Annotated in this window: 42 protein-coding genes, 4 pseudogenes and 1 riboswitch (1 of these 47 running past the window's edge); of the genes and pseudogenes, 40 read left to right on the top strand and 6 right to left on the bottom strand. The window is 35.2% G+C overall.

Annotation, left to right across the window (positions count from 1 at the left end):
• Positions 1-557: 557 nt before the first annotated feature.
• The 5 genes from ACFXN8_RS10290 (at position 558) to ACFXN8_RS10270 (ending at position 5,272) form a co-directional block, all read left to right on the top strand.
• Entirely contained in the window at positions 558-1,424 is an 867-nt protein-coding gene (locus tag ACFXN8_RS10290; RefSeq protein ID WP_386844823.1) for a hypothetical protein, read from the top strand.
• A 781-nt stretch (positions 1,425-2,205) separates the two neighbouring features.
• The gene (locus ACFXN8_RS10285; protein WP_386844821.1) at positions 2,206-2,676 is read left to right on the top strand and encodes an SMI1/KNR4 family protein; all 471 of its coding nucleotides are present in this window, start codon (positions 2,206-2,208) and stop codon (positions 2,674-2,676) included.
• A 479-nt stretch (positions 2,677-3,155) separates the two neighbouring features.
• Positions 3,156-3,665, top strand: a complete 510-nt coding sequence (locus tag ACFXN8_RS10280) for a hypothetical protein (RefSeq protein ID WP_386844819.1) — start codon at positions 3,156-3,158, stop codon at positions 3,663-3,665.
• A gap of 197 nt (positions 3,666-3,862) precedes the next feature.
• Positions 3,863-4,285: a hypothetical protein gene (locus ACFXN8_RS10275; protein ID WP_386844817.1), complete on the top strand. Its 423-nt coding sequence runs from the start codon at positions 3,863-3,865 to the stop codon at positions 4,283-4,285.
• Positions 4,286-4,594: 309 nt separating this feature from the next.
• On the top strand, positions 4,595-5,272 hold the full coding sequence (locus tag ACFXN8_RS10270) for a hypothetical protein (RefSeq protein WP_386844815.1): 678 nt from the start codon (positions 4,595-4,597) through the stop codon (positions 5,270-5,272).
• Between the two features lie 442 nt (positions 5,273-5,714).
• Here ACFXN8_RS10270 and ACFXN8_RS10265 read toward each other — a convergent pair whose 3' ends face one another.
• Positions 5,715-6,416 carry a YwqG family protein gene (locus tag ACFXN8_RS10265; protein ID WP_386844813.1) on the bottom strand — a complete coding sequence of 234 codons (702 nt, stop codon included), beginning with the start codon at positions 6,414-6,416 and terminating at the stop codon, positions 5,715-5,717.
• 192 nt (positions 6,417-6,608) lie between these two features.
• On the bottom strand, positions 6,609-7,841 hold the full coding sequence (locus ACFXN8_RS10260) for a DUF418 domain-containing protein (protein WP_386844811.1): 1,233 nt from the start codon (positions 7,839-7,841) through the stop codon (positions 6,609-6,611).
• Positions 7,842-8,174: 333 nt separating this feature from the next.
• On the opposite strand from ACFXN8_RS10260, the gene ACFXN8_RS10255 reads away from it, so the two are divergent.
• The 11 genes from ACFXN8_RS10255 (at position 8,175) to ACFXN8_RS10205 (ending at position 21,440) form a co-directional block, all read left to right on the top strand.
• A complete protein-coding gene (locus ACFXN8_RS10255) occupies positions 8,175-8,600 on the top strand; it encodes a hypothetical protein (protein ID WP_386844809.1) in 426 nt (141 codons plus the stop codon).
• Between the two features lie 59 nt (positions 8,601-8,659).
• The gene (locus ACFXN8_RS10250; protein ID WP_386844807.1) at positions 8,660-9,061 is read left to right on the top strand and encodes a hypothetical protein; all 402 of its coding nucleotides are present in this window, start codon (positions 8,660-8,662) and stop codon (positions 9,059-9,061) included.
• A 292-nt stretch (positions 9,062-9,353) separates the two neighbouring features.
• Entirely contained in the window at positions 9,354-10,088 is a 735-nt protein-coding gene (locus ACFXN8_RS10245) for a DUF4261 domain-containing protein (protein ID WP_386844805.1), read from the top strand.
• 59 nt (positions 10,089-10,147) lie between these two features.
• Positions 10,148-10,717 carry a suppressor of fused domain protein gene (locus ACFXN8_RS10240; protein WP_386844803.1) on the top strand — a complete coding sequence of 190 codons (570 nt, stop codon included), beginning with the start codon at positions 10,148-10,150 and terminating at the stop codon, positions 10,715-10,717.
• A gap of 204 nt (positions 10,718-10,921) precedes the next feature.
• Complete coding sequence (locus ACFXN8_RS10235; RefSeq protein WP_386844801.1) at positions 10,922-11,569, top strand: SMI1/KNR4 family protein; 648 nt, start codon at positions 10,922-10,924, stop codon at positions 11,567-11,569.
• A 341-nt stretch (positions 11,570-11,910) separates the two neighbouring features.
• The gene (comX, locus tag ACFXN8_RS10230; protein ID WP_376074060.1) at positions 11,911-12,072 is read left to right on the top strand and encodes a competence pheromone ComX; all 162 of its coding nucleotides are present in this window, start codon (positions 11,911-11,913) and stop codon (positions 12,070-12,072) included.
• The gene (locus ACFXN8_RS10225) at positions 12,063-14,399 is read left to right on the top strand and encodes an ATP-binding protein (protein ID WP_386844799.1); all 2,337 of its coding nucleotides are present in this window, start codon (positions 12,063-12,065) and stop codon (positions 14,397-14,399) included. The genes comX and ACFXN8_RS10225 overlap by 10 nt, the downstream gene beginning before the upstream one ends.
• Before the next feature lie 182 nt (positions 14,400-14,581).
• Complete coding sequence (locus tag ACFXN8_RS10220) at positions 14,582-15,274, top strand: endonuclease V (protein WP_376074062.1); 693 nt, start codon at positions 14,582-14,584, stop codon at positions 15,272-15,274.
• Positions 15,275-15,302: 28 nt separating this feature from the next.
• Positions 15,303-16,601: a serine hydrolase domain-containing protein gene (locus tag ACFXN8_RS10215; RefSeq protein ID WP_376074063.1), complete on the top strand. Its 1,299-nt coding sequence runs from the start codon at positions 15,303-15,305 to the stop codon at positions 16,599-16,601.
• 638 nt (positions 16,602-17,239) lie between these two features.
• On the top strand, positions 17,240-20,110 hold the full coding sequence (locus tag ACFXN8_RS10210; RefSeq protein ID WP_386844796.1) for a hypothetical protein: 2,871 nt from the start codon (positions 17,240-17,242) through the stop codon (positions 20,108-20,110).
• A gap of 358 nt (positions 20,111-20,468) precedes the next feature.
• On the top strand, positions 20,469-21,440 hold the full coding sequence (locus tag ACFXN8_RS10205) for a glutaminase (RefSeq protein ID WP_376074071.1): 972 nt from the start codon (positions 20,469-20,471) through the stop codon (positions 21,438-21,440).
• A 192-nt stretch (positions 21,441-21,632) separates the two neighbouring features.
• Here the strand turns inward: ACFXN8_RS10205 and ACFXN8_RS10200 are convergent, their stop codons facing one another.
• Positions 21,633-22,985 carry an amino acid permease gene (locus tag ACFXN8_RS10200; RefSeq protein ID WP_376074072.1) on the bottom strand — a complete coding sequence of 451 codons (1,353 nt, stop codon included), beginning with the start codon at positions 22,983-22,985 and terminating at the stop codon, positions 21,633-21,635.
• 162 nt (positions 22,986-23,147) lie between these two features.
• A riboswitch (glycine riboswitch) is annotated at positions 23,148-23,224 on the bottom strand.
• 560 nt (positions 23,225-23,784) lie between these two features.
• On the bottom strand, positions 23,785-24,168 hold the full coding sequence (locus ACFXN8_RS10195; RefSeq protein ID WP_376074129.1) for a rhodanese-like domain-containing protein: 384 nt from the start codon (positions 24,166-24,168) through the stop codon (positions 23,785-23,787).
• A gap of 564 nt (positions 24,169-24,732) precedes the next feature.
• On the opposite strand from ACFXN8_RS10195, the gene ACFXN8_RS10190 reads away from it, so the two are divergent.
• The 12 genes and pseudogenes from ACFXN8_RS10190 to ACFXN8_RS10135 all read left to right on the top strand — a co-directional run.
• Entirely contained in the window at positions 24,733-25,563 is an 831-nt protein-coding gene (locus tag ACFXN8_RS10190) for a lipoate--protein ligase family protein (protein WP_323647118.1), read from the top strand.
• 399 nt (positions 25,564-25,962) lie between these two features.
• Positions 25,963-26,754, top strand: a pseudogene (locus tag ACFXN8_RS10185) (ribonucleotide reductase N-terminal alpha domain-containing protein); the annotation flags it as partial.
• A gap of 351 nt (positions 26,755-27,105) precedes the next feature.
• Positions 27,106-27,753 (top strand): annotated as a pseudogene (locus ACFXN8_RS10180) (vitamin B12-dependent ribonucleotide reductase); the annotation flags it as partial.
• 200 nt (positions 27,754-27,953) lie between these two features.
• Positions 27,954-28,889 (top strand): restriction endonuclease, encoded by a 936-nt coding sequence (locus ACFXN8_RS10175; RefSeq protein WP_386844791.1) that lies wholly within the window; start codon positions 27,954-27,956, stop codon positions 28,887-28,889.
• 61 nt (positions 28,890-28,950) lie between these two features.
• A pseudogene (locus ACFXN8_RS10170) lies at positions 28,951-30,078 on the top strand (vitamin B12-dependent ribonucleotide reductase); the annotation flags it as partial.
• A gap of 104 nt (positions 30,079-30,182) precedes the next feature.
• Positions 30,183-30,908: a MutS-related protein gene (locus ACFXN8_RS10165; protein ID WP_376074075.1), complete on the top strand. Its 726-nt coding sequence runs from the start codon at positions 30,183-30,185 to the stop codon at positions 30,906-30,908.
• A gap of 274 nt (positions 30,909-31,182) precedes the next feature.
• Positions 31,183-31,860 (top strand): response regulator transcription factor, encoded by a 678-nt coding sequence (locus tag ACFXN8_RS10160; protein WP_283871620.1) that lies wholly within the window; start codon positions 31,183-31,185, stop codon positions 31,858-31,860.
• Entirely contained in the window at positions 31,857-32,861 is a 1,005-nt protein-coding gene (locus tag ACFXN8_RS10155) for a sensor histidine kinase (RefSeq protein WP_376074076.1), read from the top strand. The genes ACFXN8_RS10160 and ACFXN8_RS10155 overlap by 4 nt, the downstream gene beginning before the upstream one ends.
• Positions 32,862-32,953: 92 nt before the next feature.
• Positions 32,954-33,667 (top strand): ABC transporter ATP-binding protein, encoded by a 714-nt coding sequence (locus tag ACFXN8_RS10150; RefSeq protein WP_386844788.1) that lies wholly within the window; start codon positions 32,954-32,956, stop codon positions 33,665-33,667.
• Positions 33,664-34,413: an ABC transporter permease gene (locus ACFXN8_RS10145; protein ID WP_376074078.1), complete on the top strand. Its 750-nt coding sequence runs from the start codon at positions 33,664-33,666 to the stop codon at positions 34,411-34,413. The genes ACFXN8_RS10150 and ACFXN8_RS10145 overlap by 4 nt, the downstream gene beginning before the upstream one ends.
• Positions 34,410-35,168, top strand: a complete 759-nt coding sequence (locus tag ACFXN8_RS10140; RefSeq protein ID WP_386844785.1) for an ABC transporter permease — start codon at positions 34,410-34,412, stop codon at positions 35,166-35,168. The genes ACFXN8_RS10145 and ACFXN8_RS10140 overlap by 4 nt, the downstream gene beginning before the upstream one ends.
• Positions 35,169-35,273: 105 nt before the next feature.
• A pseudogene (locus tag ACFXN8_RS10135) lies at positions 35,274-35,621 on the top strand (leucine-rich repeat domain-containing protein); the annotation flags it as partial.
• 827 nt (positions 35,622-36,448) lie between these two features.
• Here the strand turns inward: ACFXN8_RS10135 and ppsA are convergent.
• Positions 36,449-39,049, bottom strand: a complete 2,601-nt coding sequence (gene ppsA / locus ACFXN8_RS10130) for a phosphoenolpyruvate synthase (protein ID WP_386844783.1) — start codon at positions 39,047-39,049, stop codon at positions 36,449-36,451.
• Between the two features lie 862 nt (positions 39,050-39,911).
• Between ppsA and ACFXN8_RS10125 the strand changes: the two genes are divergently transcribed.
• Positions 39,912-40,817: an NAD(P)H-dependent flavin oxidoreductase gene (locus ACFXN8_RS10125; RefSeq protein ID WP_386844781.1), complete on the top strand. Its 906-nt coding sequence runs from the start codon at positions 39,912-39,914 to the stop codon at positions 40,815-40,817.
• 56 nt (positions 40,818-40,873) lie between these two features.
• Here ACFXN8_RS10125 and ACFXN8_RS10120 read toward each other — a convergent pair whose 3' ends face one another.
• Positions 40,874-41,806, bottom strand: a complete 933-nt coding sequence (locus ACFXN8_RS10120; protein ID WP_386844779.1) for a DUF1385 domain-containing protein — start codon at positions 41,804-41,806, stop codon at positions 40,874-40,876.
• Between the two features lie 170 nt (positions 41,807-41,976).
• Between ACFXN8_RS10120 and ACFXN8_RS10115 the strand changes: the two genes are divergently transcribed.
• From ACFXN8_RS10115 to accB, 11 genes are all read left to right on the top strand, one after another.
• On the top strand, positions 41,977-42,402 hold the full coding sequence (locus ACFXN8_RS10115) for a hypothetical protein (RefSeq protein ID WP_386844777.1): 426 nt from the start codon (positions 41,977-41,979) through the stop codon (positions 42,400-42,402).
• A 60-nt stretch (positions 42,403-42,462) separates the two neighbouring features.
• The gene (aroQ, locus tag ACFXN8_RS10110) at positions 42,463-42,897 is read left to right on the top strand and encodes a type II 3-dehydroquinate dehydratase (protein WP_053483682.1); all 435 of its coding nucleotides are present in this window, start codon (positions 42,463-42,465) and stop codon (positions 42,895-42,897) included.
• A 2-nt stretch (positions 42,898-42,899) separates the two neighbouring features.
• Positions 42,900-43,961: a M24 family metallopeptidase gene (locus ACFXN8_RS10105; protein ID WP_376074085.1), complete on the top strand. Its 1,062-nt coding sequence runs from the start codon at positions 42,900-42,902 to the stop codon at positions 43,959-43,961.
• A 17-nt stretch (positions 43,962-43,978) separates the two neighbouring features.
• Positions 43,979-44,536 carry an elongation factor P gene (gene efp, locus ACFXN8_RS10100; RefSeq protein WP_376074086.1) on the top strand — a complete coding sequence of 186 codons (558 nt, stop codon included), beginning with the start codon at positions 43,979-43,981 and terminating at the stop codon, positions 44,534-44,536.
• A 176-nt stretch (positions 44,537-44,712) separates the two neighbouring features.
• Complete coding sequence (locus tag ACFXN8_RS10095) at positions 44,713-45,720, top strand: NAD(P)H-dependent flavin oxidoreductase (protein WP_386844774.1); 1,008 nt, start codon at positions 44,713-44,715, stop codon at positions 45,718-45,720.
• A 223-nt stretch (positions 45,721-45,943) separates the two neighbouring features.
• On the top strand, positions 45,944-46,153 hold the full coding sequence (locus tag ACFXN8_RS10090; RefSeq protein WP_285400502.1) for a stage III sporulation protein AC: 210 nt from the start codon (positions 45,944-45,946) through the stop codon (positions 46,151-46,153).
• A 4-nt stretch (positions 46,154-46,157) separates the two neighbouring features.
• Positions 46,158-46,535 (top strand): hypothetical protein, encoded by a 378-nt coding sequence (locus ACFXN8_RS10085; RefSeq protein WP_079561815.1) that lies wholly within the window; start codon positions 46,158-46,160, stop codon positions 46,533-46,535.
• Positions 46,536-46,547: 12 nt separating this feature from the next.
• Positions 46,548-47,459: a stage III sporulation protein AE gene (locus ACFXN8_RS10080; protein ID WP_376074088.1), complete on the top strand. Its 912-nt coding sequence runs from the start codon at positions 46,548-46,550 to the stop codon at positions 47,457-47,459.
• Between the two features lie 167 nt (positions 47,460-47,626).
• Complete coding sequence (locus tag ACFXN8_RS10075) at positions 47,627-48,088, top strand: hypothetical protein (protein ID WP_386844772.1); 462 nt, start codon at positions 47,627-47,629, stop codon at positions 48,086-48,088.
• Entirely contained in the window at positions 48,089-48,649 is a 561-nt protein-coding gene (locus ACFXN8_RS10070) for a SpoIIIAH-like family protein (RefSeq protein WP_376074090.1), read from the top strand. It begins immediately after the preceding gene.
• A 200-nt stretch (positions 48,650-48,849) separates the two neighbouring features.
• Positions 48,850-49,042, top strand: the beginning of a protein-coding gene (accB, locus tag ACFXN8_RS10065; RefSeq protein ID WP_386844769.1) for an acetyl-CoA carboxylase biotin carboxyl carrier protein. It continues 302 nt past the right edge of the window; only the first 193 of its 495 coding nucleotides appear in the window; it begins with the start codon at positions 48,850-48,852; its stop codon lies beyond the right edge, outside the window.

Genomic DNA, 49,042 nt, shown 5'->3' with positions numbered 1-49,042 from the left:
CTAGTTCGTCCTTTAATCTTGAAAGTCTAGTATATAAAAAATACCCGCAGTTAGCACACTCTTTTTCAAGTGTCCTAACTACAGGTACCATATTATTTTAGATTTGAGTATGTAAATGGAGATGTACTTATTTACTCGAAACAATTGAAAAAAAATCTAAAAGTTGTTGAAGATCTATTGTATACCTCTAGAAAGGCAAAAAAAAAATAAACAGTGAAATCAGAGACAGGTAATGCGAAACGAAAATAGGGAAATAAGGTTATAATTCTAGAAATTGTAATTATCGGATGCAGTGCGATGGGATTCCAATACTCCATGTAGAGAAGAATAAACTTTCTTTTCTACATGGTTTTTTGTTAGAAATGGAACTACTTTAATTCAGGTATTTCGTGAACACCACAACATCATTCGGAGAGTAAGTGTGGAAATGGGTATTTTTGGTCTTTGGATTGCGATAGAATAAGAGAAGTATTGGAATACGCAGGAGGCAATGTATCTATAACCAATGCAGAATAAAAAGATTTTCTAGATAACAAATTGTAGATGAGGTAGAAGATATGAGAAGAGAGTTGAAAATATTACCTAAAATAGGAATAAACGAAGTAGAGCTATCTATGACATCTTCAGACTTACACAATATCATAGGTGAATTGGATACGAAAAGTGTCAATGGAAAAGAATTATTTCAATATCAAGATGATTTTATATTTCATTTTGTAGATGATGTTTTAGTAAGTATTTCTGTAAATAATCCTAAGAGTTTTTTCTTGAATACACAAAAAATTGATTTAATGAATGAATCAAAGCAATTTTTATTCAAAGAAAATCCGTATATTGTTGATGGATGTTATATATTTCCTCAGTACAACATGTTGATTTATGGCTTAGATTTTCCTGATGATGGAATTCAATTAACAATTTATGCAGATAACCAAAAAAATATTTACGAGAAAGAAATAAAAGTAGGTTTTCAATTTAGAAGTCTTGAAGATCAGCAAAAAAACTTTAAATATGAAATTACTCCGTATCAATCTGTAGGATCATTAAAATTCGGCATGCAACCGAGTGGAATTGAAAAAATATTGGGAATTCCTTTAAAAATAAGCAAGAATAATAAAAAGGGTATAACTACAGAAAACAGGGCGAATAGTCAAGCGATGTATAATGAAAAAGGACAGTTAATTCAACTAGCTTTTAATTGTAAAGAGGAATTTTTTATTGATAATAAATTGGTATCAAAGCTCGGATCTAAATTGGATAGTTTAAAAAATGAAGAGTATTTTATAAACAGAAACTATAAAATATATTTCAAGTTTGGAATAGCATTAGATAATTTAGGAAACCTATCTTCTAATGATTTTATTTATATTTTTTCAGAAGAGATGATTCCTTACTGGAAAGATATATATCGCCCTTTAATCTAACGAATTATCAGAAGTGATAGGAATACTTCGCCTCTAGTTGTTAATTGCAAAATAAAAATGCGGAGAATTGTAACTTTACTTAATTGCAATTCTCTGCAATTTCGTTAAAATCTAACTTATTTTTGTATTTTACTATTTTCAACATTACTATCTTGTCTGTTTGTTCGATCAAGCAAGAAATCAATACTGACATTGAAATAATCAGTATTTGATATTATGTCAGAACATCTAATTATATCAGAAAAGAATATAGAAGAGGCGATTGTTTCACCCTGTCAATCTTGATAATAAGTTTGCTCCAATTTTTCGCAATGGTCCAGGTCTTTATGAAGAGATTAATTCGTAAGGCGAAAGAGATTATTATATTTTTGTTGGGCATGATGCATCACTTGTGATAAAGACATATAAGGGGTACTCTTCATTGCACATTAAGAGATTTTCCGAAACAAAATGAAGGTGAATAATAGACTGCCAATGAGAATGTGATCGTAAAACTAGAGCGAGACTCATCTGGACAAATAATTGGAGTGGCAGAATGACCACTGGATTACGAGTAGATTAGGTAGGTGCAAAAATCGATGTAGTTCGTAATGAAATGGGAAATGCGTCATAAATCATAGCTTCTCGCTCAGAGCAAGAACATTAGACAGCATCAATGCAGTACAAAGTTCTTAGTCAAGAGATTGGGAGAATCAAAGGGCTATACCTAATGGAGCGCAAAAAAAATTCAAAAATATAGAAAAAGATAAAGAAAGCTGGACTATGTCACTAGGAGGAAATTATGAGAAAAATAAAATTCATTAGTAGATATAATAAACGGCCAGTATTAGAGGATGATTTTGGTAAGTTAGAAAAAACTATAGAAAAAAAGTTACCAGATTCTTATATCGAATTTTATAAATTTTCAAACGGTGGAGCACCAGAAGAAAATACTATCTATGACGAAGATGAAGAAGTATTTAATATCAGCTTTTTATATCCACTATTGGCAAAAGAAACCGAAAGTTCTATTTCTGAAAATGTACTTTTTATGATAAAGCAGAATGTTTTGGGGGATAACTTACATATTCCGTTTGGGGAAGATGGATCAGGTAACATTCTATATTTGGATTTTAATTTCAAAGAACCTACAGTTTGTGCATGTTTTTTTGATGAGCCGGATGAAGAAGCTGAATTGCCATATACACACATTGATATTGCTGACAATTTATTCGAGTTTCTTGAAATGCTCGAAGAATACAGGGAAGAGTAGTTTTGCTCAAATGGGCTCTTTTTAAAGTTGATTAATTGATTTGAAATAGTAACCTTTATTATATATTAACAGATTGAAAATAAGTAACTTTTCCTGTGTAAAATGTTTGGTTGAAAATTGAAAGTAATCTGATTCATAAAAACACCTAGACTTATTAAATTCTAGGTGTTTTTACTTTTCTTGTTGCCCACTAGTTGATAGTAGTTTGTCCTAGAAATTTAAATGAAGCCCTTTAATTTTACTCCTAATTAAGTTAAAAAATGATATAGGTAAGATACAAGGACCATGGAATGCTAATGCAGAAGAATTGTTTGAAGTTACGAGTGAAAACTTGGTTTCGGTGTCTCATATTAAAGGTGATTTGCGGATTCCTAAAACGGGAGAAGTACTTGCTGAGGATGTTACACCTAAGGAAGCTCATTAAAAATAAGTCTGACGGTATAAAAATAAAAGTAAGGATAACTCAGGAGGGGAATGGGATGGTTAAATCTATACTAGTAGATGTTGATTTCAATGGGATTGTTCTATTTGATTATCCAGGTATTTTAACTATTTTTGATAGGGAAATCAATGATGGAGAAAATATACTACATGAATTTACGAATACTGATAAAGGTGATATTGTGCTGGATAAAGGAATCGCTTTACCGATTATGGGTATCGACGATGGGGCATATTTAGTGCGTATATTTATTAATGAGACGCCTGAAGAAAAAATGAGGAAAGTTATGTTCAGTGATAAATATTATTTTTTAAATATAACAGGAGACCTGTATGTTGCGGATATGGCTGTATTTTGGGATTGGGAAAATTATCTTGGGTGGAAAAAAACTGGTGTTCCTAACGGTATCTACAAGGTTCATTTAAAAGGGGTTCAGTTAACAGATGAGAATAATGAAACAGTTTATGGATATGATCTGATTTTAAGCTCAATTAATGAGATAGGTAATAGGAAGATCGAGCCTCGTTCTGATTCAAATGTTTATTGAGTATAGTCAACTCTTTTGTGAAAGTTCGAAAGAAAGTGATGAATTCAGAAAAAATACCCCCTAAAAATCTCCAGGTAGATAAGCGGTAAAGTTTTTTCTGAAATAAATGTTATACTTGTAATAAAATTCAAGCCTATATTAAAAGAGTGACATAAATCCTTGGGGGATTCCTAATCTACTATTTGGAAGGTGATATTTTGACTTATGAAAGTAAAACTATAAAACTTGCTATGAATGACGGAAAAATATTTGATAGTATTTTGAAACTATATGAGGAATGTCCAGATGATGAAGAAATGGTTTTAATAGAACTATTAATATTAGGTGACACAATAAGTTTCAAACATGAAAACTTTTTCCTAGCACTTCAAAGCCTGCGACAACATCTAGAGGATAAACATATACAGATTATGTGTAATGGGGCTGCGTTAAATGTTTATCCATCTCAAATGCAACTATCGATGGGTACGGGACATTTAGCATATAAAATAAAATTTGGAGAACCAGCTAGATTAAAAGATATAGTTGACATATTTGAATTTGACAATGATTTGAGGTTTGTAAAAATCGAAGAACAGTTCAGCTACTATATTAGGTGGTTAAAAAGTTTAGAAGGCTAGGTTATTGGTTAAAGAAGAGTTTTTACTAGTGGTTAATTATACCTTTAGATTTTTTTGAGGGCTATATTATGGAAATTTATTTTTATAAAGTAAATGAGGAATATGGTTGTTTCTCGAATTTTTCTCCTCATGGTTTTGAATCAGGTGGTTTTTTTGGAATGCAAGTGAGCATTATTTTCAGGCCCATGTGGGATCTGAACTTGAGGAGAGAATTAGGCTTTCATTATCACATTTGAAACCCTAAAATGGGACGTGATAGGAGAAACCCACTTAAACAAGAACAACTGAAAATTTAGGGAAGTGTACAAGATGATAGAAAAAGATTACGAGATGATTGTAAAAATATTCGAGGAATATCGTTCCTCATACAATGTGTTGCATCATCAAGTTGAAGACGTTGAAAATGAAACGATTATTTGGAGCAATTCTTATCTAGAAATATACCCATATCAATATGAATTAGATCAATTACCAAAACCAAAAATTTATAAAAAGGAACCGAAATCTAAGGAAGGAATTGTAGTGAATAAGTTGAAAAACAATGAACTGTATTTTTCTTATGACGCTGAAAATAAGGGGTGGGGGAGTTCTTTCATAATAAATGAAACTGAAAAGAAAATCTGTCTTAGATTTCGTAGTAATAGGGCTGGTGAAATGGTTTTAAGCCAAGTACATTGTATAATATATGAAGGATCTGTGATAGAAAAAATATTATTCTACAAAAGGGACGATGATAGGAACAAAGAAACGTTTATGGTTGACAGATATTCTTATAATGACAATTTGACTGCTCATACTATTATTAGAGATGGTTTCTTTGAAGAAAAAATAAGAATTTTATCCACAAGGACATTTAGATTTGAGTATGTAAATGGAGATGTACTTATTTACTCGAAACAATTGAAAAAAAATCTAAAAGTTGTTGAAGATCTATTGTATACCTCTAGAAAGAAAAAAAAAATAAACAGTGAAATCAGAGACAGGTGAAAATAGGGAAATAAGGTTATAATTCTAGAAATTGTAATTGTCGGATGCAGTGCGATGGGATTCCAATACTCCATGTAGAGAAGAATAAACTTTCTTTTCTACATGGTTTTTTTGTTAGAAATGGAACTGGTTTAATTCATGTATTTCGTGAACACCACACTATCATTCGGAGAGTAAGTATATAACCCGAATCAACGGAACTAGCGGGTGGAAATCATACGCTTGCTTTATGCTAATGTTGAAGATTCGAATAGTTTGGTTGATTCGTTATTTAAGAAAGTGATAAAATGTATATTTTTGGTATTTGGATTGCGATAGAATAAGAGAAGTGTTGGAATACGCAGGAGGCAATGGATATATAACTAGGTGGGCGCTATTTGACTCTTTCGATTGAGGCATATTTACACGAGAAGTTGCCACTGCCTTAGTTATACGATTTCTATTACAAACTGTAAAGATAATAATAAAGTTTAGAAAAATCCTTTGCGATTAGAGAATCTCGCTCTATAAAAAATTGCAATGTGCCAGAGTCTGCTATCATGGCATATGTCTTTTGTGCATCACCCTCCATATCTAATTGAAACAGCAGCTCAGCCTTGCCATTATTCTCATCAAAACTATTTTTATACATAAATGCATAGCCACCTATTTTCGTGCCACTACCATCTGTTTGATCAAAATACTTTGAATATGCAGGGTTCTCCATTGGTAAGTCATAATGAACGGAGCGAGGATCTGTGTACGGTACTAACTCTTCTCGTAATGTTGCTGTAAATGCATAAGGGCCACCAAAGATAATTGGTTCACATAGCTCATACTCCATTTCCTCGTCAGAAAAAGGCTCTAAATCATGAGAGGGCTCAAAGTCCGCATAATAGCGACAATAATAACCATCCTCGTAAACACCATAATCCTCATCTGCCAACACAAAAAACTGTAGAAGCCCTTGCTGTGGATAATCTTTAAGCGAAGGTAGCTGAGAAAAATTAAGCTGTGCCAAAAACATATAAGGTGTGCCACTACTATGTACAGGAAAGCTATCACCTAACTTACAATAAGGTTGTCCGCCTAATTTACTATCCGTATAAGTAACTGACTCCTCTACGGCTTGTAAAGCTATCGTCTGTTTTAATGATTGCTTCATTTTTTATCAATCCTTTCTTGTTGCAATAAATGATCTTTCAAAATATACAAACTATGAAAATTCCTGTTAATTCCCATTGAGTGAAATAAAAAGACAGGCTTGATGGAACAGGGAGGCTGTCAACTGGCAGCCCCGTAGTTCATTTTATCAAAAAGAATCCTAAATTTTATCGAGAACTCGCAAGCACATAAGCTATGCATTTTTAGATTCCTTATTAATACCTAAATAAGTGAATGACCTCCAAACATATTCTAACGGCCCAAAGCGGAATTTGGATAACCAAAGCTTACTAAAAATCACTTGGAAAACAAAAATGACAATGGCAATGATGATAGCTGTCGTTAAGTGCAATTTTCCGTATACGCCGAATGCAAATGGTCCAAATAAAAATGTACATATAATAGATTGGCCGATATAGTTTGTGAATGCCATTCTTCCTGGGAACGCTAACCACTGTAAAATTTTCTTCCCTTTCACCGTTTGATAAATAAAGATTAAGCTAATGGCATAAAAGATTGTTAGGAGTGGCGAACTAATATATTGGACAGCAGAAAAATTTTCTGAAAAGAAAGGTAAGATCCAGCCTAATGTCCCACCAAAAATCAATGTTAGTAACCACGTAATGAAAAATCCTTTTCGGTATTCTTCAAAACGATGAAGCCATTTTTTCTTCGCAACAGCTGCTCCGAATAAGAACATTAGTAAGTACGGAAGATTTGAAAATAAATAAAATATAGGGTTGCCTAGAAAAAGAATATATAGCCCATTACGCATTGTATAAAAAGTTCTTTCTATAAAATTAGCATCCATTAATTCTTGAATATTTCCATTTTGATGAGCATCGATCGTAACTTGCATGAGCTGACGACTTTCCTCTGACATAGGCATTGACATTGTCGTAGTAGAATCGGAAGATAGAGCTCCAAACGTTAATGATCCCAAAAGTAAGCTATATAAAGTTAAGCTAATGATTAACATAGCGTTGGGTTTTAACTTATGCATGAGAAGGAGTAATAATCCTAAAATTGCATAGTCTGTTAAAATATCTCCAAACCAAATGAAATAGGCATGGATACAACCGAAAATAAATAACGCAATAAGTCGTCTAGAATAAATTCCCCAAAAATTTAGTTGCTTTGCGGCAGCTCTTTCCTGCATGATGACCATGCCAAAACCGAATAGCATGGAAAAGAGCATGACAAATTTTCCATCGACAAACATAGTAAGAATAGTTTTAACTGTATAATCGGCGTCATTCCAAAAAGAAGTCCATTCATTTTTAAAACTTAAATCTTCCTGCATATAGACGGGGTAAAGGAACCAAACAATATTGGCTAATATGATTCCTAATAATGCGAACCCCCTTAATACATCGAGTGTTTCAATCCGCTCTTTTGCAGATATGGGTAAGAGCTTTTGCTTCATATAATCATCCTTTCGATTGTTATTTTGTTCTTTCAACAACTGGCTATAGTTGAAAAAACTTTGTTAATGAAACTTTAAATGATAATTATCAGGATTTTATAAGGAAAACTAAGGTATCGTAATTTTTTTGTGAAATATTTCTGTAGAAGAAATTCATTCTTTTTTATGCATGAACTATTAATTATCGGAATTAGCAGAGAGAAGGAAGTAGGAAAAAGAGTGTATCATAATGAAAGGATATGTTAAGTTAGATATTCCTGGAATATATATGGAAGATAAATTAAGGAAATTTTATGTAGACAATGATTCAGCTTTATAAGAGGTGAAACTACAATGAAAATTAGGTTAGAAAACTGCATTCTTTCGTTAAAATTTATAGAAGCGAAAGCTTTAGTGGATGGTTTGACTAAAGATGAATTTGAGGATTATATATTGGAGTTGTGTTATAAATCAGAAAGTATTATATATTATTCTTTTGTTTTAGATTTATTAAAATGTAGGGAAACAGCTTTCCTTCACTATATAGCTTCAATTATTTTATCTCACCCATTATGTCATTTAGAGGGGGCTTATCAGGCAGCATTTTATCACGCTAAAAAGGCAATCGACTGGGATGGAGATGATGTAGAGCTTAAAGAATTTTTATTATTTTTTAATGCTATACCTGATAAATTATTAAATGATCAAGAGGCTAAAATGCTGGCTGAAAAAGTCTTGAAAATAAAACCAGATAGTGAGGTTGCAAAAAAGCACAGATAATAGGAGCTTGATTGGTTTTGGTTATACCTTAGACTAAATGAAAAGAAGGTTAGAGCATAGTGCATTTAAAAAACAAAGAACTAATTAAACAGAGATTAGATGGTGCTTGGGTTTACGAGAGAATCGTAAAGATTGAATATAATGTTGAAAATGATGTTGAAGATAATTATGTTGGAACACTGGATCTTACCTTTCATATTACCTTTATAGAAACAAAAGAACCTTTCAAAATAAGGATTAGATATCATCATGTTGACGATTTAACAATAAGAAAAGCAACAACTTTTCCACTGTCTAGGGACTTAATTGTTCATGATATGAAAGAGCAAGGTTTGGTGAGCAGCCAGCGTTATCATGTACATGATGATAGTGGATATGGTGAAAATGATGGATTCGAATTTATTGAATTTTATTGTACGTCTATGGAAGTCATTTCGGTAGAAGAATTTTATAAGATTTGAATAGTTACATTGAGTAAAGAAAAATCATAGTATTAATAAATAGAGCTCGTTAAATTATTACATTGACCAAATACAAACCGTTTATTCATAGCGGTAACAAGGAAATATTGATATAGTAAAGCCTTTATTAGAAACTGATATTATTTTTAATATGACTTATTCTAATGAATTTGTGAAAAATTTCTTTGTACTCGATTTAGCAGAAAAATATGAGAGTGAAATATTTTTAAATTCATTGCAAAGAAACAAGAAATAGCGAATATCTCACTAAATTTCAACAAAGGAGATCTATATGGAAGAACCACAAATTATTTTATGTATACCTGGCAAATGGAAGAACAAAAGTGAAATGATCGAAATGATAATAAGAAGTAGTGATGAGTTTGTATTGATTGGAAATCGTATTGTTAAACTAGATAACCTCAATATGAATTATGAAATAGAAATCTATGGTCATGATGAAAATTTAGCAGAAGCTTTTGAAATAGCTGGAGGTAATGCATTTACAAAAGAACAATTGAATGAAATACAAAATCATTTTCTTACAGCCTATTTAATTGGTAATGGTGGGACTATTGATAATCTTATTAAATTAATAGAAGTTTCTAATGTGCTTTTAAAAGCAGGGGGATTGGGAGTTAAAGTTGAAGTTTCTGGTACTGCGACAACTCCTGAAAGCTGGTCAATAATAAATAGCAAAAAAGAAATACCAGAAACTTTTAAAGCTTTTGTTACTGTAGCTGAAGAGGATGATTTCTATTATACATGTGGCATGCATTGTTTTGGGTTACCAGATGTTATTACTTTTAAAAATCAGGTATCGATAGAATATGCTCAAGAGCTCATGCAAATTTTTTGCTTATACAATCTAATTGAAAAGCCATATTTAGAGGACGGTTCTACATTTAGTTTAGCTGAAGAACACCCAATTTTTGTTTTAAGATACAGTGACTGTAGGCATATTCCAGAAGATCACTTATTTTATAATAAATATGGGGTATGGGCTTTGGCACATAAATTTGAATAGAATTATTGGTAAGTAAATTAATTAGATTATAGTTTAGAAGGAACTAAAGGAGAAATTAGATGATTAACTATGGAACTCTTTACTTCGATCATTACACTAAATTTTTAGGAAAGCCAATCGATCGGGAGGTGTATAAATATAGTGAAAAAATGCCAAGTATCCAAATTTTGAAGTATGAAAATGTCTTTGAAGAATGTTTGGTTTATACCACACTTGGTTTGAGTAAATTTACCGAAATAACGGGCGATTATATTGAGATTTCTATGGTAGTTGATGGAGCGTTTAATAGTTCGGGCTATATTCTTGCAAATACGTTATTTTACTGTGTCCAAAATCAAATGCATATAGGGAGAGGCTTAGCGATAAGTGGAATAGAGAACATTGATGCTGCTTTTGTATATAAATATAATAAAAGTGCTGTCTATTTTACTGAGCTGTATGCTTTTCCGGAAGAATATAGTACGGTCCTTACAGACTCTAACGAAAAGGATGGAAAACTGCTGTTAGCATTTTTTATTTCGCAGTCCGAATATGATTATTTTGCAAAACATGGAGCAGAGAAATTTGAGGATATGTTAGAAGAAGGGAACGTGGATCCATTTAACGTTAGAAGAGCTTCGGTGGTTTAATAGGGAGTGTCTGCCCGCTAAATAGATTAATAGACTTAATATATACATAAAAAAGGTAAATAAATATATGAATCTAAAAGAAGCTGAAATTTACCAGACAGATTAGGAACAGAAACGATAGCATTGATTTTTCAAAAATATTAATTGAATTTTGAGAAGTGAATAGTAATCCAGTAGGTATAGATTACAAGGTGGTGAACAACAATGTTTAATTTAAATAATATTTCTGATTTAATTAAAAATGCCCCAGCAAGTGAGAATGAAATTCGTAGTCTAGAAGATAAAATGAATATTAGACTACCTGTTACATATAGAAGCTTACTAAAAAACACTAATGGCTTTTCCATTGCTGGTGGTGTGTTGATTTATGGTACTGAGGATCTTATAGAGCGAAACGAAACTTGGGAAGTAAATGAGTATGCAAAAGGTTACGTTGCTATTGGCGATGATGGTGGCGGCAATGTCTTTTTAATGGAACTAAATGATGAAGAGAGTAAGATATACGTCTTGGATTGCGGAGATATGAATCCACAAAATGCAACTATTATTGCCGTAGACTTTAACAGTTGGATAGATAGCGGTTGTGTTAGTGAGTTAGAGGAAGGGGAGTTAGATAACCCTATTGAAACTTGTAGCATTGTGTTAACAGCTTTACCCATTGGCGGATTAAAAGATTTAGTCAAAATAAAAAATGTTTTGCACTTAAAGATATCTGCTTTTGATTTACTAAAATGTTCTAAAACACTTCCTTGTGAACTTGTTAATGAATACCCTTACTATCAAGCTATATGGCAAATCGAATCATTGGGGGAAATTGGACAAGTACTAAAAGTAGTTTCTTTTAAAAGATAAATTATAAAACATTGGCGTGTTTCGACTTTTAAAGAGTAGAAGGAATACGCTTTTTTATTTTAAATTTAGAAATGATATTTAGGTATGGAAGTTTAAAATAGTGTTAAAGATAAATATTTAAAAAATTGGTACATTGTGTGAAAGTGCTACGTAATCTATTGTTTATTTAGCGAATTATAGAAAATATTGTTGATTAAAAGTAAAACGATAGTATAATGGAGGTATAGTTACATTTTTGGTTATTAATTCCTTGGAGGTAATTGGTAACGTGAAGTTAAAACTCAATATGATGAGTATTCCAGAAAGTGTAACTAAAAAAACTAATGAAATGAGGAGATTTTATGATTAACATGATTCAATATTTGGAGCAAAATCCGTCTTTGGTAACTTTGTTAAAAGAAAAAAAAGCTTCTCTATTTGGCGTTACAGAACTTGAACAAAAGGCAATTCTAGAATCTTTTGATGTAGAGCTGCTGCGTGTAGATCTTCGCCTTTGGTACTAAGTAATATTAAAAGTAAGTGGTTTTTGCTTGTAATAAGTATTTATTTAATAATTGGTTTTTATTTACTTTATGTAACTTATAGCAAGTCTTTTATAAATATTGAGGTTAAGGAAGAAAATGGAGAATGGTTAGTGGTAGATTCATATTACAGAGATTGGGCTACTAAACAACAAATTGAAGCCGGAGATATTATTTTAAATGTAGATGGAACAGAGATCAATAATATTTCTAATATAAAGTATGACTTCGTATTACGAGCAGCCAATGACTTAACGATAAAGAAACCCAATGGTAACTTAATTTATGTACACATAAAGCCACAAGATATTCCCCAACAATTTTATTATGTTCTAATAGCACCAACTTGTTACTATTTTTTAACGCTAATAATTTCTCTATATTTATATTTTAAACAAAAAGATAATCCTTTATTGAATTTACTTATATTTTTTATTCTAACTGTCTCATTGGCTTATGTTAGTATAGGAGTGTCAGGTAGATTGGATAATATCGGTACTATTGTAAACCGAAGTAGTATGCTATTGTGCCTAGTCCTATTAATTCACTTTCTAAAGAAATACTTTTTGTTTTTGAATTTAAAATGGATATTTATTAACAATATTAAAATATTTTATATACTTCCTTTGATTGCTGTTTTTTTAAGTATTTGTAGTATATTATATCCTTTTACCAATCCTATATTCTCTAGTTTAACTTTATGTATATTTTTCACTTTGCTAATTGTAATTCTAGGTATATTGGGAATAAGTTACTTTAAATTTAAAACACCACAGTTAAAAATCTTATTGAGTAGTATCATCATCCCGTTTCTACCATTTCTGTTCCTATATGCGCTGCCAAAAATATTTTTCAATAAACAAATACTCTCGGCCGATATAGCTTCCTTATTCTTGATATTCATACCATACAGCTTTATATGTACACAGCTTACTGAACGTATATTTGATATGGAGTACTTTATTACCCGTTTACGTCATTATTTTAATTTTTCATTTGTTTTTACAATTTGGCTGTTAATGGGTCTTTATTGGCTAACTGATTTATCTATTTCAAGCATGGCGAAAATTTTCTTTTTTACGTTCTTTTCTTTAATCGCACTTTTCTATATTAAAGAGAAAATAGATTATCATAAGCGAAAAATTCTTTTTTCAACAAAAGGGGATTATATTCATCGATTGTATACGACAGTTGATAGTATTGGAAGGGTCGTAAAGATTGAAGACTTGCTTGAGAGATTTGTTCAAGAAATTGCTTTACACCTTGAGATTAAACATGTTTCCGTATTAACCTACGATTTGCAAAGACATCAAGTTACTTCCACAAGCACATCAAAAGAATTTACTCAAAATCAATTGAACGAAATACAGCTTGAGCAACTCCGATTGGGAGATATAAAGAAGACAGAGCATTTTTATATTGCTTTTATCCACCAAGATGTAAATTATAAAAGAATATTAGTCGTAGACCATAATAAATCTATTTATCTAAAGGATGAGGAATTATTATGGCTTGAATTATTGCTTTTATATGTAAATAATTTTATAGAAAATACGAAAATGGTGGAAGATCTATTAGAACAGTTAAAGCATATGAAAGAGGCTGATAAAAGTCAGTTACCGTGGCTCAATAAGCTACTTTGGCTACGATTTGAAAAAGAAAAATACCAATTAGCTCAAGAGCTTCATGATACCGTTTTACAAGAGCAGCTCCATATTGCTAGAGAGATGGATGTATTTATCCATGCGAAGAAAAAGACGGATATTCAATCGGGTCTTACTAAGATTCATGAACACATGATTACATCTTTAAATGATTTAAGAGGCTACTGTGAAAATTTAAAGCCGCCATTATTAGATACATTAGGCTTAAATGCTGCGCTTGAGAAGCTTATTCAAAAAGTTCATAAGCGTGCTGATTTTGTTTTAATTTACACAATTGATCGTCTATATTTAGAGGATGAGCGTTTAAACTTGATGATTTATCGGCTCTTCCAAGAGTTGTTAAACAATGCGTTAAAACATTCGTATGCCAACACTGTCGAAATTCATCTGTTAGAAACAGAAGAGGGCTTTGAAATTATTTATTCTGATGATGGTGTGGGATGTGAAATGGATGACATCATTCTTGCTGAGTCAATGGGCATCAGGGGAATGCAAGATAGGGTACAGGCCTTTCATGGTCAGTTTTCTATCAACACCAATGTAGGAGAAGGAATGTCCATTCGAATTAAAGTAATTGAAAGGAATTTTACTCATTCCTATGACTACGATACGTATCATAAAAGGCCAACTCCTAGTAGAGGATAATAGATGAATAGAAAGAAAGACATGAGCTATTTTCGTACCTCCTAATCTTTTCGTATTGTGCAAAATTCACAGTACGTGTATGGATTGGAGGTTTTTGTGTTGGATTACAATATATCCCTTGATAAATACCGTTATTTATGTATCATGATAGTATATTTATATATAGAGGAGAAGATATCTTCATGGAAATGGAAGAAATGATCCTAAATTATACATCGCAACAAAATGAATTAAGGAAGCGTATTTCCCTACAAAACAATTTTTCAGCTAATCAAATTAAACTCGTTGCAGGAGTAGATATTGCCTATTGGGTTGAAAATAATAAAGAATATGGAGCTTGTTGCATTCAAGTTATTGATTTTAATTCCAAAAAGATCGTTGAACAAATTGAGTACATAAATGAAATTACCATTCCATATATTTCTGGGTTTTTAGCCTTTCGTGAATTGCCTCTTGTATTAGAGGCTGTAAAAAAGTTGAGAACGAATCCAGACCTTTATATGTTTGATGGAAATGGTTATTTGCATAGTCGTCATATGGGCATTGCTACACATGCCTCATTCTTCTTGGAAAAACCGACAATTGGTGTTGCCAAAACTTATTATAAAATAGAGAACACAGATTTTATAATGCCAGAAAATATAGCTGGGGCGTTTACTGATATTGTGATTGATGAGGTAGTATATGGTCGTGCTTTAAGAAGTAGAAAGGATGTTAAACCGATATTTGTTTCATGTGGTAACGAGATTGATTTAGATACGGCTACTAATATAACGATGTATTTTATTGAAAAAGATAGCCGTTTACCAATCCCTACAAGATATGCGGATTTGGCAACTCATCAGGCAAGGAAAATCCATCAATATAAAGTATGATAAATCATTCTAGTAAGGAGAAACTCACATGCCAATAAAGGAACGATTAAATAATTGGGTAGATTCTTATAATCGAAACGGTTATTTGAATGGTACTATTTTAATTGCATCTAATGAGAATATTCTTTTAAACAGAGGATTTGGTATGGCGAATTGGGAGCATAGCGTTCCAAATGTGCCAACAACAAAATTTCGTATAGGGTCACTCACGAAAGCATTTACAGCTATGGCTATACTTCAATTGCATGAGAAGCAAAAATTGAATATAGACGATTACGTAGGAAAATATCTACATGATTATCCGAATGGTCAACAAATAACAATTTATAATTGCTTAACTAATAGTTCTGGGATACCTAATTATACAAATTTTTCTGATTTTTGGTTTCATACAATGAGATTGCCATCAACGTTAGATCAGCTAATTGATTCCTTTAAAGGTAGGGCATTAGAGTTTCAACCTGGTAGTAAATTTGGCTATTCAAATTCAGCGTATGCGTTGTTAACAGCCATTATTGAAAAAGTTTCAGACATGTCTTATGCAGATTACATACAGCGGCATATATGCCATCCATTAGGTATGTATCATACAGGCTGTGATGATGGAGTAAAGGTGATTCCAGGTTTAGCATCTGGCTATTCATTTTGGGAAGAGCCAATTCATGCAGCGTATGCCGATTTGTCATTTCCATTAGGTTCCTATGGTTTATATTCGACAACAGAGGACCTATTTATTTGGGATCAGGCCTTAAAATCTTCCGAAATCCTTCATAAGGAATTAACAGAGAAAATGTTGACTCCAAATCTTGGGTCTTATGCGTGTGGTTGGATGGTCTCTGAATTAATGGAGAAAAAATGTGTGCATCATTTTGGTGATATTAGCGGTTTTTCAAGTGATTTTCTTAGATTTGTAGATGACCAAGTTACGATTATCTTTTTAAGCAATATGAATGTTTCACCTGTCATGCATTTAAGTAGAGAGATTGCAAAAATCGTTTTTGATAAAAATGTATCTTCACCGGCACCTAGAGTTCCGATAGCATTCACAAAGAGAGAATCTATCGTCGGACAATATGTAATAGAAAATGAAGACAAAGTACTTACCATTACTATTAAAAATAAAGAACTTTATCTAACAGTCCCTAAGATGTATGGAGCTTTATATAAATTTAAGCTTATACCATTTAGTCATGACTCTACGAAAACAGCTTTTTTAACCGAGATGATTTATGAACGATTGATATTTTTTTATTCAATATCAGGCGAAGTAGAGCGTGTGCATTACGTCGATTGTTATGAAAAAACTTATATGCTTTATAAGCAATAGAATGGAGCATCAATATTATATTTTGAAACTTAGAAAGAGGCATCCCAAATCATTAGTTGAGATGCCTCTTTGATTTTATTCATTAAATGCGCTTAGCGTGAGCACGAAGATACTTTTCAACATCATTGTAAAGTTCTGCTTGGTTTGCGTATTTTACGTAGCCACTCTAAAGGTTTATAAAGATCCTCCGTAGTACCACCAATCCCCTTATTTTCTTGTTAATATCCTAATAAACAGTTGTATTATGATATATTTCCTGAAACTAGAAACATATAATTTGCTCCGTAAATGCCTTGTTCAGGTTAGTTATTTGAATCAGTTTCATAAATCACATTTTTCAAAATCCCAGAATCCCTAGTCTTTTTGTTTGAAGATGTCTATTGCTTGTCGCATAGGAGCTTGTTTTTATACTAAAGGGACTAAAAATATAAAATTTGCTAAAATAAATGACATTTGCTGAATAAAAATATGAACTGAAAAACTTAGGTAGTATAAAAATTAAGATAAAATCAAAATATTATTATTTTTTGTATTGAAATAGGAGGAAATACACTTTTTAGAATTAATCTATAAAATGAAGAGAATTATTAAAAAAGTAGCCGATATAATTCAATAGATGATAGAGGAGGTATGGAAATTTGAATAAAAAATTACTTTTCACAGCTGCAGCTATTCCAGCAGCTCTATTTGTACCAACAGTTGCAGGAGCGGCAGGAGCTGATACAGTTACAGTTACAGGGAAAAATACAGTAAATGAAACATTAAAAGCTTCTATCGAAAACTTACCAGCAAACTCAATTGTTAAAGGTTATCAATGGTACTATGTAGATGGCTCTAATGATTCAACGAATAAACCAATCTCTGGTGCCACAACAGCGTCATTTACAGTACCAGTAGAAGCAGCAGGCAAAGCAGTTTTCGTGGAAGCGACTACAACAAATGGCGATAAGTATAAGAGTGAACCCTGTTCGATTAATGAACTAAAACTTTCAATAACTAAGCCAAGAATAGATAGTAGTTCAAATTATGCAGTACCTGGTGAATCAGTACAAGTAGGAGGAGCAATTGTAACCGATGATGCTGGGGCAAAATTACAAAGCAATCAAATTACATACAGCTATCAATGGTTTTATAAAGTTGGTGAATCCTTCACAATAATTGATGGAGCTACTAAGGACACATACAGAATTCCTAATAATGCTTTAACAGATGGCATTACAGATATAATGGTCAAAGTACAGGCAAAGGTAGGAACTTCTTTGGTAGAATCTGTTGAGTCTGATGTGATAACAATATCTAATGAACCATCCGATTCAATGATTGAAGAAATTAAAACTTTATTAATAAATGACAACAAATATAATGTAACAAGTTTAGAATCTTTTAAGGCAAAAGTAACGGAATTAGAAAGTAAATATCAGGGACTATCTGCTGCAGCAAAGGCGAATGTGAAAAATTATGATGTATTAAAGAGAGCGACTGCAGATGTAGATTTAATAAGCAAGTTAAATGAGAAAGTAGATAAAGTTAATGAAGTGAATGAAAAAGATCTGTCAAAATATTTAAAAGAAATTGAAGAGGCCTATGATAAGTTTGATTTATTACAACGTAGCTTAGATCTAAACGATGCCTTATACAATAGCATTAAAGACATTTTGAAAGATCCTACAGATATCGAAGATTTTAAAGAAGTTAGAAGACTAAATCAAGAGATTGTTGCACTATTAGACTATAAAAGTTCATTTGTTACGTATGTACCTACTAGCATCGAATCTTTAAAATCAGCAGTAGAAACAATTGAAAAGGATATAGCGAAATTATCTCAAAATTACCGAGCGACTGTTCAAAATCAATCGATTTTAAGTGATGCTAAGTCGGATATTAAAAAAATCGAACAATTTATTAAACTTTTCGATAAGTTGTCAGAAAAAGATTCAACTAGCAAACAGGTGACTACAGCAAAATCTATACGTACGGCTTTTGAAAAGTTAACTTATAAACAACTTAAGCTTGTACCAGAAAAATATATGAATACATTACTTAAAGCTGAAAACGCAGAAAACAATCAAATAGACAACTTAAATAGAGAGATTGACAGTTATGTGGGCGATGTGGATGACAGTTACCCTATAGATCCATCAAAAGATTCTTGGCAAGGACATGTCAGTAATGTAAACCGTATTATTAATGAATATAAGGGTTTAACGAAAAATTCAGCGGCTAAAGTTGTCGGATATGATAGCTTGGTAACTTTACAAAAGGATTTTAAAGCAGCTGAAAAAATCATTAAGGACATGGACGCTTATCAAAAGCTTTCAGAAACGCCGGGGGTAGCTGAGAGTAAGTTAAAAACGAACTACACGAATGTATTGAAAGCTTACAATAAGTTAACTAGTTTACAACAATCGCTTGTTTATAATGCTAACGATTTTTTATTAAATACACCGACTATTACAGTTGATTTAAATGGTAAGGAACCTGCTGATAAAGCTGCTGCATTGGCTTTGAAAGCCGAAGTTGAGAAGCTTGCTAATGTAACGAAATATACATTTGCACAATTCGAAAGTGCTGTAAATGCAGCAACGACAAAATATAAAAACCTATCTTCCGGTGGACGAAAGTACGTCACAAACTATTATTTATTAACAGCTGCGAGTAAAGATCTTTCTGGTGTTAAGTCATTCCATAAAAAAGTGCAAACTGCCCGAGAAGAAACCGATGCAGCGAAACAAGCGAAAAAAATTCAAACCGTACAAACTGCATATGCTAAGCTGCCAGCAAATCAACAGCATTTAGCCAAACAGCAATATGAAGATTTGCTCAATAATCGTCTAGAAAACGGTAATGCACCAGATATCACAACATTAAATAATGAAATTGCAAAAATGGTCTCAAATGATAATGATTCGTATACAGTATCAATAGAAAAGATTAATGAGCTTTCAACTCAATATAAAAAGCTAAGCTCTAGTGATAAAAAACGTATTACGAATGCGTCGATCTTAACAACAGCGGTTTCCGATGTGAAAAAAGTAGAATCATTTATGAAGACGTATGAAAAATCATTTACTAGTAACCCAACAACTGTTATTAAAGCTTTTAATAAGCTAACTTCAAAACAAATGAGTTTAATTAGTCCAGAAATACGACAATCCATTATTGATAAAGATCAAGGTCAACAACAGTCTAATGAAAGTGCTTTGAAATTAGTTGAATCCATTAATTCACTGATTGTAAATGGTGAATATATTGATGACTTGGAAACGAAAGTAAAAGAAATCCGAACAGCATATGATGGCCTTAGTTCTTCGGAAAAGAGCGTCGTGAAAAATTATTCTAAACTAACACAAGCCGAGAGTGACTTGAAAAAAGTAGCCGATGTACATGCTCTTTATGTACCTGCGACAGAAGATAATGAAGCAGCTCGTAAAACTTGGCAAACTGCCTATGGTAAGCTCTCGAAAAAATTAGAAATTTTATATAAGAAAATGTATGCAAACGATTTATAAAATCGTTTAAAAGCCAAACCCCGAATAACGAAATTATTCGGGGTTTTAATGTGCGCGCCATGCATGAGGATGTCAATAAAAATTAAAAGTTGGGTGATAAAACGAGAAAGTTTATCGATAAAATTCAAAAGTTGGGTGATAAAACGAGAAAGTGTTCCGATAAAGGTCAAAAGTTGGATGACGTCACGTCTCCGGACGCAATTATGCCGAGGCATAATTGATAAAAATATACCAAATAGAGTCTTTGTAGGGTAAACTATGGAGGCTCTGTTTTTGCCTATTATTCATTTTTTTTAGTAAAGTGTACTTAAAGACGAGCTATGGCGTAAGATGCCATTTTTTGAAAGGAGATTACAAAATGCCGACAGAACATAACAATCATAATAATAATCAACTTGCGGCAGAATGGGTGGAACAGTTTCGTCCTTTTGCTAAAGAGGGACAATGCGCAAGTTATATTCCTGCTTTAGCTGAAAAAGATCCAAATCAATTAGCAATTTCGATTATCGGTACTAATAATGACGAAATGAAAGCCGGAGATACAACGGAACTATTTACTCTGCAAAGTGTTTCAAAGGTCGTTACATTTATTTTAGCGTGTATGGATCGGGGGTTACCCTATGTTCTAGAGCGAGTAGATGTTGAACCTACAGGTGATACCTTTAATTCCATCATTCGTCTTGAAAGCCATCAGCCTGGAAAACCTTTTAATCCAATGATTAATGCAGGAGCTATTACAGTATCGTCTATGCTTTCCGGAAATTCACCGCAAGAGAAGGTGTCAAAAATCCTTTCTTTTTTAGAACAAATGGTTGGTAAGAAATTAAAGGTTAATGATGAGGTTTATCAATCTGAGTGGCAAACTGCAAATCGAAATCGTTCATTAGCCTATTATTTAATGGATTCTGGCTTTTTAGACTGTTCTGTAGAGGAGGCATTGGAGGTTTACTTGAAACAATGTGCAATTGAAGTAAATGTTTCGGATTTAGCGATGATTGGTTTAGTAATCGCCAATGATGGTTATCATCCTCTAACAAAAACACAGCTTTTTCCTAAGCAAGTAGCAAAATTAGCAAAGGCATTGATGGTTACTTGCGGTATGTATAATGCTTCTGGTAAATTTGCTGCATTTATCGGGTTACCCGCTAAAAGTGGCGTTTCCGGAGCGATTTTGGTGGCTGTGCCAAGTCATGCAGGCTTAGACTCACCTTTTCCTGTAGGATGCGGTATTGGCATATACGGACCAGCAATTGATGACATCGGGAATAGCGTAGCCGGAGTGAATTTACTTAAGTATATCGCTACCGAGTGGAATATGAATATTTTTTAACTTCATTCAGCGGGTGTGGCGGATGTCACGGATTCAATCAAATGAAAGATGACTTCAGTAAATGGAGTCATCTTTTTTACTTTTTTCAGCGGATTTCTATACATCCGCCAAGGATTATACCGTTCATTTGCTATAAAAAAGCCCTGAATAGCTTCACTTTGCTTAAAGTGTCACTATCCAGGGCGATACAACTTAGCGTATTGCTTTCTTTCTTTTCATCTTATAAATAATCAGCAGCAAAATAAACCAAATTGGTGTCAATAGTAATGCGGTACGTGTTGCCTCTGAAATGAACATTACTACTAATAAAAATGCAAAGAAGACAAGTACTAAATAGTTCACGAACGGAGTGAAAGGTGCCTTGAAAATTGATGCTTCATGAAGTGCACGATTTTTACGTTTATAGATGATATGAGAGATTAATATAATACTCCACACCCAGATAAAGCAAATGGCACTAATTGTTGTAACAACACTAAAGGCGTTTTCAGGCATTAATTTACTTAGTAATGCACCAACGGATACAACAATTGCAGACACAACAAGTGCGTTACTTGGTACACTGTTTTTATTGAGCTTTGCAAACGTTGGTGAAGCTTGTTTGTTGTTTCCAAGATTAAAAAGCATGCGGCTTGTAGAAAATAAACCACTATTACCAGCTGAAGCTGCAGATGTTAGAACGACAAAATTAATAATACCCGCAGCAATTGGAATACCAGCTAGTGTAAATACTTGTACAAATGGACTACTAGAGGCAGACATTTCATTCCAAGGATTAATGCATAAAATAACAAATAATGCCCCTACGTAGAATAATAAAATGCGTAATGGAATTTTGTTAATGGCAGAAGGAATATTTTTTTTAGGATTGGCTGTTTCCGCAGCAGAAACCCCTACTAACTCGACACCAACAAAAGCGAAAACAACCATTTGGAATGCCATTAGGAATCCGTGAAGGCCATTCGGGAATAACCCGCCATGTGCCCAAAGATTTTCAACAGAAACTGTGCCAGAGCTTGTTTGAAAACCTGTAAATAACATGAATAGTCCAATCACAATCAGTGCCACAATTGTTATGACTTTTATAAGTGCAAACCAAAATTCTAGTTCGCCAAATAGTTTTACAGTTAATAAATTCAACATTAATAACAGTACTAAACAGCCAATTGCAGGCACCCATTGTGGTATATCAAACCAATATTGTACATAAACGCCGACAGCAATAATATCTGCCATAGCGGTCATAATCCAGCAGAACCAGTATGTCCAGCCGGTGATGTAACCTGCCCAAGGTCCTATGTATTCGGATGCAAAATCAGTAAATGATGTATAGCCAGCATTTGATAATAACAGTTCGCCTAACGCCCGCATGACGAAAAATAAGGCGGTTCCGACAATTAGATAGGCAAAGATGATGGAAGGTCCAGCTAAAGCAATGGCTTTACCGGAGCCTAAAAATAAACCTGTACCGATTGTTCCGCCAATGGCAATGAGCTGCACATGGCGATTTTTTAAATCACGTTTTAATTGTTGTTGTTGTTCCACGTTGCTCCCCCTCAAAGATACGTAAAAACTATGACTGGAAATAAAAAAGAGACTAGTAGTGACACTAGTCCCGTAAACGACAGAATAACAAATACCGATTGCGAATGTTGTATGCAAAAAAAGAAAACATTCGTGTGGTATAGCTTTCATGATGAAAGTTGATATTACTCCTCTGTCCTTTTGCCTGAGATAGTGAACCCTTCGGCGACGCAAAATGCGCTCTCTCCAGAACTGCTCCTGCTATAGTTTTATCCATAGCATTCATAGCTTGTATTGTATGTCTTAATGACATTGTTTTAAGATATTATACATCCTATCAGTGCTACCATAATTATTCAAGGATAAATTTCAGTCAGTATCGAAAAAAAAGAAGATTGGAGTTCGTCTAGGTAAAAACTTTACGAAAAATAGTATTTTTAGACATACGTTAAAATATGGATAATATTTAATGTTTGGTATAAAGGGGTAAAAGAGGCGAGGAACGAGTGAGGGATACGGTTAGAATTTTGGTAATGGAAAGTGAATGTGGTGTGGGCAGTATATTGCCTCTCGTTCTACTTTTTTCTGTCCCATGTATGATCAAGAACTTGGAGAGCAAGAAATAAGTTGTCAGACGTTAAACAATAAATATAATATAGTAGAAACTCAGAATTTTTTGCAAAAAAGAAACCATCTCATAGTCATTTGAGATGGTTTCTCTTTGTGTTAAACAAAGTGAAGTAGAGATATATTAATTTACTTAGTTTCCGTGAGTAAATTTATATATAGTAGTCACTAATGCCTTAACGATTTTTTACTATTATTTTTTTGTCTTTATTTTACCTGTCCAAGTACGGAAGCCACCTTGAAGTTGGTAAATTTGGTTGTAGCCACGTTTTTTAAGAAATAAAGCAGCACGTGAGCTACGGCCTGTATTTTGACAGTATAAATATACTGGTAAATCTGGGCGAATTTCTTTGTGACGTTGACGTAGAGTTGTTGAAGGAACATTTCGTGCGCCTAGAATGTGGCCTGCATCAAATTCTTTTTGCTCACGTACATCGATAAGCTGTGCTTTACGATAGCCTTCAATAAATTGTTCTTGTGTTAGGTTTGTTACGGCCTTTTTTAGTCGTAGGGCATTGATGCCGATATATGCAATTACGACTACTAAAATTACACCGATTGTGATAAGTATGTTCAACAAAATTTCTTACCCCTTTCTATCTTCTTTATTATTATAAAAGATGCGCTAGCGATAGTCCAATGAGTTTGATAAAATTAATTAGATTGTGGCTAGAATTAATCTATCTTTATTTATGGATGTTATTAGTGAAAGGTCACAGAATCATTCCACTACATTCATAGACTTGGGTGGATGATTAATTCAATAAAGAATAGAACTAAACGCAGAGTGTCAAAATTTTGAGAAGTATTGTTTTTTGCTCATCATCTAGAGAAGGATGACATTTGTTAAAACGTATGCCATATATAGGTTGATTGGAGTGAAGGCAGGGCGACTCCTTGGGGATCAGCGATAGAGGAACGAAGGGTAAAAGCATCACATCCTGTGATAACGCCTTCGTGACCAACCTCATGTCGCTGTCGCTACGTTAGCACTACCCTTTCGCACAAAAAACATCTGTTGGCCCGACGCCCCCAGGAAAGCGCCCAGCCGGAACGGAAATCAACCCCACGTTATGGTGATGAGACTTATTTTTGTACACGTTAGCTAATGTTCAATTAAATATTTGTAGGAGATGAAAATATGACAACTTGGTATTTTCTAAATTCAGGGAAATGTAGCCCTTCTTTTAATATGGCTTTAGATGAGGCATTACTTGATTGGCATAGTGAAGGTTTAATTCCACCAGTCATTCGTTTTTATGAGTGGGAGCCAGCAACACTTTCGATTGGCTATTTTCAGCAGGCGAAAAGAGATATTAATTTCGAGGCTGTGCAAGAACAAGGTTTAGGCTTTGTTCGTCGACCAACAGGTGGTAGAGCCGTTTTACATGAACATGAGTTGACATATAGCGTCATTGTTTCAGAAAGCTATCCAGATATGCCTGAATCAGTGACAGAGGCATATAGAGTGTTAAGTGAAGGGATATTGCAAGGTTTTCATAATCTAGGTATGGATGCTTATTTTAGTGTGCCTAATACCGAAGAACAAAGAGCGGATTTAAAGAAACCTAAAAGTGCAGTTTGCTTTGATGCGCCAAGCTGGTATGAGCTTGTAGTAGAAGGTAAAAAAGTAGCAGGTAGTGCACAAACTCGTCAAAAAGGTGTTATTTTACAGCACGGAGCCATTTTACTAGATTTAGATCAAGAGAAATTATTGTCTGTTTTCAATTTTTCAAGTGAAGAGGCGAAGGCACGTATGCGTAGAAAGATGCCTGAGAAAGCGGTTGCTATCAATAACCTTGTTAAAGAACCCGTGACTATTGAACAATGTGTGACAGCTTTTAGAGATGGTTTTGCAAAATCGTTGCAAATTGATTTAAAACCATTTACACTTTCTGAGGAGCAATTAGAATATGTGCATGCACTTGAAGAAAAAAAATATGCATGTGATGATTGGAACTTCAAAAAATAACAAGAAATAGTATTAAATATTGTTTTGTTAGTAAGCGATAAAAGGATTTTTTTTGTTGATATTTTGCTTATAAATGCCTGTTTTTAGCTGATTGTAGTGAAGGGCTACTTGACTCCCGCAGGAAAGCAGTAGCCCGTAACGTAAATCGACATCTTCTAATAAAAGTTGAATGGATAAAAATGGTTGATCGGCATTCCTGAAATAGTATAAGAAAAATATTTTTTATCGTTCAACCCTTGTAATAACAAGTGGTTCGGATTCTATTCGAAATTGCAAGTGTTGAATTAAAAAACTATATATAGTATCTTTTTTAAAGAAACATACACAATATGTAGTGTTTAACGACACGTGATATTGTGTATTTATTATTGTAATGCAGAAAACAAGGGAGGCAAAACGATGGTACTTACAAATCATCAACCCGAAGTAAACAAATTTGAACAGTTAAACAAAGATATTGAACAATTTCCACAGGTTCATCCTGTAACACCTGATATGCACATTACGCATAAAGGTGTATCAAGACTTGTGATGATCGATCGCTACTCGTTTAAGGATACGGAGAAGAAAACGTTAAAAGCTGGTGATTTCGTCGTATTAACAGTGAAGTCAGATCCAAAATTCCCTGCACGTGGTTTAGGGACAATCCAAAAGCTTGATATGTCTACGAAAACAGCAGAAATTTTGATTCAGGAAGATTACCGTAGTGCTTTAGATGATCCGAAAGAACAAGAAACGGGTGTGATAACGCGTTCAATTGACGTGCTAGAAAAGCCTCTTGAAATATTTTATGAACAAATCGCAAAACGAAATGCAACAGGACTTGCTGCTGTTGAAAAAACACTAGAGAAACGCCAAGAATGGTTTGAAAAGTTTTATGAGCAGTTAGTATCATTAAAATTCATTCCAGCTGGACGAGTTATTTACGGAGCAGGATCTGAAACAGATGTAACTTTCTTCAACTGTTATGTAATGCCATTTGTAGCAGATTCACGTGAAGGAATTAGTGATCACCGTAAGCAAGTAATGGAAATTATGAGCCGCGGTGGTGGTGTAGGGACAAATGGTTCGACATTGCGTCCACGTAACACTTTAGCACGTGGTGTAAATGGTAAATCATCTGGTTCCGTGTCATGGTTAGATGATATTGCGAAGCTGACTCATCTTGTTGAACAAGGTGGCTCGCGTCGTTAAGACTCGGCGACGTAATCTCGTGAATTGCTGGAACACCCTTAGAGCTTTTTTTGCTACAACGTAAGCTGCAAAGCTAGGCGTGAATGCTTGAAAAAAGAAAAGATTGGGCAATCAGCAGCGAAGCATCTATGGAAACGTAGATGAACGTTCAACGACTATTGAAACTTTCTAAGCTTGTCAAAGTATGAAAGAAGTAAATCATATGAGGCGGTGACGCTCTTATGAGGCACGAGACAAAGAACAGTATTCTTTGATGATATAGTCTGATCTTATGTGAAAGCATAAGAGTATGGCAGAAATGACCATGCCAGAAAAATTAAATTCAATATTTTTCTGTAACAAAAAATGGGAGCACAAATGATTATGCTGGCAGATTGGCATCCTGATATCGTGGAATTTATTATTTCGAAAATGCAAAATCCACGAATTCTACGATACCTAATCGAAAATACTACGGATAAAACAATTATTCGTCTAGCAAAAGAAAAATTAAACTTTAAGCCTCTTTCATCTCAAGAGGAAGCTATGTATCAAGGGATTGTTAACTATAAAGGTATCGAAGGCTTAGGCGGATTTGATACGGCTATTATTCGTGAAGCGGAAAACAAACTTCGTGATGGTGGTACTTATACTGTTCACAATCAAGAGTTTTTAACTGGTGCAAATATTTCTGTAACATTAACAAAAGAATTTATGAAAGCTGTAGAAAATGACGCTGACTTTGAGCTTCGTTTCCCAGCTGTTGAAGAATATACAAAAGAAGAGATGGCTATTTACAACAGTGAGTGGCATAAAGTTGGAGATGTGCGCGAATGGGAGAAAATGGGCTATAAAGTACGCACATACCGTACGATTAAAGCGAAAGAATTATGGAATTTAATCAACGTTTGTGCAACATACTCTGCAGAGCCAGGTATTTTCTTCATCGACAACGCCAATGACATGACAAATGCAAAAGCTTATGGTCAAAGCGTTGTTGCGACAAATCCGTGTGGTGGACTTCGCCTCACGTTAAAAATTGCGGGATAAAGCGGGAAGGCTGAGATGCTAATCCGAACCGAAGGCTAAAGGTAAAACTTAAGTCAGGGGCAACGCATACCCGGTGATCCTACCTAGTAGACTATAATCCGGGCACGAGACCGCAACATTACACAATATAATAAATACTAGCCTAATTAAAGAAAGGCTGTGATCAAATGAACAGAGGTTATGCAGGTTTTTATAAATCATATTATTTAAGAAGTTCATATGAGTATGCATACGCCAAATTTCTAGATTATCATTCCATTTCTTGGGGCTATGAAGACAAAGTATTTAATATAGGATTTAAATTTTATAAACCTGATTTTTTCTTCTATAATGATAACGGTGATATTATAAAGATTGTTGAAATTAAGTCTCGCGATATTATAGCGAAAGAAAAAGCTCTTGAAGCTTTAAAGGCTATTGAAACAACTTATGATATTGATTGCGAATTAATTTCTTATGAAGAATTGCTCGAAATGTATAAGCTTGTACTATTTTCGTTAACTTCTACGATAACAGAATGGATAGAATCTAAAAATACGACAATAAACAAAGCTAGTTATGGTAAGTATAATGGCCATTTCAATCAGCGACATAATGAGCAAACTAAAAAAATAATTGGACAGCATACAAAGCGATTGTGGGAATCTAATAGTCCAGCAAAAGCAAGGATGATTGAAGGTTTAAGAAAATCTGGCCTGGCTCAAAAGGGTAAGCAAAAGAAACCTAGGGAACAAAGAATCTGTAAGAGTTGTGGGAGCAACTTTGAAGTGATTGTTTCTTCATCAAAATTGTTTTGTACTCAATCATGTGCTGGATATTCAAATATTCAAGTTGCCACACAAACTTATGTTGATAAGCGAGCGAAAATTCATCAAGAAATTAAACGGACAGTAATTCAATGGGCAATCGATAATGAAGAAATTATAACTGCAATCCCCTTTAATAAAATAAAATCAACTCTCCAACCATTAATCGAAAAGATTTATCAAGAATTTGGGGTTAAAGATTTTAGAGTGATTTCAAAATCAATTTTTGGGGAAGATAGAGGAAGAAAAGAACTACTTAGGTTTATGAAAAAAGTGTGTAATGAAAATGTATGCTGAACTTACAGGAATTGAACTGTAAGAACTAGAGGATAAAAAGCCTTTAGGATAACAATAATTGGAACAACCACTTGCACCATATTCTGTGTGTAACTTAGCAGCTGTGAACTTGGCGCAGTTTGCAAATAAAGAAGATCAAACAATTGATTTCGAAGCACTACGTGAAACAGTTCGTGTTGGTGTTCGTATGCAGGATAATGTTATTGATGCAACACCATACTTCTTAGAAGAAAACCGTGTACAAGCTCTTGGTGAGCGTCGTGTTGGCTTAGGCGTAATGGGCTTAGCGGACTTACTAATTTATTGTGAGAAAGAATATGGCTCAGAAGCTGGTAATGAGCTAGTCGATGAAATCTTTAAAACGATTGCTGAAACTGCGTATGAGGCGTCAACAGAGCTTGCCAAAGAACGCGGTAGCTTCCCATTCCTTGTAGGAGCAACTGAGGAAGAGACAGCACGTTTACGTAAAGCATTTACTGAAACAGGCTTTATGCAAAAAATGCCTGCACACATTAAAGAGCAAATTTTAGCAACAGGTATTCGCAACTCGCATTTACTGACAGTAGCTCCAACTGGTTCTACTGGTACGATGGTTGGCGTGGCAACTGGTCTTGAGCCATACTTCTCGTTCACATATTACCGCTCAGGTCGTCTAGGTAAATTCATCGAGGTAAAAGCAGAAATCGTACAAGAATATTTAGAACGTCATCCAGAAGCAAATGAGAATGACCTTCCTGAATGGTTCGTTACGGCGATGGAGTTAAAACCAGAGGCGCATGCTGATGTACAATGTATCATCCAAAAATGGATTGATTCATCTATTTCAAAAACTGTAAACGCACCAAAAGGTTATACAGTACAACAAGTTGAACAAGTATATGAGCGCTTATATAAAGGCGGCGCTAAAGGTGGTACGGTCTATGTAGATGGTAGCCGTGATTCACAAGTACTGACACTAAAAGCTGAAGAAAATGATATGGATCAACTATCATTCGAGGAAGAATTAGTAGAAGTACCAACGAAGCGTCCGGTTGTATTAGTAGATACGATTCAAGCGTTAGAATCGACAACAGTTATCGGTTCGGATGTAGGGAATACTTGCCCTGTATGCCGCAAAGGAACTGTAGAGGAAATCGGTGGCTGTAATACTTGTACAAACTGTGCTGCACAGTTAAAATGTGGCCTATAAAATAATGAAAAAGTGTCTATTGTAGATTTGAAATAAAATCGCGACGTTTATAAAAAAGTTGCGACCCTTTACCCCTTTGGATATGATTATCTAAAGGGGTGTTTTTGTGTAGAAAAGAAAAAGAACATCTAAAATCGATAAGTGGATTAAAGAGGGACGAGGAACGGGTAGATGGAGAATCCAGTAATATTAATTGTTATAGTTGCAATTTTTCTCATTATATATCACTTTTTAACAAGAAATCGAAAGAAGCTATAGCCATTAATGCTATTTTGGCCCAAACTACTAACACTGTTTTGGCAAAAATATGGACCATGAAACCAAGTTATCTTGTCACATCTATGGCAATTCAGGATAGTGTATTGGAGGGGGATAGTTATTTTATTGCCGAAATTAAATCCTTAAAAAGGATAATTAGACTTAGTAAAGAAAAGAAACCGAAAATCTCATTTATTGACGAGATTTTGAAAGGAACAAATACGATTGAAAGAATTTCAGCATCAGCTACAATCGTGGAATGGCTATCTGTAAATCAAGGCATGACTATCATTGTTGCACATGATATTGAGCTTACAGAAATTGCAGGTGAGTTGTATAGCAATTATCATTTCAGGGAAACGATTGAAAATGGAAAAGTATTATTTGATTATAAAGTTCATGACGGACCTTCAATGACAAGGAACGCCATTAAACTGTTGGAGGTTCTTGCATATCCTGAAAGTGTAACTACCCAGGCGAATCAATTGGCACAGCATTTCACTGAAGTACGTGAATGGCAAAAGATCAGCAAAAATTTGAAACAATCAAGTTGTGGAAGGTTACGGCAATAAAATGATCAAACTTTTTTAATAAAAAATGTACACTAATTCATAAGAAAAGAATCCATTTTTTGTCTTTTTTATTTGTTTGTATGGAATTTATTGGGGGTAAATTTGCTCGTTATGAGTAAGATAGATAAAATACAAGACTTCGCTAATTCAAACAGCAGTTATCTCAAATAAATCATGATAATGAATATAATTATTTAAGAGCTTTTGATAATTATATCAAACACATAAAGACTATAATAGTATCAAATTTTTGAAATTTAGAGAGGGATGTTACTTGAAAAGAAGTGTATTATATATTGAAGATAATGAGAAAATAGGCAGTTGGGTAAAAGAAGAATTGGAACAGCGAGGGTTTTCAGTTCAATGGCTGCTTTCAGGTGAAGGAGCCGAAAGAGAAGTAAATCAGCATGAATTAGTTATTTTGGATATCATGCTACCCGGGTTAGACGGATTTACTGTGGGAAAACGATTAAAGAAGGCAGCTCCTGCCGTTCCTATATTGCTGTTATCTGCTCGAACATCGATAGAAGATAAAGTAGATGGTTTAAAATTTGCTGATGACTATTTAACGAAACCCTTCCATACGGATGAATTAGTTGCAAGATTAGAAGTATTAATCCGTCGAAGTGGTGGAACACATTCCGAGCGCATTTCATTAGGAAATGATATTGAAGTAGATCCAGAAGTTCAAATGGTATACGACAAACGCACAGGTGAAGAAATTATATTAACAGGTAAACAACATCAAATATTAATGTACTTCTTACGCCATCCTAATCAGGTTTTACCCAAAGAACAAATCTATGAAGCCATTTGGCAAGAAGCTTATATTACTGGTGATAAAACAATAATGGTGCATATCCATCGATTGCGTCAAAAGTTGGAACGTCATCCAGATTCCCCAGGAATTATTGAAACGTTGAAGGGAATAGGCTATCGGGTGAAACTATGAAACAGAATAGATCATTATTTCGTCGTTTTCTAAAAGTGCATTTTCTATTTATCTTTTTTCCTCTTCTTGTGCTTATTTTCTTCACTTCGTTCGTTCCTGTTAGCAATGAAAAAGAAATGAATATGTTAAATCTGTTTTACTTTACCGTACTTTTGTTTGGTTTTATTATTGTCGCATTTGTTGTAATATCTTGGCTGTTCTTCTTGAGACTTCGTAAACGTCTCACCCGCTTACAGGAAGTCATGTCATTTTCAGCTAATAATAATTCATTTCCTAAACCAATATCTGTTCAAACGGATCGTATGGATGAAATAGACCAGTTAGGAAGTTCTTTTAATTGGATGATTCAGCAGCTTGAAGACAGTAGAAGGCGAGAATATGAAGAGGAATTATTACGCCATCGACTCATCGCGAATTTATCTCACGACTTACGAACGCCACTTACCATTTTGAGAGGACGTATCACCAGATTAAATAAAGAATCAATGAGTTTTGAAGGGCAAGACTCATTAGCGGAGATGAACCATACGATTACAAGAGTCGGAGATCTAATGGATGATTTACTTTCCTATACATTGCTTACATCAGGGAAACATCCTTTTCATCCCACTTCAACAGATATTGTACGATTAGTAAGAGCATCTGTCGCTGAGTGGTATCCTGCATTTGAAGAAAAAGAAATTCAGTTAGATGTTGATTTACCGACAGAGAAGACTTTTTATTGGGAAGCAGATCCTAAATGGATGACACGAGTTCTGGATAATTTATTTCAGAATATTCATCGCCATGCAGCAGAGGGAAAATATACAAACATTGTGGTTGATGTAGAAAAAGAACAGATCATTGTTGCAGACAGAGGTCCAGGTATGGATAACTCTTCCTATGAGGGTGGGGCGGGGATTGGTTTATCGGCTTCAAATTATATGTTGAAAAAAATGAAGCTGAAAGCTGACTTTACATCAAATGAAAATGGTACAAGAGTAGCTATTGGTAGAGCTTAACCTAAAGTTAACCCAGAAGTAAACAACAAGATAACCGAGATGTAACTTTGCTTTTTTATAATTAGAACCATAACAGAAAGGGAGTGTTGTGGTTGCTTACAATTAATAACTTAGTCAAACATCGCGGAACTCAAGAAATCTTATCAGGTATCAGTTTTAAAGCTAGACCAGGTAGAGTAACTGGTTTTTTAGGTCCAAATGGGGCAGGGAAAAGTTCAACACTTCGCATCCTGCTTGGATTAGATCGTGCCACCTCAGGGAGTGCACTAATTAATGGAAAGCCATTTGCAGAATTACATAATCCTCTAGCAACCGTAGGTGCCGCACTTGATGGATTTGGAGCTCATCGTATGCGAACAGGACGAGCACATTTGCGTTGGATTGCTCGTGCCTCAGGATTATCTCGCTCACGTGTCGAGGAAGTTCTGGAAATAGTAGGTCTTACGAATGTAGCTGGTAAAAGAATTGGGAATTATTCCCTGGGTATGGGGAGAAGACTTGGAATGGCAGCGGCACTACTTGGGGATCCAAAAATATTGGTTTTAGATGAACCTGTAAACGGGCTCGACCCAGAAGGAATTCGGTGGATTCGGACATTTTTACGTGAACGCGCTGAGTCTGGAAACACGGTGTTACTATCCAGTCATCTAATGGGAGAGCTTGAAGAGACTGTTGATGATGTGGTGATTATTAATCATGGAAAAATCGTTGCAAATGGAACATTGAAAGAAGTAATAGGGAATCATTCCACGCTGGAGGAAGCCTTTTTTGCCCTGACATCTGAAAATGCAGGTGATGTTGTATGAGAGCATTCAACGCAGAACTATCTAAATTGTTCTCCCTGCCGGGTATTTGGCTTGCCTTTCTTATTGGAGCAATTGCCCCAGCGGTCATTGCTGCCTTGGACAGTACAGCACAAAAAGAGGAGATTATAGCTGGAGTTAGCACACGTCTATCGGAAGTTGGCTATATTGGTTTAGGTCTTGGTGTGCAAGGTGTCATTATTCTTGGTGTGCTTGCTGTCAGCAGTGAGTATTTGACAGAGAGCAGTGAATCTGGTGGAGGGAATCAGATTACAACGAGTTTAACCGTTGTTTCATCCCGTTTCCACTTTTTGCTGGCAAAAGCAAGTGCAGTGACAGTGATCAGCATACTGCTTTCCATTGTTGCTATTCTAACAACTGTGTCAGCAACAAATCTTATTCTTGGTGAATACGCCCCTGCATTTGAAGCATCTAGACTGATCGGCGCGGTTTGTTACTGGATATTTACTGCTCTTTTAGCATTTGGGATTACGGTTCTAACTAAGAATGGCATTATCCCGCTTGCTGTGCTCATGATAAATTCATCTGTTGTGACAGTCTCTTACCTCCTTACTAAGGTTACAAAATTAGCGTTTTACTTACCAGATAAGGCTGGCTCTGACATGTTTATGTTTACGAGCGACAGTTTTCACACCCCATTCACAGGTGGTTTAATCATGTTTGCTTGGGTAGCTGTTCTTTTCATTGTCGCAGCCATTGTATTCCATAGGAGGGACGTTACATCATGAGTGTCTCTTCTAGTAGAAAGATAACACTAATCCTTGGTGCTGAACTGGAAAAATTAGTTACATTACCATTGGTATGGCTCACTCTTATGGGGACATTCATTCTAAATTTAGTTTTAGCAGCAGCTTTTACTTCTGCTGGTCTACAAGGGGCAGCAGGAACGCAAAGTATACTGAAAATAGGACTTGCTTCTATGGGATATCTTCAAGCAGGGTTCATTATTCTAGGTATCTTAGCTACTTGTTCAGAGTATACGGGTGGACAGATTCGAACTACTTTAACTACGATCCCTTGGCGTGAGTTTCAACTATCCACGAAGCATTTAGCTTTGGCAATTGTAACCATTCCTATGGCGTTTATTATTGCTGCATCAGGTGTACTATATGCTTTTATTATGATGAGAGACACAGCATTAGTGATTGAAATAGACGCTATGATAAAAACTTTAGTAGGTGCAACCGGCTATCTAACATTAACCACCCTTCTCAGTGCAGCTGTAGGTGCTTTACTCAGACGAACCACCCCTGCTTTAGTGGTCCTGCTTGGTTATTACTTCATTGTCAGTCCATTGGCGAGAGATTTATTACCTCGTATTAAAAATTATTTTCCGGATACGGCAGGATCTTATATGTATATGCCGCCTTCTTCTAATGAAATAAATGCACTTTCACCAATGCAAGGGACAGGTATTTTAATAGTATGGACACTGATTTTTATTACAGTAGCTATTGTATTTTACCGTAAACGAGATGCCTAAGTTTAGGGTTTCATCATTGAGATAAAATAAGGAAATGAATTATAGAGATGGAGAAACAATCTTCCTTCCTTTCATTAGATTTCTTACTGCCATTTGCCAACGAAGTTAAATAGTCTTGAACCTCTAAGATCTATTAGTAATTTAAAATATCTCGGTTTATCGAATATTAAAGTTTTAGACGAATCTTTGGAGCCGATTTCAGGGATAAAAGGGCTTCAAGAGTTAGATATCTCAAATCAATTTTCAACTGAAGAATACGCAAGATTGTCTGTTAACCTTCCTAATACTAAGTGCAGTCATTTTCAACCATATATAAAACTAACAAGCCCTTTAGACGATAAAGACGTGATGGTTGTAGGTAAGCGAAAACCCTTTTTAAATTCGAAAGTTGATGTAAAGAGGTTACAAAAATACGAAGAGCATTTTAAAGTATTACAAAGAAATTATATATAGCAGTTGTTCAACGGGTGCTTTAGTTTAGTAAGAATTAAACAACTTTATTAATGATTTTTAAGTACAAAGACCTTTTAAATGTATAGAAATTAAATAACTTTAAAGAGCCTTACTACACACTAAATTGTAGCAAGGCTATTATATTTTTATAACAAAATTAAACAAATTTATTATCGGTTTACAGCTTTGATTTTAGATTTGACGAATGGTTTGTTAAGAGGCGTAACACCAATAATGAAGTGGATTTAATTGTTGGATGTGCTGAATTGAAAAATGGGTTAGAACCCCATGAGTTTTATAGAATATTTGATGTAAAAGCATGTTCATATCTGGATTACATAAAATATCAAGCTGAGTTCAATAATAGGACTCAGAAAATATCAATGAACTTTTATGCTATGGAAGGTCAAATAGTAGCTTACGATAATAAGGATCTCAAGTGATTACGCATTCATAAAAATTTCCGTAATCGGGCACGATTTGTGGAACAACTTAGATAGGAAATGATCAATTTTTTATAAAAATTGAACAATACTTCACAAAGAAAGAGCCCATTTTGATCTTTTTTTCAAAATAGGTACTTCTTATTTATCTTAAAATACGGGTTTGTGAGGTATTTTTGATCAAACTTTCTTTCATATCAACATCTATCTCGTCAAAAGACGGATAGGCACTTTGTTTATCTTCATTTAGACAAACGCTAGCTACGGAAGTATCCTACCTTTGAGGGGGGCCTAAGCACAAAGCCGATTCCGGACGCAATTATGCCGAGGCATAATTGATTGCCGTCCGTTAAGACAGAGGCTCTTACTTGACGTATTCAGTTATTACAATATTTCAATATATCCTTCTGTTCCGTGTACGCGAATTTGTTGCCCGTCTTCTATCAGTTTGATGGCATTTTCCACCCCAACAACTGCTGGTAAGCCATATTCACGCGCGATAACTGCTCCATGGGTCATCAGTCCACCAACTTCGGTGACTAGACCTTTTATGGATACAAACAATGGTGTCCAGCTAGGGTCGGTAAAGGACGTGACTAATATATCTCCATCTTCTAAATCAGCATCTTCTATGTTTAAGATGACACGAGCCCGTCCCTCTATAACTCCGGAAGAAACCGGGAGCCCTACTATAGCTTTGGCTGGGAGATTTTCTCGTTTGTATTCACCTACAATGATTTCACCATCAGACGTGATAACACGTGGGGGAGTAAGTTTTTTATATAATTTGTACTCGTCTTTTCGTTCGCTGATGATCTGGTAATCTAGTTTATTGGTGTGTACGATTTCGCGAAGTTCTTCAAAAGTGAGATAGTATAAATCTTCTTTTTCATGAATAACGTTGGCTTGTACGAGTTGTTCGGCTTCTTTCAGTAAAGCCTGCTTATAAACGAAGTAGCGATTAATCATGCCGTATTTGGGATATTCACGATAGCCGATGAAATTCCGAATTAGGTCGATCATTCGTTTTGTTTCTTTGGCTTTTTGTTCACCATCTGGTAATTGCTTCAATCGCTCTAATAATCCTTGTTCTTTTTTCAAAGCTTCCTGTCGCCCTTGCTCAAATTTTCGAGTGCTGGCATTAGGCTGTAAGTTTTTGATATTGTTAAGAATCATGGGGACAAGTGTAATTGGTTTTTCACTCCAACGAGTTTTCGTAATATCGATTTCTCCAGCACAGCGCATTCCGTATTTGTTGAGAAAAACATGGAAAGCGTCTCTAACTTCCTGTCCACCATCAAACTTAACTAGTTCATCCAAAAAGTTATCATCTTTTGCGTGTTGTAAATATGCAATTACTTCTGGATAAGGACGAATCACATCTGCGACATCCAAAAGTGCTAGACCCATTTCCGAAGTAATATTGTTTGGTACAGATTGAGAAAGCGTGTCTGCTACGTTTTTTTCACCTAACCATTCGTTCATTTTTTCATTGATCCATATTGAAGCATTTATAGCAGCCATAAATACAGCAGAACTTTGTGGGTCAGATAAAAACTTCTTTAATTCCTGAATATCTTCTAGAATAAAATCAAATACATCTATTCCTGATTTCGTTTGGATGTTTTGTTTTAACTCTTCTATGGATGTTTGACTACGCTTAATTAATTCAGAAACGATTGATGGATTGTTTTCGATTTGTGCTAGCGTATCCGTATTGCCTCTGTTGGGACTCGGTGCTTTAATATCATTAGGTAACGATTTTATAAAATCTCCACGCTCAATGATGTTCATGAGTGCGTCTTTCATGAGCGGATCGTGTTGTCCCATAGCATTTAATAAATTGTTTCTACTGACCGGTGAAGCCAGTTGATGCGTGACATCAACAAACAACCTTCCGCCTGCTTTACGCATGGGCGCAGAAGTCGTTAACAGGAAAAAAGATAGTCCCAATGGTTTCATGGGATCGGTCATCATTTGTTGATGACCGACAGATATATAGACGTGGTTTTCTTGATTATTCGCCTTAGGGATGGGGAAAAGAGTCGTGATTGGGCGACTCTGGACAATATAAAATGTATCATCAACCAAACACCATTCGATATCTTGTGGGCAACCAAAATAAGCTTCGATCTGTCTTCCGATGCGTGCTAGTTGTAAAATCTGTTGATCGGTAAGTGTTTGTGTCTTTTGCTGATTCGAATCGATCTGTTGTGTCTCTGTTCCTCCTCCTTTTTGGCCATAGATAGCTAATTTCTTGGTCGCTATCATTTTATCGACGATTTTATCTTCCTGTACTTTATAACAATCGGCAGAGACCAAGCCGGAGACCAGTGCTTCTCCGAGTCCAAAACTGGCATTGATTGATAGTAGCTTTCGGTTAGAAGTAATCGGATCAGCGGTAAATAAAATCCCTGATGCCTGTGGGAAAACCATCCGTTGTATGATAACGGATAAATACACTTGACTGTGGTCAAATCCATTTTGCATACGGTAGATTACCGCGCGATCCGTAAATAGGGAAGCCCAACATTTGCGAATATGCTGCAAGATGGCTTCTTTGCCGATGATATTTAAATAGGTGTCTTGTTGACCAGCAAAAGAGGCATGAGGTAAATCTTCAGCAGTCGCACTAGAACGCACTGCGTAAGCGTGGCCACCACCAAGCTGAGAGAGTTTGTGAGCAACTGCTTTTACAACATCGGAAGGAATTTCTACTTCCATAATGATTTGTCGAATCTTCCTGCTGACTTCACCAACTTGATCTCGATCCTCTGCTTTTAGCGTTGAGAGTTGGTCCAACAATACTTGAAACGTTTCGTTTTGTTCGATGGCTTTTTGATAACCCACCGTTGTAACACAAAATCCCTCTGGTACTTGTATTCCTTCGATTTTTGATAATTCCCCTAAATTGGACCCTTTTCCACCAACGAGCAAAAGCTGTGTTTTATCCATTTTCTGAAAACCAAGAACTAAAGAACTCATTCTGCATCACTCCTAACCATTTTATTGAGAAAAAATATTTGACAAGGGCTTACCAGTGCGATATAATTAAATTATAAAATAGGATTATTATGCGCATTTGATAGATAGCAAATGTAATATAATTATATCTTCGTGTCTGTTTTTGTGCAATAGTAAAGAACTTGGTAAAAATATCCAAGTTTTTTCTTGATTTCCCTCTTCCGCTAATCACATCAAAAACCTGATTTAATCCGGCTCAATACATAGTTAATCCCGGCATGCCTAAGATACTTTTTAACTCTTCAGCGGTATTTTCTTTCCTATTTCGCTAAATTAATTCCTTCACGTTGAGGTATTCGAATTAGATCACGTCTAACGGATTTACTCTACCCATAACCGTCATTAAAAATTGCCTATACGGATTATCTTGTCACAAACGGGTGTTTATGTTGAATTAGGCTTAAGCAATGTTCTTCAACAAAACCACATAATAAAAATAATATGTTATTCCATTAAAGGGCGCAGGTAGAAAATGATCAAACTTTTTTATAAAACCGATAATTAAATTTTCTGGATAAGAATCCATTTTGATCAGTCTTTTTTCGAAATGGATTCTTTTTATTTATCGTAAAATACTGGTTGTGGGGTATTTTTGATCGAACTTTATTTCAAAGTAACCATCTATCTCGTTAACAAGACGGATAGGCACTTTTTTTATCTTCATTTAGACAAACCCTAGCTACGGAAGTCTCCCACCTTTGAGAGGGGAGATGGGTCCCTGTTATTGCAACGTAAGATGCGGAGTCAGAATGGAAATTTAAATTTTTTTAGTAGGATTTTCAGGAAATCTCTCGAAATATCTAAGTATAAAGGGGGAGAGTGTATGTCAAGTTTACCAATTATAGTAGCGCCGATGTTTTTAGTTTCTAACCCTAAGATGGTTATTGAAGCTAGTAGAGCAGGGGCTATCGGTTCATTTCCGTTATTAAATGCAAGACCAGCTTCAGTTTGTGCTGAGTGGCTTGAAGAAATAAAAGAGGCACTACCGACTGAGCAATGGGCAGTTAACTTAATATGTCATCCTGTAGCGAATACACGATTTGAGGAAGATTTACAGTTAATTGAACAATTCCAGCCACCGATTGTCATTACATCACTCGGTAATCCAAAGAGAGTTATAGACATTGTGCACGGTTATGGAGGAAAGGTCTATGCAGATGTTGCGAACGTCAAGCATGCAGAAAAGTCTGCTGCCATAGGTGTAGACGGACTAATTCTTGTTTGTGCGGGTGCTGGTGGGCATGGCGGGCAACTGAACCCATTTGGCTTTGTATCTGCGGTAAAGAAATTCTTTACGGGGACAATCATTTTATCAGGCTCCATCTCTAGCGGTGCAGAAGTATTAGCTACTCAAATAATGGGAGCAGACTATGCTTATATGGGTACTCGCTTTTTAGCTTGTGATGAAGGAAATGCACCTGAGGAGTACAAAAATATGGTGATTGACAGTGATACCTCTGATATTTTATATACCGATGCTTTTAGCGGTGTCCATGTGAATGTGTTAATTCCATCCTTATTGAAGGAAGGTATTGATCCTGCAACATTGAAGCCAAGAGAGGACATTGATTTAACACATCTCGTGAATGTCAAGGCATGGCGAGATATTTGGTCAGCAGGTCATGGTATCACAAATGTTATCAAGCGAGAATCGATTCGTGAAATACTCATGACATTGCAAGAGGAATACGAGCAGGCAAAGCAACATGTAGTGTCTGTACAACCGTAATAAAAATAGGGGCAGTCCAAGATGATGAGTTATCAGATGGACTTGCCCCTTAATTTTTAATCATGATTCAAAGTAGCTGCGATTTCTGGTTGTTGCTCAACTTGAAGCAGCATATTGAAGGATGCGATGGCTACTTCTACTTGGTCGTCTTTAGGCTCACGTGTTGTCAGTAATTGTAGCCATAAGCCTGGATAGCCAAGGAAGCGTAATACGGGAATATTACGGCACGCATTTGTAGCTTGAAGTACTTCAAATGATATCCCAAGAACAACTGGAATTAATAGAATACGGTCTAAAATACGTAACCAAAGCGGATCAGTTGGCACGAAGAAATATAAAAACATGCCGACAAACACAGTGAACAGCATAAAACTACTACCGCAACGATAGTGTAAGCGTGATTGTGCTTGTACATTTTCCACTGTTATATCCATACCAGCTTCATAGCAATTGATCACTTTATGTTCTGCACCATGATATTGGAATACTCGTTTAATAAGTGGCGTTAAAGATATAAAATATAGATAGGTAAGTAGTAAAAGTAGCTTAATGCCACTTTCAAGTAAAATTTGGCCAGTTTTGCCCTCTATCCATTTAGAGAAAAAATCCGCAATAAATACTGGAATTAATGTAAAGGCAAATTTACTAAATAAAAAGGTAAGAATACCTACAACTGCAACCCCTAAAATCATTTGCAGTCTCGAGCCTTCCTCTTTATGATCTTCTTCTTCGCCAGGTGTAACGTCGTAACGGTCCCCTGAAAATTGCATATGGCGAGAGCCTAAACCAGCTGATTCAATCAGCGCTACTACGCCTCGTACCAATGGAATTTTTTTTAACTTTTGTAAAATAGGATTTTGAACTTTTTTAAAATGATAATAATCAATGGAATCATCGTTACGGCGAATAGCAGTAATTGTATGTTCCTTTCCTCCGAACATTACACCCTCTAATTGTGCTTGTCCCCCGTAAACAGGTGAATTGCTCAAGGCTAACACCACTCTCTTTATATATTTCAACTGTACCATTGTACTAAATTTAGTGAAAAACCTCTATAGTTACGCATAGTAAAATTTCTATATGGCTACACTAATCGTACAATTTAGGAAATGATTAACGTTAGAAAATAAAATCGTGGTACAAGTTAGGAGGATTTTGCTTGAAAGTAGCTAGTATAACATCGCTCGTCAGTGCACTTGTTTTAGCGTTGTGTTTAAAGGGGCTTCAATACTTTCATCTCATTAAATGGAATCCAATAGGTTTTTATAAGAAGTGGGATTTATTCGAAGGCAGCTCAAAACTATTTCAATGGAGCTTTTTCATCCTAGTTATATTCATGATTGGATTTTTACTATACATTACGTTGAGATATGTTTATATTATCCCAGCTGTGCTATCTTCTTTTTTGCTCGGCCTTTTTTTGTCCATCACATTAGAATGGATTGTTCTTGATTTGCCTTTACAATCTTCTTCCTTTAAAAAACTATCGATTCCTTTCATGGTCATTGTTATTTGTCTATTACGTTTCTTGCTTGAAACTGCAAATTTTCATCAGAAGGAGCACTCAGCACAAAAAGGAAATTAGTTGCTGTATGCGCCTTGTATGATAAAATAATGGCAAGTACATAGAAAGAGGCGAATATGCGTGAAGTTATTATGTTTGAATGGACCTAATTTAAATCGACTAGGTAAGCGAGAGCCACATATTTATGGTTATGAGACATTGGAAGATGTGAAAAACAATGTTCAGAATCTTGCGGCGTCTTTAGGTGCCACTGTCGAGTTTCGTCAATCTAATCATGAAGGGGTACTTGTTGATTGGGTGCATGAGGCAGAGGACGAAAAATATGATGGTATTATCTTTAATCCCGGTGCATATACCCATACAAGCATAGCTTTACATGATGCAATTGCAGGAATTTCTGTGCCGGTTATAGAAGTACATATTTCAAATATCCATAAACGTGAGGCTTTCCGTCATCATTCTTATCTCGCCCCGGCATGCCTTGGTCAAATCTCTGGACTAGGTACGAAAGGCTATGAACTGGCACTACGCACATTTATTGAGAGGGAGAATTGATTATGTTGAAATTACAAAAGCTACGTAAGACACTTCAGGAACAAAATCTCGATGGCATTTTAATTACGAACGGATACAACCGTCGTTATATGACTGGTTTTACAGGGACAGCGGGCGTAGCAATCGTGTCTCAAAATGATGCTGTGTTTATCACGGATTTTCGTTACACAGAGCAAGCAGCCGCGCAAGTCCAAGATTTCCGAATTGTCAAGCATGAGGCAACGATCATTGAAGAAATTGCAACACAAGTAAAAAATATGGGTATCAAATTATTGGGCTTTGAGAAAGATACTGTTAGCTATGGCACATATGAGCTATATAAAAATAAAATTCAAGCAGATTTAGTACCGATTTCTGGGCTAATTGAAAAAATTCGCTTGATTAAGACGCAACAAGAGATTAATATTATTAAGGTTGCGTGTGAAATTGCTGATCACGCATTTACACATATCTTAAACTTCATCAAGCCGGGTAAAACAGAGCTTGAGGTTTCGAATGAATTAGAATTTTTCATGCGTAAACAAGGAGCAACTCAGTCCTCGTTTGATACAATTGTTGCGTCTGGTCTTCGTTCAGCTTTACCACATGGCGTAGCAACGAATAAAGTGATTGAAAAAGGCGATTTTGTCACATTAGACTATGGCGCACTGTACAATGGCTATATCTCGGATATTACACGTACTGTGGCAGTTGGCGAGCCATCTGAAAAATTAGTGGATATGTACAACGCAGTACTTGCTTCCCAGCTTTTAGCACTTGAAAAGGTTGGTCCTGGCTTAACAGGGATTCAAGCAGATGCGATTGCACGTAACTACTTAACAGAAAAAGGCTATGGCGAGGCATTTGGTCATTCATTAGGACACGGAATTGGTCTTGAAGTACATGAAGGCCCTGGCTTATCAATGCGTTCAGAAGCGATTCTAGAGCCAGGTATGGCCGTAACGATTGAACCAGGTGTGTATTTACCAGGAATCGGTGGTGTACGTATCGAGGACGATATTTTAATCACAGAGACAGGTAATGAACTGCTAACTCATTCGTCAAAACAACTTATTATTTTATAAACTATGGAGGAACACAAATGATTTCAGTAAACGATTTCCGTACAGGTCTAACAATTGTTGTAGATGGCCAATTATATCGCGTGTTAGATTTCCAACACGTTAAACCAGGTAAAGGTGCTGCGTTCGTGCGTTCTAAATTACGTAACCTACGTAACGGTTCAGTAAATGAAAAAACTTTCCGTGCTGGTGAGAAAGTTGAAAAAGCACAAATTGATAACCGTAAAATGCAATACCTTTATGCACAAGGTGACGAGCATGTTTTCATGGACTTAGAATCATATGAGCAAACTGAACTTGCTTCAGCTGCTATTGAATATGAATTAAAATTCCTAAAAGAAAACATGGAAGTGCATATCCAATCATACCAAAGCGAAATGTTAGGTGTTGAATTACCAAACACTGTAACGCTAGAAGTAACAGAAACAGAGCCTGGTATTAAAGGTGATACAGCTTCTGGTGGTACAAAACCAGCAACTCTTGAAACGGGTCTTATTGTACAAGTGCCATTCTTCGTAAACCAAGGTGACAAGTTAATCATCAATACAGAAGAAGCTTCTTACGTTTCTCGTGCGTAATGAATAAAAATATTCCAGCCTACTCTTTTCTCACAAAAGGGTAGGTTTTTATTTATACATATACAGCTAAAGTAGAGATAGCAGCCTTTTTTATTAGTATAAAAATTTGTTTCTATCATTTAATATGTGGTCATAATTGGAAGATTTGTTTACAATAACAGTAAGGAGTGAATGCTATGTTACAAACAACTTTAGAGATACCCTATCCAATAATACAGGCACCAATGGCTGGTGTAACTACGCCAAAATTTGTGGCTGCCTGTGCGGAGGAAGGTATTTTAGGCTCGATTGGAGCGGGTTATTTAGATGGGGAGCAAACAAAAAGCTTTATTCAGGAAGTTAAAAAGCTAACGAAAAAACCGTTTGCGATTAATTTATTTGTACAAGAAGAACCACGTATTGATGTCGATGTTCTTCAAAAAGCTCGAATGGCTTTACAACCGTTTTATGATGAACTTGGACTTTCGCCAGTACAAAGTGTCATGTCCAAGGAAGTATTTGAAGAACAAGTACAAGCTGTTCTTGATGAAAATGTAGCCATCTGTTCCTTTACATTTGGTATTCCTTCAGCAGATGTCATTCATCGTTTAAAGGACAACAAAGTTTATGTTATTGGTACAGCTACTACATTAGAGGAAGCAATTCGTGTAGAACAAGCAGGGATGCAAGCTGTTGTTCTACAGGGTGGCGAAGCCGGTGGTCATCGTGGTTCCTTCACTGAACCTATGCAATTAATTAATTTGCATGATTTACTTCAGCAAGTGGTAGGACAAATTTCTATACCGATTATTGCTGCTGGAGGCATTGTCACAAAGGAAGATGTAAGCAAAGCACTAGCAATGGGCGCACAAGCGGTTCAAATTGGTACAGCCTTTCTAGTAGCAGATGAGTGTGAAATTTCACCTCTCTATAAAAATGCCTTGCTTCAATCAGAAGCACAACAGACGACGATTACTCGTGCTTTTTCGGGTAAGCCAGCAAGAGGCTTAGCAAATGGTTTTACGGAACGTATGAAGGATGCTATTGTAGCACCTTACCCATTGCAAAATGATCTAACTACAACTATTCGTAAAGAAGGCGCAAAACAGGGCAAAGCCGAATATTTATCGATGTGGATGGGCGAAAAGAGCTATTTAGTGGAACAACCAGGTACCATCAAAAGCATCATTGAAAAGTTACTTTAACTTCTTTCGGCAAATTTACTTCCTCTATATGTGGGGAGAGAATGTGAATTTTAAGGTACTTTTCAAAGGTGTCTAACATCTGCTGAAAGAAGTTAAGCTTCCGGACGTAATTAAACCGAGGCATCATTAATTTCATAAAAATACGAAGATCTCTATACGTATGTATGGAGGTCTTTTTTTTGTGGAAGCAACATATATTGCTGTACACGAGGGGGCGTATGAAATGGAATTACAAGACGTATTAAGAGTCGCGGGAGTGGGACTAGTAGTTGCGCTTCTTCATGTCTTCTTTGATCAAACAGGAAAGAAAGAATTTTCATTTTTCCTATTTTTCATTGCCTATTTATATATGACAGCGGAATTACTGCGATTTTTACGTCTATTTTTTAGTGAGATCCTTACATTCTTTCAATGGCTGACCTCATCAGGGTAGGTAAATGGAAATTGTCATCGTTGCTGTTGTCATGTTGCTTTTATTATTGCTTATAAAAGAAGTCATACAGCCACTCCATGCGCTAATTAGTGTTATGTTTTCGTTTTTGCTATTCGGTATGTTGTTTTCGACACTCTTATTGCCATTCATCAAGCAATTACTTGAGACGTTAGCTTTTTTACCTTATGCAAAAGCCATTGTGGTGAGTGCTAGCCTTTTTTATATTGGGCAATGGGTGTCGATGTTACTGGTAGAACAAAATTATAAAGTACTCGGGCATATCGTCTATGATGGGGTCAAAATTGTTATTTTGTTGTACTGGTTTAAGGAATTTTTGGCTGTTTTACAGGAGGTGTCGGCCATTTTACAACGGCTAAACTAAGGGGCGAAGACATTGCTAGAGCAAATATTTTCGTTTTTAACTGATCCATTCTTTCTATTGCTGAAGATGACGCTTATTTTGTGTGGCTACGTCATTATTATTTTGATTGTCAATATGATATTACCAGAATTCGAAAAAGGGACAAGGATACTTTTTTTTCTTATAGTCCTTGCAACAATAGGACCCGTCGTTGTGAGTTCATTTAAATTAATAGATGAAATCGCACAGGGACTTGCTCATATATTTACTGCATTTTATCCCATTCTTACTTCAAGCTTTCTTTTATCAAGTAGTATTACAGCGATTGCTTCTTGGCAGCCTTTTTTACTTTTTTTTGTACAAGTATTAACGATTATTAGTAGTAAATGGCTTATTCCGGGAGTGCTATTTGCTATTGTTTTTGATGTTTGCAGTGTCATTGTTAAAGAGATTTCGTTTACTAGAATTGCTGAATTGATTCGTTTTACCATTATGAGCATCGTCTCGGCATCGGTTATTTGTTACATCATTTTAATGTCGGCGAGTGGTGTTGCGGCTTTTAGTGTCAACGCCGCTGTTGCAGAGCCTGTGAAAAAATTAATAGAGGAAAATATCCCAGTTGTTGGTTCCTTTATAGTAGATAGTTTTTCAATGTTCCAGCATATGACACAATTTTCTTCTTCTATTAGTAGTATTACTGCGTTTATAGCGGTTATTACCGTGTCGTTCATTCCTACAGTGCAGCTTGTTGTCAGTGCCTATTCGTTGAAAATGTTAGCTGCTATTTTAGAGCCAATCGCCTTTGATGATATTTGTAGACTACTAGATCATGTTAGTAAATCTCTATTTACATTATGTGCTGTATCATTTCTAATTGCTTTTTCATTTATGTTTTCTTGTTTATTCCTCATCGTTTTTGTGCAAGTTATGGCTGGGGGGAGATAAATTGATTCTTTTATTGGCAATTCTCTTTATCTGTCAGATATTCGTGTTTCTAACAGAAGATAAAGAAATAATTTCACTTACAAAGCTTGTCATTACGTTAGTATTTTTGCAATTGCTATTAAAGATTCCATTTATCAATTCATAGGAGGAAACAAGCGTACATACACTTGAAAAAGAGAAGAGATGAAAGGAGGCAATGTACAAGTGATGTGGAAAAGAAACGAAAAAAAACAACGTCATTTATAGTCTTAATGCTTATCGCTGCCTCCGTGGGGATTTTCATCATTTTACCAATGTATCAAACGAATACAACGAATGGGCAAGTAACACCGATAACCAATGAAGAAAAACTTGAGCAGACATTGAAGGCTATGAAAGGTGTTGGGGAGGTAAAAGTCTATTTTTATTACGGAGATATGACAGATAAGAAGGATGACAATCAACTATTCAGTCAATATTTTCGAGGAACTGAAAAAGGCACGAAAGAAGTAACAGGGATGCTAATTGTTTCAGAAGGAGCATCTGACATCTTTGTTAAAAATGAAATTCGTGCGGTTGTTAGTCAAGTAATGCAATTACCGATTCATCGAATTATTATCGTTCCAATGGAAAATAAGGAGGAAAAGTAAATGCGCGTACGTAGAAGAACAGTTTGGTTTATGACATTATTAAGTCTAGTAGCGGTTATTTCAGTGTATTATTTGGTTGATCCAGCAAAACAATTTAATGGACTAACTATTTTCACAGATGACGCATTACAGCAAACTGCAGTAACGGGTGTGACTGATCAAGAAGCAACGAAAGAGGGAGAGACGAAGGAAGTATCTTCACCAAGTCATTTATTTGAAGAGATGCGCATGCAAGTTAGTGATGAAAGAAGCCAGCTTCGTTTGCAATTAGAGCAGAAAATCGGTTCACAAGATCACTCAGCAGAAGAAAAAAGCAAGGCTTATAATGATATGGATAATCTTATAAAACAAGAATCCTCTGAAGCAATGTTAGAAATGCTAATTAAATCTTTAGGCTACTCCGATGCATTTGTACGAGCAGACGGTGATAAAGTACAGGTAACCGTTATGGCGGAGGAGCTATCAAAAGCTCAAGCAAATGAAATTATTTATTTGGTAAGAACTGAGATGGAAGGCGCAAATGACGTCCAAGTAAAATTCAGTGCAAATAATAACTATTAAAAAATCAAGAAAAATATTAATATTCTGTTTATTTGACAACGTTGTTATATATCAGTATCATGAAAAGGCTTTCGTTTAGTAAAAGAAAGCCTTTTATTTTGTTCATATTTACTTAATTTTCATTAAAGTATTTCAAATTGTTCGAAAAAAATATAGAATAGTGCTTGTAGTAGATTTTATTTCATAAGGAGATTAGGAAAATGTTCAAAATTCAAGAAATTCGTGAAATCATTAAATTGGTAGATTCTTCTTCAATTGACGAGTTCGTTTATGAAGTAGACGGGGCAAAAGTTAAATTAAAAAAGAATGGTGTTGTTGTTACTGAAACTGTAGCACCTAAAAAAGAAGTAGCGGCACCTGTTGTACAACAATCTGCATCAGCAGCTCCTGTAG

Origin of the sequence: Lysinibacillus sp. NPDC059133, from assembly GCF_042755925.1 — a bacterium.
Lineage (GTDB): Bacteria > Bacillota > Bacilli > Bacillales_A > Planococcaceae > Lysinibacillus.
This window is presented reverse-complemented; position numbering and strand designations above follow the sequence as displayed.

Coding starts and splice junctions, on each gene's coding strand:
- ACFXN8_RS10085 (WP_079561815.1), top strand. CDS start 46,158: ATGGAAATTGTCATCGTTGCTGTTGTCATGTTGCTTTTATTATTGCTT.
- comX (WP_376074060.1), top strand. CDS start 11,911: ATGATTAACATGATTCAATATTTGGAGCAAAATCCGTCTTTGGTAACT.
- ACFXN8_RS10095 (WP_386844774.1), top strand. CDS start 44,713: ATGTTACAAACAACTTTAGAGATACCCTATCCAATAATACAGGCACCA.
- ACFXN8_RS10070 (WP_376074090.1), top strand. CDS start 48,089: ATGCGCGTACGTAGAAGAACAGTTTGGTTTATGACATTATTAAGTCTA.
- ACFXN8_RS10090 (WP_285400502.1), top strand. CDS start 45,944: ATGGAATTACAAGACGTATTAAGAGTCGCGGGAGTGGGACTAGTAGTT.
- ACFXN8_RS10140 (WP_386844785.1), top strand. CDS start 34,410: ATGAGTGTCTCTTCTAGTAGAAAGATAACACTAATCCTTGGTGCTGAA.
- ACFXN8_RS10175 (WP_386844791.1), top strand. CDS start 27,954: ATGAACAGAGGTTATGCAGGTTTTTATAAATCATATTATTTAAGAAGT.
- ACFXN8_RS10215 (WP_376074063.1), top strand. CDS start 15,303: ATGCCAATAAAGGAACGATTAAATAATTGGGTAGATTCTTATAATCGA.
- ACFXN8_RS10235 (WP_386844801.1), top strand. CDS start 10,922: ATGTTTAATTTAAATAATATTTCTGATTTAATTAAAAATGCCCCAGCA.
- ACFXN8_RS10285 (WP_386844821.1), top strand. CDS start 2,206: ATGAGAAAAATAAAATTCATTAGTAGATATAATAAACGGCCAGTATTA.
- ACFXN8_RS10190 (WP_323647118.1), top strand. CDS start 24,733: ATGACAACTTGGTATTTTCTAAATTCAGGGAAATGTAGCCCTTCTTTT.
- ACFXN8_RS10145 (WP_376074078.1), top strand. CDS start 33,664: ATGAGAGCATTCAACGCAGAACTATCTAAATTGTTCTCCCTGCCGGGT.
- efp (WP_376074086.1), top strand. CDS start 43,979: ATGATTTCAGTAAACGATTTCCGTACAGGTCTAACAATTGTTGTAGAT.
- ACFXN8_RS10260 (WP_386844811.1), bottom strand. CDS start 7,841: ATGAAGCAAAAGCTCTTACCCATATCTGCAAAAGAGCGGATTGAAACA.
- ppsA (WP_386844783.1), bottom strand. CDS start 39,049: ATGAGTTCTTTAGTTCTTGGTTTTCAGAAAATGGATAAAACACAGCTT.
- ACFXN8_RS10280 (WP_386844819.1), top strand. CDS start 3,156: ATGGTTAAATCTATACTAGTAGATGTTGATTTCAATGGGATTGTTCTA.
- ACFXN8_RS10125 (WP_386844781.1), top strand. CDS start 39,912: ATGTCAAGTTTACCAATTATAGTAGCGCCGATGTTTTTAGTTTCTAAC.
- ACFXN8_RS10105 (WP_376074085.1), top strand. CDS start 42,900: ATGTTGAAATTACAAAAGCTACGTAAGACACTTCAGGAACAAAATCTC.
- ACFXN8_RS10240 (WP_386844803.1), top strand. CDS start 10,148: ATGATTAACTATGGAACTCTTTACTTCGATCATTACACTAAATTTTTA.
- ACFXN8_RS10265 (WP_386844813.1), bottom strand. CDS start 6,416: ATGAAGCAATCATTAAAACAGACGATAGCTTTACAAGCCGTAGAGGAG.
- ACFXN8_RS10205 (WP_376074071.1), top strand. CDS start 20,469: ATGCCGACAGAACATAACAATCATAATAATAATCAACTTGCGGCAGAA.
- ACFXN8_RS10220 (WP_376074062.1), top strand. CDS start 14,582: ATGGAAATGGAAGAAATGATCCTAAATTATACATCGCAACAAAATGAA.
- ACFXN8_RS10155 (WP_376074076.1), top strand. CDS start 31,857: ATGAAACAGAATAGATCATTATTTCGTCGTTTTCTAAAAGTGCATTTT.
- ACFXN8_RS10270 (WP_386844815.1), top strand. CDS start 4,595: ATGATAGAAAAAGATTACGAGATGATTGTAAAAATATTCGAGGAATAT.
- ACFXN8_RS10255 (WP_386844809.1), top strand. CDS start 8,175: ATGAAAATTAGGTTAGAAAACTGCATTCTTTCGTTAAAATTTATAGAA.
- ACFXN8_RS10245 (WP_386844805.1), top strand. CDS start 9,354: ATGGAAGAACCACAAATTATTTTATGTATACCTGGCAAATGGAAGAAC.
- ACFXN8_RS10290 (WP_386844823.1), top strand. CDS start 558: ATGAGAAGAGAGTTGAAAATATTACCTAAAATAGGAATAAACGAAGTA.